Annotated in this window: 60 protein-coding genes (1 of these 60 running past the window's edge); 25 read left to right on the forward strand and 35 right to left on the reverse strand. The window is 42.3% G+C overall.

Annotated elements, in window-relative coordinates; translation table 11 throughout:
- The 4 genes from tuf to rpsL all read right to left on the reverse strand — a co-directional run.
- A partial coding sequence (tuf, locus tag H140_RS0103310; protein WP_019672232.1) for an elongation factor Tu occupies nt 1–1,048 on the reverse strand: 1,048 nt, incomplete at its 3' end.
- Between the two features lie 451 nt (nt 1,049–1,499).
- The gene (gene fusA / locus H140_RS0103315) at nt 1,500–3,629 is read right to left on the reverse strand and encodes an elongation factor G (RefSeq protein ID WP_019672233.1); all 2,130 of its coding nucleotides are present in this window, start codon (nt 3,627–3,629) and stop codon (nt 1,500–1,502) included.
- Nucleotides 3,630–4,222: 593 nt separating this feature from the next.
- A complete protein-coding gene (gene rpsG, locus H140_RS0103320; RefSeq protein ID WP_019672234.1) occupies nt 4,223–4,696 on the reverse strand; it encodes a 30S ribosomal protein S7 in 474 nt (157 codons plus the stop codon).
- Nucleotides 4,697–4,893: 197 nt separating this feature from the next.
- Nucleotides 4,894–5,268 (reverse strand): 30S ribosomal protein S12, encoded by a 375-nt coding sequence (rpsL, locus tag H140_RS0103325; protein ID WP_019672235.1) that lies wholly within the window; start codon nt 5,266–5,268, stop codon nt 4,894–4,896.
- Between the two features lie 664 nt (nt 5,269–5,932).
- On the opposite strand from rpsL, the gene H140_RS0103330 reads away from it, so the two are divergent.
- Both H140_RS0103330 and H140_RS0103335 read left to right on the forward strand, forming a co-directional pair.
- The gene (locus H140_RS0103330) at nt 5,933–6,442 is read left to right on the forward strand and encodes an FKBP-type peptidyl-prolyl cis-trans isomerase (RefSeq protein ID WP_019672236.1); all 510 of its coding nucleotides are present in this window, start codon (nt 5,933–5,935) and stop codon (nt 6,440–6,442) included.
- Between the two features lie 73 nt (nt 6,443–6,515).
- Nucleotides 6,516–7,556, forward strand: a complete 1,041-nt coding sequence (locus tag H140_RS0103335; RefSeq protein WP_019672237.1) for an NADP(H)-dependent aldo-keto reductase — start codon at nt 6,516–6,518, stop codon at nt 7,554–7,556.
- A 120-nt stretch (nt 7,557–7,676) separates the two neighbouring features.
- Here the strand turns inward: H140_RS0103335 and H140_RS0103340 are convergent, their stop codons facing one another.
- Both H140_RS0103340 and H140_RS0103345 read right to left on the reverse strand, forming a co-directional pair.
- On the reverse strand, nt 7,677–8,618 hold the full coding sequence (locus H140_RS0103340; RefSeq protein WP_019672238.1) for a lysophospholipid acyltransferase family protein: 942 nt from the start codon (nt 8,616–8,618) through the stop codon (nt 7,677–7,679).
- A 223-nt stretch (nt 8,619–8,841) separates the two neighbouring features.
- Nucleotides 8,842–9,657 carry a lysophospholipid acyltransferase family protein gene (locus H140_RS0103345; RefSeq protein WP_019672239.1) on the reverse strand — a complete coding sequence of 272 codons (816 nt, stop codon included), beginning with the start codon at nt 9,655–9,657 and terminating at the stop codon, nt 8,842–8,844.
- 359 nt (nt 9,658–10,016) lie between these two features.
- On the opposite strand from H140_RS0103345, the gene hflX reads away from it, so the two are divergent.
- The 4 genes from hflX (at nt 10,017) to H140_RS0103365 (ending at nt 14,473) form a co-directional block, all read left to right on the forward strand.
- On the forward strand, nt 10,017–11,462 hold the full coding sequence (hflX, locus tag H140_RS0103350) for a ribosome rescue GTPase HflX (RefSeq protein ID WP_019672240.1): 1,446 nt from the start codon (nt 10,017–10,019) through the stop codon (nt 11,460–11,462).
- Between the two features lie 334 nt (nt 11,463–11,796).
- Nucleotides 11,797–12,324, forward strand: coding sequence for a CidA/LrgA family protein (locus H140_RS13790; protein WP_019672241.1), 528 nt, complete (start codon nt 11,797–11,799; stop codon nt 12,322–12,324).
- A gap of 12 nt (nt 12,325–12,336) precedes the next feature.
- Nucleotides 12,337–13,041, forward strand: a complete 705-nt coding sequence (locus H140_RS0103360) for an LrgB family protein (protein ID WP_019672242.1) — start codon at nt 12,337–12,339, stop codon at nt 13,039–13,041.
- A 556-nt stretch (nt 13,042–13,597) separates the two neighbouring features.
- Complete coding sequence (locus H140_RS0103365; RefSeq protein ID WP_019672243.1) at nt 13,598–14,473, forward strand: lytic transglycosylase domain-containing protein; 876 nt, start codon at nt 13,598–13,600, stop codon at nt 14,471–14,473.
- A 146-nt stretch (nt 14,474–14,619) separates the two neighbouring features.
- On the opposite strand, the gene H140_RS0103370 is transcribed toward H140_RS0103365, so the two are convergent.
- From H140_RS0103370 to H140_RS0103380, 3 genes are all read right to left on the reverse strand, one after another.
- Entirely contained in the window at nt 14,620–14,862 is a 243-nt protein-coding gene (locus H140_RS0103370) for a DUF2789 domain-containing protein (RefSeq protein ID WP_019672244.1), read from the reverse strand.
- Between the two features lie 186 nt (nt 14,863–15,048).
- Entirely contained in the window at nt 15,049–16,032 is a 984-nt protein-coding gene (locus H140_RS0103375) for a malate dehydrogenase (protein WP_019672245.1), read from the reverse strand.
- A 455-nt stretch (nt 16,033–16,487) separates the two neighbouring features.
- Nucleotides 16,488–18,587 carry a lytic transglycosylase domain-containing protein gene (locus H140_RS0103380; protein ID WP_019672246.1) on the reverse strand — a complete coding sequence of 700 codons (2,100 nt, stop codon included), beginning with the start codon at nt 18,585–18,587 and terminating at the stop codon, nt 16,488–16,490.
- 314 nt (nt 18,588–18,901) lie between these two features.
- Between H140_RS0103380 and miaB the strand changes: the two genes are divergently transcribed.
- Nucleotides 18,902–20,407: a tRNA (N6-isopentenyl adenosine(37)-C2)-methylthiotransferase MiaB gene (gene miaB, locus H140_RS0103385; RefSeq protein WP_019672247.1), complete on the forward strand. Its 1,506-nt coding sequence runs from the start codon at nt 18,902–18,904 to the stop codon at nt 20,405–20,407.
- Between the two features lie 163 nt (nt 20,408–20,570).
- On the opposite strand, the gene argE is transcribed toward miaB, so the two are convergent.
- The 3 genes from argE to H140_RS0103400 form a co-directional block, all read right to left on the reverse strand.
- On the reverse strand, nt 20,571–21,842 hold the full coding sequence (argE, locus tag H140_RS0103390) for an acetylornithine deacetylase (RefSeq protein ID WP_019672248.1): 1,272 nt from the start codon (nt 21,840–21,842) through the stop codon (nt 20,571–20,573).
- Between the two features lie 247 nt (nt 21,843–22,089).
- On the reverse strand, nt 22,090–22,575 hold the full coding sequence (locus H140_RS0103395) for a nucleoside deaminase (RefSeq protein WP_019672249.1): 486 nt from the start codon (nt 22,573–22,575) through the stop codon (nt 22,090–22,092).
- Between the two features lie 126 nt (nt 22,576–22,701).
- Nucleotides 22,702–23,358 carry a UPF0149 family protein gene (locus tag H140_RS0103400; RefSeq protein ID WP_019672250.1) on the reverse strand — a complete coding sequence of 219 codons (657 nt, stop codon included), beginning with the start codon at nt 23,356–23,358 and terminating at the stop codon, nt 22,702–22,704.
- A 187-nt stretch (nt 23,359–23,545) separates the two neighbouring features.
- Here H140_RS0103400 and H140_RS0103405 point away from each other — a divergent pair, with 187 nt between their 5' ends.
- Nucleotides 23,546–23,956: a hypothetical protein gene (locus H140_RS0103405; protein ID WP_019672251.1), complete on the forward strand. Its 411-nt coding sequence runs from the start codon at nt 23,546–23,548 to the stop codon at nt 23,954–23,956.
- 86 nt (nt 23,957–24,042) lie between these two features.
- Nucleotides 24,043–24,651 carry a cell division protein ZapA gene (locus tag H140_RS13795; RefSeq protein WP_019672252.1) on the forward strand — a complete coding sequence of 203 codons (609 nt, stop codon included), beginning with the start codon at nt 24,043–24,045 and terminating at the stop codon, nt 24,649–24,651.
- A 5-nt stretch (nt 24,652–24,656) separates the two neighbouring features.
- Here the strand turns inward: H140_RS13795 and H140_RS15045 are convergent, their stop codons facing one another.
- Nucleotides 24,657–25,232: a hypothetical protein gene (locus H140_RS15045; RefSeq protein ID WP_019672253.1), complete on the reverse strand. Its 576-nt coding sequence runs from the start codon at nt 25,230–25,232 to the stop codon at nt 24,657–24,659.
- Nucleotides 25,233–25,888: 656 nt separating this feature from the next.
- On the opposite strand from H140_RS15045, the gene H140_RS0103420 reads away from it, so the two are divergent.
- Nucleotides 25,889–27,583 (forward strand): NAD+ synthase, encoded by a 1,695-nt coding sequence (locus H140_RS0103420; RefSeq protein WP_019672254.1) that lies wholly within the window; start codon nt 25,889–25,891, stop codon nt 27,581–27,583.
- Between the two features lie 159 nt (nt 27,584–27,742).
- Here H140_RS0103420 and H140_RS0103425 read toward each other — a convergent pair whose 3' ends face one another.
- On the reverse strand, nt 27,743–28,465 hold the full coding sequence (locus H140_RS0103425) for a YggS family pyridoxal phosphate-dependent enzyme (RefSeq protein WP_019672255.1): 723 nt from the start codon (nt 28,463–28,465) through the stop codon (nt 27,743–27,745).
- A gap of 144 nt (nt 28,466–28,609) precedes the next feature.
- Here H140_RS0103425 and H140_RS0103430 point away from each other — a divergent pair, with 144 nt between their 5' ends.
- On the forward strand, nt 28,610–29,743 hold the full coding sequence (locus tag H140_RS0103430; RefSeq protein WP_019672256.1) for a type IV pilus twitching motility protein PilT: 1,134 nt from the start codon (nt 28,610–28,612) through the stop codon (nt 29,741–29,743).
- A gap of 217 nt (nt 29,744–29,960) precedes the next feature.
- Here the strand turns inward: H140_RS0103430 and fur are convergent, their stop codons facing one another.
- The gene (gene fur / locus H140_RS0103435; protein ID WP_019672257.1) at nt 29,961–30,392 is read right to left on the reverse strand and encodes a ferric iron uptake transcriptional regulator; all 432 of its coding nucleotides are present in this window, start codon (nt 30,390–30,392) and stop codon (nt 29,961–29,963) included.
- A gap of 475 nt (nt 30,393–30,867) precedes the next feature.
- Here fur and H140_RS0103445 point away from each other — a divergent pair, with 475 nt between their 5' ends.
- Entirely contained in the window at nt 30,868–31,242 is a 375-nt protein-coding gene (locus tag H140_RS0103445; RefSeq protein WP_019672259.1) for an outer membrane protein assembly factor BamE, read from the forward strand.
- A 312-nt stretch (nt 31,243–31,554) separates the two neighbouring features.
- Here the strand turns inward: H140_RS0103445 and H140_RS13805 are convergent, their stop codons facing one another.
- The 4 genes from H140_RS13805 to H140_RS0103465 form a co-directional block, all read right to left on the reverse strand.
- The gene (locus H140_RS13805; RefSeq protein ID WP_019672260.1) at nt 31,555–31,962 is read right to left on the reverse strand and encodes an RnfH family protein; all 408 of its coding nucleotides are present in this window, start codon (nt 31,960–31,962) and stop codon (nt 31,555–31,557) included.
- The gene (locus H140_RS0103455) at nt 31,959–33,068 is read right to left on the reverse strand and encodes a hypothetical protein (protein WP_019672261.1); all 1,110 of its coding nucleotides are present in this window, start codon (nt 33,066–33,068) and stop codon (nt 31,959–31,961) included. Before H140_RS0103455 ends, H140_RS13805 begins: the two co-directional genes overlap by 4 nt.
- A 393-nt stretch (nt 33,069–33,461) precedes the next feature.
- Nucleotides 33,462–34,127 carry a c-type cytochrome gene (locus H140_RS0103460; RefSeq protein WP_019672262.1) on the reverse strand — a complete coding sequence of 222 codons (666 nt, stop codon included), beginning with the start codon at nt 34,125–34,127 and terminating at the stop codon, nt 33,462–33,464.
- A 450-nt stretch (nt 34,128–34,577) separates the two neighbouring features.
- A complete protein-coding gene (locus H140_RS0103465) occupies nt 34,578–34,883 on the reverse strand; it encodes a c-type cytochrome (RefSeq protein ID WP_019672263.1) in 306 nt (101 codons plus the stop codon).
- A 427-nt stretch (nt 34,884–35,310) separates the two neighbouring features.
- On the opposite strand from H140_RS0103465, the gene yihA reads away from it, so the two are divergent.
- The 3 genes from yihA (at nt 35,311) to lspA (ending at nt 39,842) form a co-directional block, all read left to right on the forward strand.
- On the forward strand, nt 35,311–36,096 hold the full coding sequence (yihA, locus tag H140_RS0103470) for a ribosome biogenesis GTP-binding protein YihA/YsxC (protein WP_019672264.1): 786 nt from the start codon (nt 35,311–35,313) through the stop codon (nt 36,094–36,096).
- A gap of 277 nt (nt 36,097–36,373) precedes the next feature.
- Nucleotides 36,374–39,226 (forward strand): isoleucine--tRNA ligase, encoded by a 2,853-nt coding sequence (gene ileS / locus H140_RS0103475; protein WP_019672265.1) that lies wholly within the window; start codon nt 36,374–36,376, stop codon nt 39,224–39,226.
- Nucleotides 39,219–39,842: a signal peptidase II gene (gene lspA / locus H140_RS0103480; RefSeq protein ID WP_019672266.1), complete on the forward strand. Its 624-nt coding sequence runs from the start codon at nt 39,219–39,221 to the stop codon at nt 39,840–39,842. Before ileS ends, lspA begins: the two co-directional genes overlap by 8 nt.
- A 444-nt stretch (nt 39,843–40,286) precedes the next feature.
- Here lspA and H140_RS0103490 read toward each other — a convergent pair whose 3' ends face one another.
- From H140_RS0103490 to H140_RS0103500, 3 genes are all read right to left on the reverse strand, one after another.
- A complete protein-coding gene (locus H140_RS0103490; protein WP_019672268.1) occupies nt 40,287–40,712 on the reverse strand; it encodes a DUF1294 domain-containing protein in 426 nt (141 codons plus the stop codon).
- Between the two features lie 127 nt (nt 40,713–40,839).
- Complete coding sequence (locus tag H140_RS0103495; protein ID WP_156819069.1) at nt 40,840–41,142, reverse strand: hypothetical protein; 303 nt, start codon at nt 41,140–41,142, stop codon at nt 40,840–40,842.
- Nucleotides 41,143–41,387: 245 nt separating this feature from the next.
- A complete protein-coding gene (locus tag H140_RS0103500) occupies nt 41,388–41,600 on the reverse strand; it encodes a hypothetical protein (RefSeq protein ID WP_019672270.1) in 213 nt (70 codons plus the stop codon).
- 409 nt (nt 41,601–42,009) lie between these two features.
- Here H140_RS0103500 and H140_RS0103505 point away from each other — a divergent pair, with 409 nt between their 5' ends.
- Nucleotides 42,010–43,686 (forward strand): FAD-dependent oxidoreductase, encoded by a 1,677-nt coding sequence (locus H140_RS0103505; protein WP_019672271.1) that lies wholly within the window; start codon nt 42,010–42,012, stop codon nt 43,684–43,686.
- Nucleotides 43,687–43,744: 58 nt separating this feature from the next.
- On the opposite strand, the gene H140_RS0103510 is transcribed toward H140_RS0103505, so the two are convergent.
- Nucleotides 43,745–44,410, reverse strand: coding sequence for an LOG family protein (locus tag H140_RS0103510; protein ID WP_019672272.1), 666 nt, complete (start codon nt 44,408–44,410; stop codon nt 43,745–43,747).
- Nucleotides 44,411–44,816: 406 nt separating this feature from the next.
- On the opposite strand from H140_RS0103510, the gene H140_RS0103515 reads away from it, so the two are divergent.
- Together H140_RS0103515 and H140_RS0103520 are read left to right on the forward strand one after the other, a co-directional pair.
- The gene (locus H140_RS0103515; protein ID WP_019672273.1) at nt 44,817–45,707 is read left to right on the forward strand and encodes an alpha/beta hydrolase family protein; all 891 of its coding nucleotides are present in this window, start codon (nt 44,817–44,819) and stop codon (nt 45,705–45,707) included.
- A gap of 64 nt (nt 45,708–45,771) precedes the next feature.
- Nucleotides 45,772–46,800 carry a DUF1853 family protein gene (locus H140_RS0103520; RefSeq protein WP_019672274.1) on the forward strand — a complete coding sequence of 343 codons (1,029 nt, stop codon included), beginning with the start codon at nt 45,772–45,774 and terminating at the stop codon, nt 46,798–46,800.
- Nucleotides 46,801–46,939: 139 nt separating this feature from the next.
- Here H140_RS0103520 and H140_RS13810 read toward each other — a convergent pair whose 3' ends face one another.
- The 12 genes from H140_RS13810 to H140_RS0103580 all read right to left on the reverse strand — a co-directional run bounded on the left by H140_RS13810 (nt 46,940) and on the right by H140_RS0103580 (nt 54,624).
- On the reverse strand, nt 46,940–47,299 hold the full coding sequence (locus tag H140_RS13810; RefSeq protein ID WP_019672275.1) for a Mor transcription activator family protein: 360 nt from the start codon (nt 47,297–47,299) through the stop codon (nt 46,940–46,942).
- A 110-nt stretch (nt 47,300–47,409) separates the two neighbouring features.
- A complete protein-coding gene (locus H140_RS0103530) occupies nt 47,410–47,835 on the reverse strand; it encodes a gp16 family protein (RefSeq protein ID WP_019672276.1) in 426 nt (141 codons plus the stop codon).
- 88 nt (nt 47,836–47,923) lie between these two features.
- Nucleotides 47,924–48,547 (reverse strand): DUF3164 family protein, encoded by a 624-nt coding sequence (locus H140_RS0103535; RefSeq protein WP_019672277.1) that lies wholly within the window; start codon nt 48,545–48,547, stop codon nt 47,924–47,926.
- A 33-nt stretch (nt 48,548–48,580) separates the two neighbouring features.
- Entirely contained in the window at nt 48,581–49,723 is a 1,143-nt protein-coding gene (locus H140_RS0103540; protein ID WP_019672278.1) for an AAA family ATPase, read from the reverse strand.
- Between the two features lie 89 nt (nt 49,724–49,812).
- Nucleotides 49,813–51,558: a DDE-type integrase/transposase/recombinase gene (locus tag H140_RS0103545; RefSeq protein WP_019672279.1), complete on the reverse strand. Its 1,746-nt coding sequence runs from the start codon at nt 51,556–51,558 to the stop codon at nt 49,813–49,815.
- A 70-nt stretch (nt 51,559–51,628) separates the two neighbouring features.
- Nucleotides 51,629–52,561 (reverse strand): hypothetical protein, encoded by a 933-nt coding sequence (locus H140_RS0103550; protein WP_019672280.1) that lies wholly within the window; start codon nt 52,559–52,561, stop codon nt 51,629–51,631.
- Nucleotides 52,561–52,845: a hypothetical protein gene (locus tag H140_RS0103555; protein ID WP_019672281.1), complete on the reverse strand. Its 285-nt coding sequence runs from the start codon at nt 52,843–52,845 to the stop codon at nt 52,561–52,563. Before H140_RS0103555 ends, H140_RS0103550 begins: the two co-directional genes overlap by 1 nt.
- Before the next feature lie 12 nt (nt 52,846–52,857).
- Nucleotides 52,858–53,175, reverse strand: a complete 318-nt coding sequence (locus H140_RS0103560; RefSeq protein ID WP_019672282.1) for an IclR family transcriptional regulator — start codon at nt 53,173–53,175, stop codon at nt 52,858–52,860.
- Between the two features lie 2 nt (nt 53,176–53,177).
- The gene (locus H140_RS0103565; RefSeq protein WP_019672283.1) at nt 53,178–53,603 is read right to left on the reverse strand and encodes a hypothetical protein; all 426 of its coding nucleotides are present in this window, start codon (nt 53,601–53,603) and stop codon (nt 53,178–53,180) included.
- Between the two features lie 2 nt (nt 53,604–53,605).
- Complete coding sequence (locus H140_RS0103570) at nt 53,606–53,830, reverse strand: hypothetical protein (protein ID WP_019672284.1); 225 nt, start codon at nt 53,828–53,830, stop codon at nt 53,606–53,608.
- 2 nt (nt 53,831–53,832) lie between these two features.
- Nucleotides 53,833–54,348: a DNA-binding protein gene (locus tag H140_RS15400; RefSeq protein ID WP_019672285.1), complete on the reverse strand. Its 516-nt coding sequence runs from the start codon at nt 54,346–54,348 to the stop codon at nt 53,833–53,835.
- Nucleotides 54,349–54,411: 63 nt separating this feature from the next.
- A complete protein-coding gene (locus H140_RS0103580; RefSeq protein WP_019672286.1) occupies nt 54,412–54,624 on the reverse strand; it encodes a DNA-binding protein in 213 nt (70 codons plus the stop codon).
- A 128-nt stretch (nt 54,625–54,752) separates the two neighbouring features.
- On the opposite strand from H140_RS0103580, the gene H140_RS15050 reads away from it, so the two are divergent.
- The 7 genes from H140_RS15050 to H140_RS0103615 all read left to right on the forward strand — a co-directional run.
- Nucleotides 54,753–55,130, forward strand: coding sequence for a helix-turn-helix domain-containing protein (locus tag H140_RS15050; protein WP_019672287.1), 378 nt, complete (start codon nt 54,753–54,755; stop codon nt 55,128–55,130).
- A gap of 3 nt (nt 55,131–55,133) precedes the next feature.
- Entirely contained in the window at nt 55,134–55,325 is a 192-nt protein-coding gene (locus H140_RS0103590) for a hypothetical protein (RefSeq protein ID WP_019672288.1), read from the forward strand.
- Nucleotides 55,326–55,641: 316 nt separating this feature from the next.
- Nucleotides 55,642–56,481 carry a BRO family protein gene (locus H140_RS0103595; RefSeq protein WP_019672289.1) on the forward strand — a complete coding sequence of 280 codons (840 nt, stop codon included), beginning with the start codon at nt 55,642–55,644 and terminating at the stop codon, nt 56,479–56,481.
- Nucleotides 56,482–56,566: 85 nt separating this feature from the next.
- Entirely contained in the window at nt 56,567–57,094 is a 528-nt protein-coding gene (locus H140_RS0103600) for an NlpC/P60 family protein (protein WP_019672290.1), read from the forward strand.
- 9 nt (nt 57,095–57,103) lie between these two features.
- Nucleotides 57,104–57,346, forward strand: coding sequence for a hypothetical protein (locus H140_RS0103605; protein WP_019672291.1), 243 nt, complete (start codon nt 57,104–57,106; stop codon nt 57,344–57,346).
- Nucleotides 57,339–57,548: a TraR/DksA family transcriptional regulator gene (locus H140_RS0103610; RefSeq protein WP_019672292.1), complete on the forward strand. Its 210-nt coding sequence runs from the start codon at nt 57,339–57,341 to the stop codon at nt 57,546–57,548. Before H140_RS0103605 ends, H140_RS0103610 begins: the two co-directional genes overlap by 8 nt.
- Nucleotides 57,545–57,671 carry the 5' end (the start) of a hypothetical protein gene (locus H140_RS0103615; RefSeq protein WP_019672293.1) on the forward strand. Its footprint extends 206 nt past the window's final position, so 127 of the gene's 333 nt are visible here — the first part of the coding sequence; it begins with the start codon at nt 57,545–57,547; the stop codon falls past the right edge of the window. Before H140_RS0103610 ends, H140_RS0103615 begins: the two co-directional genes overlap by 4 nt.

Consider the following 57,671-nt stretch of genomic DNA (forward strand, 5'->3'; position numbering starts at 1 on the left):
TACCTTCTTGTAAGGTGATGGCACCTGTTACGTCAGTAGTACGGAAGTAGAACTGTGGACGGTAACCATTTAAGAATGGCGTGTGACGACCACCTTCTTCTTTTGATAGTACATATACTTCTGCGTCAAAGTTGGTGTGCGGTGTGATTGAACCTGGTGCCGCTAGTACTTGACCACGTTGTACGTCTTCACGCTTGGTACCACGTAGTAGTACACCACAGTTCTCACCTGCACGACCTTCGTCTAGTAGCTTACGGAACATCTCAATACCTGTACAGGTTGTTTTTTGAGTGTCACGGATACCAACGATTTCAATCTCGTCACCAACTTTAATGATACCTGATTCTACACGTCCAGTTACTACGGTACCACGACCTGAGATTGAGAATACGTCTTCGATTGGCATTAGGAATGGCTTGTCAACGTCACGCTCTGGCTCTGGGATGTAGGTGTCTAGAGTCTCTAGTAGTTCTACTACTGCTGGCTCACCGTATTTGCCGTCTGAGCCGTTTAATGCTTCTAGAGCTGAACCCTTGATGATTGGGGTGTCATCACCTGGAAAGTCGTAGTCTGATAGTAATTCACGTACTTCCATTTCTACTAGTTCTAGTAGTTCTTCGTCATCTACCATGTCACATTTGTTCATGAATACGATGATGTAGGGTACACCTACCTGACGTGATAGTAGGATATGCTCACGTGTCTGTGGCATTGGACCATCAGTAGCTGATACTACTAGAATTGCTCCGTCCATCTGGGCTGCACCAGTGATCATGTTTTTTACATAGTCAGCGTGGCCTGGGCAGTCCACGTGTGCGTAGTGACGTGTCGCTGTGTCATACTCGATGTGTGAGGTGTTAATGGTAATACCACGTGCTTTTTCTTCTGGTGCTGAGTCAATGGCTGCGTAGTCTTTGGCTTCGCCACCAGAGGTCTTGGCAGCAACAGTTGCAATAGCAGCAGTTAGTGTGGTTTTACCGTGGTCAACGTGACCGATTGTACCGACGTTTACGTGCGGCTTGCTTCGTTCAAACTTGGCCTTTGCCATGAGTCTTTCCTCTTTTTAATTAAAAAATTATAAGGTTAAGTTAAATTATTGAATTTTAAATTCAGTCATCGTAGAGACAATAGCTTTCGATTAAGTTGTAACAGATACTTTAATTAGTAACTAATAATCCATCTAATTCAACTTATTCTGCTAACTGCTAACTATTGTCATCTGCTAGATAATCATAATCTTGCAAGTGCTACTAACTATTAGCTTAAATCTATTAGTTTAAATGCAAATGATAAGTTAGGTGCAAATGATATAAGAAAACAGGCATAAATGACAAGCCCCTGATACGTAATTGTTTATAAATTCATCATCTAATTACAATCTATTCCTAATAGGAATGTCCAAAGCGCTTATCTATGCTATGTTTTAAGACATGCTTGACTGGCAAACATGTCTTTTCTTTTATCACAACTGCAGTTATGAGTAAGTCAATAACTTGTCGTTACTCGTCATCATCATCTTTGCCTGAGAATTTTTTCATAATCTCTTCAGCTACAGACTTAGGTGTTTCCGCATACTTTTGGAATTCCATTGAGTATGTTGCACGACCTTGCGACTGTGAGCGCAGGTTAGTTGCATAGCCAAACATCTCAGCTAAAGGAACTTCAGCACGGATTTGCTTAGTACCACCAGGCAAGTCATCCATACCTTGAACCATACCACGGCGACGGTTTAAGTCACCCATGATATCACCCATGTACTCTTCAGGTGTTTCAACTTCAACTTTCATAACTGGCTCAAGAAGCACTGGGTTGGCATTCATGAAACCTTTTTTGAAGGCAATTGAACCCGCCATTTTAAACGATAACTCATCCGAGTCAACATCGTGGTAAGAACCATCATATAAGGTAGCTTTAACACCTACAATTGGGTAACCAGCAAGGATACCGTTCTGCATGCGCTCTTGAATACCTTTATCTACTGCGCTGTGATATTCTTTTGGTACCACACCACCTACGATTTCTTCAGCAAATTCGTATTCTGGACCTTCATCAAGATCTAGTGGCTCTAGGCGCAACCAAACGTGACCAAATTTACCACGACCACCCGTTTGACGTACGAACTTACCTTCTTGCTCAACTGTACCACGAATAGTTTCACGATAAGCAACCTGTGGTGCACCGATGTTGGCTTCTACTTTAAATTCACGCTTCATACGATCTACTAGAATTTCTAAGTGAAGCTCACCCATACCACTGATGATTGTCTGACCAGACTCTTCATCTGTGTGTACACGGAACGATGGATCTTCTTTTGCTAGACGGCCAAGGGCAACTGACATTTTTTCTTGGTCAGCTTTGGTCTTAGGCTCAACAGCTAGAGAGATAACTGGATCTGGGAATTCCATGCGCTCAAGGGTAATGATTTCTTTTTCATCACATAGCGTATCACCAGTACCCACATCTTTCATACCCACTAGGGCAGCGATGTCACCAGCACGAATCTCTTCAAGCTCTTGTTGTGATTCAGCGTGCATCTGTACGATACGACCGATACGCTCACGCTTCATCTTAACAGGATTATATACGCTTTCACCTTGCTTGATAACACCAGAATAAACACGTACGAAGGTTAAGTTACCAACGAATTTGTCGTTCATGATTTTGAACGCTAGTGCTGAGAATGGTGCGTCATCAGATGCTTCACGCGTACCTTCAGTCTCATCCTTGTCATTAAGAATACCTTTAATAGCAGGGACGTCTTGTGGTGCAGGCATATATCGAATTACACCATCCAACATGATCTGTACACCTTTGTTTTTAAAGGCTGTACCACAGTACATTGGGATGATTTCGTTCGCAATTGTACGCTGACGAATGGCCGCATGAATCTCGTCTTCAGTTAGCTCTTCGCCTTCTAAGTACTTGTTCATTAGCTCTTCGTTGGCTTCTGCAGCTACTTCGACTAGCTCACTACGATACTCTTCCGCTTTATCTTGTAATTCAGCTGGAATTTCACGCTCTTCAAACTTCATACCTAACGATTCAACATCCCAATAAATAGCTTTCATGCTGATAAGATCTACAACGCCTTCGAAGTCGTCTTCCTTACCAATTGGAATAACCATCGCAACTGGATTACCGCCCAAGCGCTCTTTGACTTGCTCTTTCACACGGTAAAAGTCTGCACCCACACGGTCCATTTTGTTAACAAATGCTAAGCGTGGAACTTTATATTTATTAGCTTGACGCCATACAGTCTCAGACTGAGGCTGTACACCACCAACCGCACAATAAACCATACATGCACCATCTAGTACACGCATAGAACGCTCTACTTCAATGGTGAAGTCAACGTGACCTGGGGTATCAATAATATTGATGCGATGCTCTGGAAATTGATGAGCCATACCAGACCAGAAACAAGTCGTTGCAGCTGAGGTAATTGTAATACCACGCTCTTGCTCTTGTTCCATCCAGTCCATGGTAGCGCCACCATCGTGAGTCTCACCAATTTTATGGTTAACACCGGTGTAGAATAGGATACGTTCGGTCGTGGTTGTTTTACCAGCATCAATGTGTGCTGAAATACCAATATTACGATATCGGTTTAGGGGGGTTGCACGTGCCATAATTTTTTCCTAATGGAATGTCTTTTTAATTTATTTCGTTTTACAAGTTAGTGATAGGCATCAAGCTAAAGTAGCTTGTATGGACGACTTAATATCATGCAATTGATTATCATGCCAACTTTTTTATTTGCTTACAGCTTACTATAATTACTAGTGATAGTGATTTACAATATCTCTGTATATTCGTAACCCGTATGCTCTATAAAACATTAGCATATTGCGTTCATTTGATGAGTCATCGGTTTATTAGTCAAATTTTGACTGCTTATCTGACTTTTATATACCCTAACGTACTTAACATTTAGCGTACTTAATATATAGGAGACTTATTACATATTAATCACTTTATATTAATACATTAAGACAGGCATTCAAAGCTAACAATACTTATCAAAAACTTAACGCTTATTACTTATCTTTTGTCACTTGCTTATCTTGTATAACTTGCTTGTCGTAGGAGACCATTACTAACCGTGGTTGTTAATGGTCCTAGATTAAGACTATATTATTGTACTACTTTTTGCTTATTTATTAAATTAAGCTTGTATTTAAGTTAGCTTATAAGCGCACTAGGTCAGCTTAAAATAATAAACTTAGAAGCGGTAGTGAGAGAATGCTTTGTTAGCATCTGCCATGCGGTGAACTTCGTCACGCTTCTTCACAGCATTACCTTTACCTTCGTGTGCATCAGATAACTCACCAGCCAAGCGGTAAGCCATTGATTTTTCAGAACGCTTAGAAGCAGCGTCAGCAAGCCAACGCATCGCTAAAGCTGTACGACGGGAGGGGCGTACTTCCATAGGAACTTGATAAGTTGCACCACCAACGCGGCGAGCTTTTACCTCAACCATTGGGCGAACGTTTTCAAGCACTTCTTCAAAGAACGCAACTGGATCTTCGATGTTACGCTTTTCTGCAACTTGTTCTAATGCACCGTAAACAATACGTTCAGCGGTAGATTTTTTACCATCAACCATGATGTGGTTGATGAATTTTGCGATAGTTTGGCTACCAAACTTAGGATCCGGTAGGATCTCACGACTAGCGACGACGCGACGTCTTAGCATAATAAATTTCCTTGTCTTCAGGGTTGTCTGGCATTCATAACCATATACTAGATATGTGTTAATAATTTAAGTGGTTACCAGCCAGCCTTACTGCGTGGCGGTATGCTTACCTGTTAACACCCTCTATTAAGTAATCGGGTTTGTTAACCATATCGGTACAGCACCTAGCCCACGCATTAATAATGTTAGTTTGCTAATTAAACCTTAGGTTTCTTAGCACCATATTTAGAACGACCTTGCTTACGGTCTTTAACGCCTGCACAGTCAAGTGCGCCGCGAACAGTGTGATAACGTACACCTGGTAAGTCTTTAACACGACCACCACGGATTAGTACAACACTGTGCTCTTGCAAGTTATGGCCTTCACCACCGATGTAGCTAGACACTTCATAACCTGAGGTTAAGCGAACACGACATACTTTACGCATGGCTGAGTTTGGTTTTTTAGGTGTGGTAGTATATACACGAGTACATACACCGCGGCGTTGTGGGCATGATTGTAAAGCAGGAACGCCAGACTTTTCCTTTAATACTTTACGACCCTTACGAATCAATTGGTTAGTTGTTGCCATAAGGCATCCTTCTCCCGTTTATTAAATACAAAAAAATGGGTCATTAGGTTTACTACTGCTATTTATTGCCTAATTCTCATTGTCTTATGTGCTACAAACTTAAGTTGAAAACACTGGTAAAAACACCTGCATTAATCACCCAAGCTTAGAGCGATAAAACAATCAGCGTATCAGCAATATATCGCCATCTACGTAAGCCTACCCATTTTTCGGACACTATATTATATAGAGTTTTTACATAATACTCAAGCCCCTAAAGGCTTTGATAATATCTTTATAAAAAACTGTATGCTGACTGTTAAAAGCAAGCAGCGCCTTTGTGCTAAACTAAGCGCTTAGCTGATGAACACCTCTGAATTAGCCTTGTTTTAGCGCAACAAGCCAGCCTTATTTTAGTTTGGCGGTATCGCTAAATTTCAAGTGCAAAACTCAGTGTTCAACACGAGATTATTAGAAGATCTCGACACCTATATAACACTTTATTTATTATTTGCAACCCTGTTTACTGTTTTAATCTTATTTTTTTACTTTAATTTTAATTTTCCTATTGTTTATCTTGCTGTTAATGCGTTATCACAGCACGCAAATACTAAACACACGCAAATACTAAACACACGCAAATGCTAAACACACGCAAATGCTAAAAAAGAAAAGAGAGCACTTCATGACAACTTCAAACCAACATTCAGATATCGTTACGCCCAATCAAGACACTCGCATTACGCACGGCAGCCAAGTACAGCTACACTTTGAAGTGTCATTAGAAAATGGCACTGTCATCGACTCCACCTTTCACCGTCCTGAGCCAGTGAGCTTAACTGTTGGTGATGATAGCCTATTGCCTGGATTTGAAAGCGTACTCAATAACTTACGTGCTGGCGATACTCGTACCGCTCATTTAGAGCCAGAACAAGCTTTTGGCGAATGGAATGAAGATAACGTCCAGACCTTCAGTCGCACTCAATTTGCCCTGTCAGAGCCAAATCCTGTGGTCGGTATGATGATGGAATTTGAAGATAAAGGTAAAAACACCCTGCCAGGCGTCATCAGCAAGGTCACCAACGACGAGGTGGAAGTGGACTTTAACCATCCTTTAGCCGGTCAAGCCGTACTATTTAAAGTACAAATCTTTAAAGTAACCCCACCAGGACAAACTGGCATTCAAATCATGTAACATACTGCTAAAAACCTCAAGCAAATAAAGCATAGAGTAAAAGCATAAAAAGCTAAGGACAAAGGTATCAAGTATGAAATACACCACTCTGCTCCAACTTGGTGATAAGATTTCCAAAATCTGTTTAGGCACCATGACTTGGGGTCAACAAAACACAGAAACACAAGCCCATGAACAAATGGACTATGCTCTTTCAGCAGGCGTTAACTTCTGGGATACTGCTGAGATGTATCCATCCCCGCCAGCTCAAGAAAAACAAGGTGATACTGAGCGCTTTATCGGCACTTGGTTTGCCAAAACCAAACAGCGCCAGCAAGTGGTGTTGGCCAGCAAAATTTCACCCATGAGCTTTTTGCGTGACGGCAAAACCCGCTTTAACGCTAAACATATTAGTCAAGCGCTTGATGGCAACTTGCAACGCTTGCAAACAGACTATATTGACTTATATCAACTACATTGGCCTGAGCGTGAGACCAACTACTTTAGCACCCGAGGTTATACGCCCGCCATGACAGGGCAGGATTTAAGTAATCTTACCCCATTTTTGGAGACCATAGAGGCACTGAATAATGAAGTGAAAAAAGGTCGTATTAGAGCGTGGGGATTATCGAATGAAACCGCTTGGGGCGTGATGCGTTATTTATGGGAAGCTGAGAAAAATGGCTTGCAAGGTCCTATCACGGTTCAAAACCCATACAGTCTGTTAAACCGCCTGTATGAAGTGGGATTGGCTGAAGTGTCGCATCGCGAAAACGTAGGTCTACTTGCTTACTCACCATTAGGGTTTGGCGTACTGTCGGGCAAATACTTAAATGGCAAACAGCCAGCAGGTGCTCGTCTAACCCTTTATGATCGCTTCCAGCGTTATATTAATCCAGAAGCAAAGTCGGCAACCCAGCAGTACGCTCACATTGCTGAACAAGCTGGCTTGGATATGGCTCAAATGGCACTGGCCTTTGTCAACTCTCGTCCGTTTATCACCAGTAATATTATTGGTGCCACCACAATGGATCAGCTCAAATCCAATATCGACAGTATCAATCTTGAACTAAGCAATGATGTGTTAGAAGCCATTGAGCAGGTACATACCAAGCAACCAAACCCCTCGCCTTAACCAGCTACTCAATGAATGTAGTCATTGATTATTGATTAAAACACTTTGCGTAAAAAAGCCCTCGTCATGAGCTTTTGTATAGGACTCTAAACTTGTTTAAATATACATCTTATAAACGTTTTACGCTGATATTTTAGCAGTCAATTTTGTTAACACACGTGCTTTCAGTGAATCCAGTCCTTGCTGCATATGCTGTTGTAGCTCTTGGGTAAGCTCATCACGTGTCTTACCCGTACTAGATAAAGGCTCTAAAGGCAGGATATAAGCAGTGACTGGATTGCTATCCATTACCGTTAAAAAGCTTTGTACAAACGTCGTATCTCCGACAAAAGGAATCTTATCATCCATCTCACCCTTGTCGTTAACATAACAAATCACAACTGGCTGTACCGGCTTATCCGCATCTATTGCCGCTTGTAACAGCTTGCCATATAGCGATTTAATGGCAGTACCATCAGTGGTAGTGCCCTCAGGATAGAAAAGAACCGAGTAGCCTTTTTTGAGAAACTCAGTAATTTGAGCAGACACTTTGCCTGAATCACCAGAGCCACGTTTGATAAATAACGAACCACAAGCACGAGCCAGACGACCAAAAGCTGGCATTACCTCTACTTCTGCTTTTGACAAAAAGAACGCTGGCACCACACTGCCCATTACAGGAATATCCATCCAAGACACATGGTTGGCCGCCCACAGACCTTGCGTGGTAGGCATCGGCTCAACTTCTACCACTTTGATATTAAACGCCGCTGCCATTTTTCCACAAAATATTTTATTGTAGCGCAACACTTTATCGCGCTTAGGCACAGCGCCCCATCCATCAATCTTAGTAATCGCTCGATAGCCATTCACCATAGTGGTGGTCATGCCTTTTAATACTTGAGCACGGTTAAGCTGGGTAGTCACTGGTTTAGCCAATCGAGTGACAGGCTTGGCAATACGCTGCGTTAACGATTGTCTGAAAGTACCAGAGCTTGATTGCTCTTTAGCACTATGATTATTGCCACTTTGATTAGTTTGTTTGGTTTGGTTGCTGCCTGTTAATGGCGCTTTGTCGATCATAAAAATCCTTGGTTAAATCATTGCTTTCACGCATGATATCTTAATTCATAACATAAGCTAATAACATAAGCATAGCTTATATCTGTGTTTACAGTATGCCAATTTTTATGATTTTTGCTAATAACTTGTGTGACTAATCTTGCTAGTGTCTGTCTTTAACTCTTCTTTTATTGCTGGTTTTGTAGTTGTTTTAATTGCTGTTTTTTTTTGATAACCAACGAAACTAACCTTTGTTTAACACTCGGTTATGCAGCTCTTCCAAGCCTGTCTGCATACGCTGTTGCAGCTCTTCAGTCAACTCAGACCGAGTCTTGCCGGTCGGTGATAAAGGCTCTAAAGGCAGCACATAAGCTTTGACTGGCAAATCGCTATCTATCACTCGAAATAGACTTTCTTTTAGCGTAATGTTGCCATAAAAAGGAACCGTTTCATCTAACTCGCCTTTTTCATTGACATAGCACACCACGATCGGCTGCACTGGCTTATCGGCATCAATGGCTGCTTGCAACAATTTACCATGTAGCTTCTTAATTTGTTTGCCATCGGTAGTGGTTGCTTCTGGATAAAACATTACCGAATAGCCTTGCTGTAAAAATCGTGAAATCTGATCGGCAACGGTATCGGCATCCCCTGAACCACGGTTAATAAATAGCGTGCCAGCCGCTTTGGCCAATACTCCAAATATTGGCATCTTCTCCACTTCCGCTTTGGATAAAAAAAACGCTGGTGACACAGACCCCATGACAGGTATATCCATCCAAGAGACATGATTTGATGCCCATAATGCATGTGTTTTTGGTACTGGTTCAACCTGCACGACTTCGACACCAAAGGCGCCTGCTGCGCTTTTACAAAAAGCTTGGATGTATTTTGGCAGGATATCTCTAGGCGGTTCTTGCCAAGCACCTATTTTGGTTGCGGCACGATAGCCGCCTACCATAGTTTGCACTAGGCCAGAGGCGACTTTGGTTCTTTTTATAGTATGCTTGATACTCAAGTTATGTTTGATACGGTGCGCAATGCTCGCTTTATTGCTCATAGGATTGCCTTTGTTTTTGTCTGGACTTGTGTATTAAAAGTTTAAATTTATCAATATCTACCGCTATGGATCAAACCTCAGCGTAAAAGTATAACAAAAACACATCCAGTAATCAGATGTTCACTAAAATATTTTCACAACCCTTATTTTTTTCACAACCTTTATTTAAAGTCAAGCTTAGCTAGTTTAAATCATTGACCGCACAAGATTTGTATCCATTTATATACCAGCCCTTTTAATTTGTCTCAATAAACGCCATTATTATCAATAAGAGACAGCTTAAACTGCTTATTAAACAACTTAAACTGCTTGTTAAACAACTTATAATAAACTGATAACGATAAAACAGGTGACTTTTTTTGGAATACTTTGAACGACATAAAGGTGGCGAACGTGCCATCTTAGTACATTTAGACATTAGACAAATCTCAGACCCAGACGACTTAGAAGAATTCAAACTGCTGGTAGACTCTGCTGGTGCCCAGCAGCTTTCCGTCATTACTGGCTCACGCTTAAAGCCTGATGCCAAATACTTTGTGGGCAGCGGTAAAGCGCAAGAGATTGCCGAGCAGGTACAAGCGCTGGATGCAGACATTGTCATTTTTGACCACAGTTTATCACCCTCACAGCAACGTAACCTTGAAACTATCTGCCAATGCCGCGTGCTAGATCGCACTGGTTTGATTCTAGATATTTTTGCGCAACGCGCACGCACCTATGAAGGTAAACTGCAAGTTGAGCTGGCGCAGCTAAACCACCTTGCCACCCGCCTCGTCCGAGGTTGGACTCACTTAGAGCGTCAAAAGGGTGGAATTGGCTTGCGTGGACCTGGTGAGACTCAGCTTGAAACGGACAGACGTTTGCTACAAATTCGAGTCAACCAATTAAAGGCACGACTCGACAAGGTTAAGCAGACCCGTGCGCAAGGTCGAGCCAAACGCCAAAAATCAGACGTATTAACCATCTCTTTGGTCGGCTATACTAACGCCGGTAAGTCCTCATTGTTTAACCGTTTGGTTGATGAGAACATCTACGCCGCTGATCAATTATTTGCCACCTTAGACCCGACATTAAGACGGCTAAACTGGCAAGGCGTGGGACGTGTGGTCTTGGTCGATACGGTTGGTTTCGTGCGTCACTTGCCACACGAGTTGGTTGAGTCATTTCATGCGACCTTAGAAGAGACCTTGGAGGCCGACTTACTGCTACACGTGATTGACTCATCCAGCCCAGACATGCATGAGCAAATCAATGCGGTAAAACAAGTGTTGGCACAAATTAATAACGATGTCCCTGTGCTTAATGTGTATAACAAAATCGACTTAACTGGTGAGCCAGCCCGTATCAAATATAGCGAACCTGGTGTGCCCAGCCGTGTTTATGTCTCTGCCAAAGAAGATCTGGGTATGAGCATGTTAACAACCGCGGTACAACAACGGCTAACCGGTAAGTTAACTACCTTTGAGCTGACCTTGCCGTTTAATGCTGGTTATCTAAAAAATGAACTATATCGCTTGGATGTGGTCGAGCAAGAAAGCTATGATGAGACTGGGCATGAGGTGCTCATACTGCGTCTGCCAGCCGACAAACTGCAACAGCTGCTGGGACAGGCTAATATAGACCCACTAGACGTCTTACCAGCAGAGCAAGCCAAACTGGTGATCACCCCACTTGAGCCGTTTGAAAAAGAGATGAAGGCAGAGGCTGATGCGCTGGATAGTGGCAATGGAAATGGCAGCGATAGTGCGGATGAGAGTGAGTTGGAAGATTTATATTTAGATGACTCAAACTTAACCGATGAGTAAACCGATTCGAATTAAATAAACGCTAACCAACAAAACCCACAGCCATTAACATCACATCAGTAGCAGCTAATTAATAAAAAAGTTAAGAAAAAAGCAGCGTCTAAACAGGCTCTGCTTTTTTTTATTTAATAGCTATGAATTAATGCCTAGCTGTTCCAGAGTATCCCTAGCAAGTTTTTTTGCATTATAAATCCTGTAAATACCCAGTATTAGTTTGCCTTTATCTATTGCCAACCCAAGTTTGCCCAACTATCATAAGAGCTTAGACAGCCATAAGAGCTTAGACAGCATATTAAAACCTGACGTTATACCGTTGCTAGATCAAGGATGAGTTATGCCCTCTTTAACCGACCACACCATTGCCCCGTCCAAAAAATCGATGCCGTTGCCAATGGCTATTTTATTAACCTTGGCGATTGTCATCTGTATTCGTGAAGGGGCAGTCTTTGTTTGTCAAGCGATCGGCTATGCCAGTGCCGCCAATATTGTCGGCATGATTTCCTTTTTTGTCCTACTGATGCTGTGGCGCTTTACCATCGGCCTACCCGAATGGCTGACCCATGCCAGTAATACCCTCTTAGTCGATAGTGGCTTTGCCTTTCTGCCTGTCTCAGCAGGCGCAGGTCTGTTAATCTTTGCCTTAGGCGATGAGCTATGGGGCATCGTCATCACCCTAGTCGTCAGCACCCTACTGCCTTTATGGGCATTGGCCAAACTGGCAAATGCTTGGCTGGGTGGCTCACCTGATAATAATGTTGCTGACTCTGATTCTAGCTCTATATCTGACGCTGAATCAGATCTCAAGGATGCCAAGCTCAATAAGGCAAACAGCCAAACCACATCTACGGATCAATCACAATAAAGGCAGCAGGTCATGACTTTACTACAACACATGCCAGATGGCACCACCTACCTCACCATCCTCGCTGCCTTTATGCTGACCTTAGTCGCTCACGTTATCGCTCGAATATTGGCTAAGCGCATTCAAGGCTTGCCTATGGTCATTACTGCTTTGATTTTGGTACTGGCTTTCTTATATTTTTTTAGTTGGGATTATGAGCACTACTATGCAGTCGCCAAGCCCATCTTTGACCACCTGCTTGGCTATGTCACTGTGCTGCTGGCCATTCCGTTAGCTACTATGAACTTTAAAGGCTTGCCGCTAAAGAAGCTGACCATTATTGTCATCATTGCCAGCTTAGTAGGCGCCTTATTACCGATGAGTATGGCCTATGGCTTTGCGCTAAGTCACGACAGCATCTTGGCATTTGCTACCCGCTCAGTGACCACCCCAATTGGGCTAAGTGTGGCAGAAATCATCCAAGCGCCACTCGCTTTAGCCAACTTAATCATTATTGTCTCTGGTTTGCTTGGTGGCGCTGTCGCCCGACCACTGTTCCGTAATGTAAATGATGATAGAGCCAAAGGGTTGGCATTAGGATTGGCAGCGCATGCGTTTGGGACGGTAGAGGCTTGGCAGATTAGTCATACTGCTGGACGTTATGCTGCATTTGGACTGGCAGTAAATGGCTTGGTAACTGCGGTTTGGGTGCCTATATTTTTGGCCGCCATACTATAAGTTATAAGCTATTTTGTTTGGAGCCATTTTGTTAATGCAACTCATGAGCTTTGTTAATCATAGCTGCTGTTATCTAATGCGTTTGATTATCGCTGGCATTTACCAAAGTGCTTAAATAATTTGGCAGACGCCCTAGCTTCACGCTCATTGTGTTGCTGTGTTCTTCACTCATACACCATTTGTATCTGCTATTTTATAACCAACGAACTAATAAACGCGGTGTCTCGCTAAGCCTATATATACAGTGCTTGCGCTTGGTTGTCTTGTTACCTTTTTAGACTTCTTTGACTATCGCTCTTACCTCATCTTTTTTAATGTTTCTTAATCTTTCTACACTGCTGTTAATACGCTACCAAAGCAATGAAACATTAGATATCAGCGGCTAATAGTGCTATATTATTCTCACACTAACGCCAGCATATTGGCTGCAAGCTCATGGCTACCTGTATTTTAGTGATGAAGCATCTATCAATTACGCCTTAATAAGCTATTAAATAACACGGCAGATATACAGCGTGAGTATCAAAACACCTAGTTTTAAAAAAAGCGAAAAAATATGTCTAATTTGTTAACCAAAATTTTGTGCCACTCAACCAGCTTAGCTATCGGCACAGCTTTTGCCTCTGTCAGTATGCTAACGGCACATGCTGCGGGCAATATGTACATATACAAAGATGACTCAGGACAAGTCTTACTGACCAATGTTAAGCCTTCTGGGAACTTTGACAGATTTAGTAAAAAAGTTAAAGTCACCTACTATCCTAATACAGATGCTGAGCAAGAAGCAGACAATAGCACTACCCTGCCAGCGCTCAACCCTCCAAGTTATTATAGTAGCCCTACGGCAAACACATCTTATGCAGCCCAAATGGCCAATCAAGTTATAGGTAGCAGCAATCATACTTATGACTCATACATTCTTGCTTCTGCCAGCCGTCACGACGTGGATCCAGCTTTGCTAAAAGCCATGATGCATACTGAATCAGGCTTTAATCCCAACGCTAGATCACCAGTTGGCGCACAGGGGTTAATGCAACTGATGCCTGCTACTGCCCGCCGTTTTTCAGTGCGCAATGCTTGGAATCCTGCTGATAACATCGAAGGCGCTGCTAAATATGTCGCTTGGCTGTCAAAACGCTTTAATGGGAAAGTAGAGCATATTCTAGCTGGCTATAACGCTGGAGAAGGTAATGTCGATAAGTATGGCGGCATTCCACCATTTAGAGAGACTCGTAACTATGTGAGACGAGTATTAGATCGCTATAATAGATTATACAAAACAGATCCTGCACTCTTTGCTGGCAATCAAACGGCTACGGCAAATCTACAAATTGTCAGCTATAACAGCGCTGATATTCCAAGCTTTGCGACCACCAGTAATGCCTATTCGCAAGAAGCCTTTGATATCTTGCGTCAAAGAAGCGCAAACTAACCCCACTTCATTCAGCGCCAGATTTTATTTAACAATTTCAATAAGTTTAACGAAAAGCCCTCTACTATAATTAAAATAGTAGAGGGCTTTTTGTTGTTTGTAGATTACTTGTAGAGCTTAATCTAACTTAGCTTAGAAGCTTTGGCTTAGTTTGCTGACGCATGCAAGCGTACATTCAGCTCATCAATCACTTCCACCCAGACCGCATCACGCTTCCACTCTTCTTGTAAAAAGGCGCGCTGTGAGTCTGTCCAAAATTCAGCATCTTTTAAATTGTCATCACGACCTAGCTGATGCTCACTGATGAATTTATCAATCGCGGCATCTGAGCTGTCTAGGCCTAACTGGGCAAATAATTCATTCATTGTATATTCTGGTTCACCTAACATACCTGTCTCCTTATTTATTTTATTTTGCACTTATATTTTAACTACATAGTGTAGCAAAAATGACTAATCATACTGTGCAATTACTATTGAGAATTTTTTACATTATGTTAACAGGCAGCATAAAAAAAGCCTGCACATGGGCAGACTTTTTTTACAATGAAGACAGCGTTTAAAAAATCATTAAACTTATGGAAGTAGATGCTCTACTGCATCACGCTCCTCGGTAAGCTCTTGCTCAGTGGCTGACATTTTTTCTTTTGAGAAGTCAGATGACACATCTAAGCCTTCAACGATTTTCCAATCGCCATTGCTGCAAGTACATGGGAATGAGTAGATTAGGCCTTTAGCGATACCGTACTCACCTTGTGAGTAAACGCCCATAGATACCCAATCATTCTCGTCAGAGCCAAGTGCCCAAGTGCGCATGTGTGCGATGGCAGCGTTGGCAGCAGAAGCCGCTGATGAAGCACCACGGGCTTCAATGATAGCCGCACCACGTTTTTGTACGCTTGGGATGTAGCTATTTTCGTACCAGTCACGATCTACTTGATCTAAAGCTGGCTTACCATTAACTGTACACTCAGTTAGATCTGGATACTGAGTTGATGAGTGGTTACCCCAGATGATCATTTTTTTGATGTCATTAACAGTGCTGTTGGTTTCTTCAGCAAGCTGAGCCATACCACGGTTGTGGTCTAGACGTGTCATCGCAGTGAAGTTACGTGGGTCTAAATCTGGTGCGTTACGCTGAGCGATTAGCGCATTCGTGTTTGCTGGGTTACCAACAACCAATACTTTCACATCACGGCTGGCCACTTCGTTTAATGCTTTACCTTGCGCTGAGAAGATAGTGGCGTTCGCTTCAAGTAGGTCTTTACGCTCCATACCTGGACCACGAGGACGAGCACCTACTAATAAGGCATAATCTGCATCTTTAAATGCAACGTTGGCATCGTCAGTCTGAACGATACCTGCTAATAGTGGGAATGCACAATCTTCAAGCTCCATAACCACCCCTTTTAGGGCGTCAAGTGCAGGTGTAATTTCTAATAGCTGTAAAATAACAGGCTGATCTTTACCTAGCATTTCGCCTGAAGCAATACGAAACAGCATGGCATAACTAATATTACCAGCAGCACCAGTAACGGCAACGCGAACAGGTTGTTTCATGTAATTCTCCTAGTGTATTTTTTTGGGTTTTACCTTGTGGTTATGACAGGCTTGCCATCATAAAGTCGGGGTTATTAAAATCTTCTTAATCTTGTTATAGCAAGCGTTTTGATTATAAAGTATCTTTGACACTGTCTTTTATTTTAGCCAGTTTTCTTAATTTATCTTAGAAAACCTTGTCCTTTTATAAACGTATTTATACAGTAAACGTATTAAAAATTTTAGAAAGATGCTAAAAAATACTGATTTTAAACGCAATAAAAGTTTAGCACCTTTCAATTTATTGCTCAAACCTAATTGTGTCTATTTTTTTAAACAATTATTATCGCTTAAACAGACCAACGCACACTTTAATCACTCAACCGCTTTAATCCGTTCATCTGTTTAAGCTCAGTTGTCTGTTCAAGCTGTACCTTACTGTACACTAACCCACTATAACTTGTCTAAGTCAGCACTTAATAGCTTGCTGGTACATAGCCCATACGCTGTGACAACGGCATTGGTGAGCCTAACAAACTACTATAAATTGTGGCGTTTTCCATCACACGTTTTACATAATCACGAGTTTCAGGATAATTAATGGTCTCTACGTATTGATCTGCTGCTAATGTACCATAACTGGGCTGCCAAAGTTTGGCCTTATTTGGTCCAGCGTTATAGCCAGCTGTCGCCAATACTGGATGATTATGTAGCTTACGCATAATATCGCTCATATACCAAGTGCCATAACGAATATTGGTATCGCCACTGTTGGCACGACTGGCGCTATAACTCTCACCCAAGTTGCGAGCAATATAACGTGCAGTATCTGGCATAATTTGCATTAAGCCACTAGCACCTACCCCTGAGCGTGCTGAGGTTACAAAGCGGCTCTCTTGACGCATAATGCCATACGCCCATGCAGGATCTATACCTACTTGGCGACTATAACGCACCACTTCATTTTGATGAGGCATGGGGTGTGATAAGCTAAATATTTCTAGATTATCCGCGACATTAATTGCATAAATCGAACGATCTAGCCAGCCTATATCATGGGCATATTTGGCCGCTGCAATTACCATATTGGTATCATTATTATTAAGTGCCTGTCTAACTGCCCAGTTCCATTCTCGATTGGCATAAGCACGGCTGGCATTAGATTGATATAGTGCCAATGCACGTGCAAAGTTTTGGTCATTGAGCATACGGGCGGTATCACTACTTGATACTTGTGGCAGGTTGTTGCTGCCAGCGTTAAAGCGCTGACCTAACTTATCTTGTGCTAAAAATCCGTAGTAATCATTGTTTTTGGCCAATTGTTGATATATCTGACGTGCCTGTCCTTTTTGGCTACTATTACCTTTTTGTTCATAGGCTCGTGCCAACCAATATTGCCAGATATGTTCTTTTTGGGTGGCATCATGCATACTGCCAATGGCAGTTATCACATCATTCCACTGATCAAAACGAATCGCCACTTTGGCATACTCTTCTGCTTCTTCATCACTGTAACTTGCGCCTGCACTGTTGCGAAACCATGTCAACGCATCTTGGCTATAACCGTCATCCGTATTAAAGAAAACACGGCGCATGGCAAGGGTGCGATAGGCTTGACGGCGGGTATCATCACTGATGAGCTTCTGCCCATAAGAGTCGGTTAAATTCAGATCATAGCCAAGCTGAATAGCACCTTCACTGTAAGACTTGTTAACAATACGACCTAGCGCATATAGATACAAGTATTGATTTTTGGCACTATAAGGCTCACGGCTAAAGCGAGTGATATAAGCGGCAGGACTGGCCTGTATGCTACTTAACTCACTATACGCAATTGGTGTCCCTAATGATTGTGCTAAAGTCATAATATCACCCGTCTTACCCTCACGCAGCATGCGCATCAAGCGCTCTTTGCGATCGCTATCACTGATCATCGGGTTGCCATTCATCTCCATCGCCAATTGATCACACAAGGCTGGCTGCTTTTTGGTGTTGAGCCATACCATAGGCTTTAATGCAATGGCTCGCATCGCATCACCACCGTTATTAAAGCCTAAAGCTATGGCACATTTTTCACTGTCGTCAGCGTTGGTGATATAGCTAGCTACTTGTCTAACGGCACTATAATCACCAGATTGCGCTTTGGTTTCGGCATAATCTGCAATGAGCTTTTCGGCCATAACACTGCCTTGATACTGCTTAGCAAAGTTAATCACCACGTTTGGGTGCAATGTGGATATGTCATTATTTAAACGCCAGTAGGCAGGATACATAGCAAATAGCCCGCCATTCATCATCTGCTCATATTGATACAAAGCGCCTGCATCACGGCGCTCACTGGCAGCATAAGCTTCATTAAAATAGTTAACGCTGGTATCGTACGCATATTGTGATTTATTTTCTTGAAAGGACAGTTGCGCACAGGCAATTTGGCTCATGCCTAATAGAGCAAGCAAAGAGGTTGCTAATGCAACTTTTTTGTTTAGCTTAATTTTGTTAAGCTTAGCGCTTAAACTATTGTCGCTACCTGTGTCACGCTGTTGGTTAACGGTGCGAATAAAGGTATTAATTCTCATAAATAAAAGTCTTTTAAATACAGCGTAGGCTCTACCCTAACGCTAAGTTAGTTTTAGAAGTTATAAGTTAGTTTTAGAAATTATAAGTTGGTTTTAGAAATTATAAGTTGGTTTTAGAAATTATAGGTAATAACTCATAGATTATAGGCAACAACTTGCACTAACCCAAAATGCTTTATGTAAGTCTATGTTGCAGCCAAGCTTACAATACTGATTATAAACCTGCTATAACACAGCTTATGGTATAATAGTCGTCAATCAAACCCCTCTGTTTATCAACATATTTATCCACATCTAACCTTGGACTGCTAACTATGAGTGCGACTTTATTTGATCCCAAAACCATCCAAACCCCAGACAAGCAAACTTCAGGCTTAACCAATGACTTAGGCCAACATGGTGATCTGGGTGCGGATAGTATCAGTCAAGCCAGCCAACCCACAGGGCAACCCAAAAAGAAAGTGTTTATTGCCACCCAAGGTTGCCAGATGAACGTTTATGACTCAGAAAAAATGGGCAATGTGCTCAGTGAGTCTCACGATATGATCGTGACGGACAATATTGAAGAAGCAGATGTCTTGATCATGAACACCTGCTCAATCCGTGAAAAAGCACAAGAAAAAGTCTTCTCTGAACTCGGGCGCTGGCGCAAGCTAAAAGAAGACAATCCAGATCTAGTTATCGGTGTCGGTGGCTGCGTGGCCTCACAAGAAGGCGACAATATCCAAAAACGCGCCCCTTATGTGGATATGGTATTTGGCCCGCAAACCCTGCACCGTTTGCCTGAGTTGTATGACAAATCAACGGCTCAAAAACAGGTTAAGCCAAAAGACCGTATCGGTACAGTGGATGTCTCCTTTCCAAGTATTGAGAAATTTGACTTCCTACCTGAGCCTAAAGTTGACGGCTATCGCGCCTTTGTCTCTATCATGGAAGGCTGCTCAAAATACTGCTCATTTTGTGTCGTTCCCTACACCCGCGGTGAAGAATTATCTCGCCCACTCGATGACGTATTGGCAGAAGTAGACAGTCTTGCCGAGCAAGGGGTACGTGAAATCACACTTTTGGGTCAGAACGTTAACGGCTATCGTGGCGAAAAAGACGACGGCAGCATTTGCCGCTTTGCGGAGCTGTTGCACTATGTGGCGCATGTCGATGGTATTGAGCGCATTCGTTATACCACCAGTCATCCGCTAGAATTTACCGATGATATTATTGATGCCTATGCCAAACTACCACAGCTGGTATCCCACCTGCATCTACCAGTTCAAAGTGGCTCGAACAAAATCTTAGCCGCTATGAAGCGCAACCACACCATTGATGTGTATATCAATCAGATCAAAAAGCTAATGGCAGTGCGCCCCGATATGCACTTATCAAGTGACTTTATCATTGGCTTCCCTGGTGAAACCGAAGAAGACTTTTTGGATACCCTAAACCTAGCGAAAGATCTCGACTTTGATCACTCGTACAGCTTTATTTATTCAAAACGTCCTGGCACGCCAGCAGCTGAGTTGCCTGATGATGTCAGTCTGGCTACCAAAAAAGAACGCTTGGCTATTTTCCAGCAAGTTATTCGTGAGTCAACGCTAAAGAAAACCGAGCAAATGATTGGTAAAACCTTACGTGTGATGGTAGAAGAAGTGGCTGATCGCTATCCAGATCAACTATTAGGTACAGCAGACAATACCCGTTCCGTATTATTTAAAGCCACTGACGAACAAAAGTCAGAATTGATGGGTAAGTTTGTCACCGTTAAGATTACTGATTATGTCAGCCCACATATGGTACGTGGGGAATTGGTTGAGGTATTGGGTTAATAATTTATTCTTAACAACTTCTTTATTAAGCCCAAACTTTTATTACACAAGGTACGTTGCCCTCTCGGCACGTACCTTTTTTAATCCAGTTTTATTAATCTAGTTTCAGTTACGTTGTCTCTTTATCCTTATCTTTGCACCCCTAAAAGCTCTCTATTTCACTCTATTTTACTGATTCTAATGACTGAAGAATTTTTTGCAAAAAATAATCACACTGGGATAATTGATCCAACGCCACAAACTCATTGGCTTTGTGTGCCTGCTCAATACTGCCTGGCCCACAAATGACAGTGGGTATGCCAGCATTGGTAAACTGACCACCTTCAGTCGCATAGGCCACCTTATGTCGTGCAGAAGCACCGACTAAGCCTGCAATCAAGTCTTGAAGGGCTTGAGAGTCAGCATCCGTCATCGCGGGTACACTCTCAAGCTGCTGGAGCTCAATACCTGTATCAGCATCTGTCTGTTGCATTTGCTGTGTCAGTCGCTCAGCTTCTTGCTTAATCGCAGGTAAAATATCTTCAACTCCCATCATCGGCAGGTTGCGATAATCAAAGGTAAACTGACACAAGTTAGGGACAATATTGGTCGCTGTCCCACCGTCAATGGTGCCTACGGACAAGGTCGAATATGGCACATCAAACTCACTATCTTGCGAAGCGGAGGTTGCCAGTTTATTGGCCAACTCATCAATAAACCCAATCAAGCGAGCGGCATAACTAATGGCATTCACCCCTTGAGTGGTCAGCGAAGAATGTGCTGACTTGCCATGTACCGTACAGCGAAATACCGAAATGCCTTTATGCGCAATCACCATCTTCATAGAGGACGGCTCACCGACAATACAATAGTCAGGCTGAATGCCACGCTGCTGTAAATCGGCCAACATCAAGGGCGCACCCAAGCAGCCCACCTCTTCATCAAAGGACAGTGCCAAGTGCAGCGGCTTAGCCAGTTTGCCTTGCTTAGCCTGTTTGCCTTGCTTAGAGAGTGCCACAGCTTGCGGTAATATGTGTAGCGCACAAGCAATAAAGCCTTTCATATCACAGGCACCACGCCCATACAGCTTATCGTCACGAATCTCAGCGGTAAACGGATCTGACGCCCAATCTTGCCCATCTACTGGAACCACATCGCTATGACCTGATAGCACAATACCCCCTGTAACTTGCCCACCAACGGCTGGCACAGTGACAAACAAGTTGGCCTTGCTTTGTGACTCATCAAAGGTGAGTATTGGCTCAAGACCTAGGCTGTAACAGTAGGCTTGTACGTCTTTAATCAAAGCTAAGTTTGAGTGGCGACTGACCGTATCATAACTGATCAAACGCTTGAGCCAATCCACACTCGTGTCTGGCCAGTCCATACTCGTGTCAGACATACTCGTGTCAAAATAGTCAGTTGGGTGCTCAGTTTGTGGGCTAGATGTGCTCATGATTGTCCTTATCTTATGCAACGCAGCCTATCTTTAATGCTTTTCTGTACGCTTTCTTACAGACATGCTTGCAGGCTTTCTTTTTGACTTTAGACTGCTTAGTGTTGGCTTAATGCGCTTTGCTGTGTTGTCTTTTTTGTTGGGCCAATTCTGTATTTAGGCTATCGAATTATTTGTTAATTTTTCATTTGCTAGCTTGTTAATTTGCTCGTTCGTTAATTTGCTCGTTCGTTAATTTATTAGCTGCTTAGTCTGCTTTCTGCCAAACTTGCTGATGCAATGCTTTGATTTGTTGATCCAGACCAGCAACCGGTCCTTGCACCTCAAGATGCGGGGCAACCTCATGAATGCTTAAAGTATTGACCGGTGCAGGTTCCGTGACGCCAACCTCTTGCATCCACTGGCGCAGCTGCTGTGATGAGCTGGCATAGACAATGCGACCTAACCCAGCCCACGCATGAGCAGCTGAGCACATAGGACAGTGCTCACCTGAGGTATAGACCACGGCTTGCGCTCTCTCTGCTGCGCTCATATTTTGAGCCGCCCAGCGTGCTAGGGCAATTTCAGGATGGTAGGTCGGTTCAACACTATGAATGCGATTGCGATCTTCTTTTAGCACCACGCCGTCAGCACTGACCAAGACACTGCCAAAAGGTCTGTCCCCAGCAGCAACCGCCTCTGCGGCCAGCTCAACACAGCGCTTCAGATGAATCATATCGTTATCGGTTAACATAGATGACCTCTCCTTTTACCACTCTGTTCTTTTTTTTCCTCTGCTTCTACTACGACTTTTTTGCGCCTTCTTTTTTATGGCTTGCTTGCTGCTAAGTCGCTTTTATGATGGAATACTAAGTTGCTTTTATGATGGATTGTTTTTATTCATCACATCAATCACAGGCGGCATAGTCTTTGGCTTTAGCCCTTCTTCCTCCAGCTCTTTGGCTGTTTTTGCATTAATCGCCAGTCCAGCAATTAATGGTAGGCTCATCAATGGTTTACGAGGACGGATAGCCAAGCTTACTGGCACCATGCGCACAAATTCATACAAATACAAATATGACTCTTCGCCACCTTCAAACTCATCATCAGGCTCAATACGAATGGCGCCAATCTTTGCCAAATCTGCAAACATGCTGTTTTCTTCCGCAGTAAGCACGCTGTCAGTCACACCAAAGCCGGTCATAAAGCCATTTGCCCATTGCTTTAGCGCAATCACACGCTCATACAGATCATGTTCATCATCAGGCACAAGCGGTGAATACTGGTAAGCATCATCTTTGTCTTTTAGCTGAAATGAGGTGTCTTCAGCCTCTTCTGCCAGCAAGGTTAACGCAGCCTCATCTGGGATAGAAAAACTTAATTCACTTAATAAGCGTTCCCAGTCTTCAATATTGTTTGGTGCGTGGCACACCGTCATTAGACCAGTCATTAGACCATGTAGCTCACTGATACTGACATCTGTCCAATCTGCAAATGCTTTGTTCCAATCATTCCAGCCTGAAATATCGTCATTCATACTTGTTACCCTTGTCTTATCTGTAATTAGTCTTTAATTTAGCGTTTGTTTATTGAACCTGTGATTGAAAAACACAATCATTAACATCTTATGCTAGATATAATGTGGGCATCTATGGCATTATTAAAGGATAATACACATCATCTTGCATTTAAATTTAAGCTAACTTTAGTAGAAGTGACCTCTTATGACCCAACCTTTAATTGAAAAACTGCAACACTTAGATACCGTGCTACATGACATACGCCAGCGCTATAATGCCACCTACAATGAGCTGCAAGCCCTCAAAAACAATCCACAGACGAACAGCAATGAGCTTAGCTTATTACAACAGCAGCTTAATGACAGCCAGCATGCGTATGAACAAAGTGTCGAACAGCAGCAACAGTTGCAACAAAAGTTTGACAGCCTTGATGCTGAGTATCAAGCGCTGGCCGAGGCGCATCATAACCTAAATGATGACTACCAAGCACTACAAAAAAAATATCAAGAGCTAGAAAAATCCAGCTTAGCGCAATTAGAAAAAAACCGCTTGGCAAAAGAAAAAACCAAGTTGGTCATGCAGCGGTTAACCTTAATTGACCAAGCTTCTGAATAAGCCACTGAACAGGCCACTGCAAAGCTCATACTAGCAACCCAATTACAATAAAAGCTCGGATTATTTTACTTTTTAAGAGATTATTTATGTCAACCAATTACGCCAACTCAAATCAATCCCAGAACGCAGAAACCGATACGGACACACAGATAGCAGCCACTCATAGCGCTGACACTCACTCTGTTGAGGCCAGTCTTGCTGATGACTATCTAACTGGCGACAGCCCTAACGAAGCCGGCGACACTGGTTTAAACCAAACCAAAGCACTATCTGAACTGCCTGAAGAATTGCCTGAACTGCCTGAAGCAGACGCACAGACTCAGCAGTCTGAGCTTGAGTCGCAAACAGAGACTGCCGAAGACAAGGACGCAGAAGACAATCCAGAGTCTGCATATACCACGGTCAGTATTGATATCTTAGGCCGCTCATACAATATCAACTGCCCAGTGGGTGAAGAAGATGAGCTAGTGTTGGCGACCAAAGATATCAACACCTTTTTAAACGATTTGCGTGAAAAGATGCCTCATATTGGCTATGAGAACTTGCTGGTATTGTGCTGTCTCAACTTATTTAATCGCCTGCAACAAAAAGATAAAGACGCCAACGCCCATGCCAGCGCCAACCATGCCACAGCGGAGCAAGCACAGCAGCTGATTGATAAAATGATTGCTGACATGCAGTTTTTTAAAGACTAACTGCTTTATGACTCATTAGTCGTGTTCTGGGAGTTTAGGCTTGAACCAGAAGACTGCTGCGCATGAAACTCGGCTTGGTGCTCATAGTTACAAAAAAACCAAGTCGTCAGCTGTTTTAATGCTTGTTGCTTGTCAAACAATTGCTGCTTTTGCTGCTCATAAGCCTGTTTCAGCTGCTTTTTTTGTTTACGGCTCATGGTTTTTAGATCTGCTTGTGCAGCATTAGCATTAACACAGGCATTAACTTTACCATTATGGCTTGCATTAGCTTTATCATTGGCATTGGGATATAACACCTTTTCACTCTCAGCAACCGCCTGCTGCAACTGCGCAATCTCTGCATTTAACTGTGCAATCTCTGCCTGTTGTGATTCATCTAATGCCGATTCTGGCTTTGCCTCAAGCACACCTCGATACTCTGCCAAAGGATAGCCACACAAACTACACTCTCTTGGGGTAATGACATCTCCTGCCTTTGGCATAAAGGCTTTGGGTGGCTTAGGATACATAAACCGAAAAAAGCCCCACATCAGCACCGACATAATAAGTAATACAAAAAAGACTGAAAAAAAAGCAGCCATGGCATTTCCCTAAAAAAGAACAAAAATATATTTTTTACAATTTCTACTACTAAGGTTAAAAGTTATTATAAATAATTATAAGCGCTTAATTATAAGCGCTTAAAGAAAAGCACCAAACTAAAAGTACTTATACATCTTAGCTCAGTAAACAGATCAGGCGCATAAGCTCAGTAAACGGAGCAGGCACACAACAAAAACTAAATTGTTTTACAAACGCTTAACACGACCTTAGCGTAGTTGACAACGACAATTGATAAAATATTGATGTTATACTAAAGATAGCCTTACTAAAAGTGTGGCTTATCACGGCTACAAAGTACTTAAAGACAATCACATCAATAACCGTGATACTGAAAAAGACCTAATCATTAATGACGATAGCAATTAATGACGATAGCAATTAATGACGGTCATGATAAAGAAATAATGGTCATAATAACAGATGACCAAACGAGCCAAGCTTAAACAATCAAGCTTAAAATAACCAAGGCAATCGCACCAAACTTAGAACATAGACTCAATAATAACAAATTTAATAATTTGACCCTCTATGTTTTCACTGTAACAGCGCCGTGACATATATTTTAATGGCGCAATAGCGTAGTGCCGATGCCTTCATATTCAAAAACCATATTCTATATAAATAGGACCTCATAATGCCTACTCATAATAAATCGCTAGCCCAAAGAAGCTCATTGAAGTTTGCGCTAGCCCAAGCCCACTTTATGGTGGGAGACATCCAAGCCAATATACATAAAATACGCCAGTTGGCGATCGAGGCCCGTGATAACGGAGCGGACATCATTGTCTTTCCAGAACTGGCATTACTTGGTTATCCACCAGAAGATTTATTGCTGCGTCCAAGCCTAGCTGAGCGTATCAAAACCGCATTAAATTCGTTAAGTGATATTAATGATATCGTGATGATTATCGGCTATCCACACGTCGACTATCATGGTACCTTTAACTCAGCAGCTATTATTCAAAATGGTCAGCAAAAAGGCTTTTATCACAAACAGTATTTGCCAAACTATGGCGTATTTGATGAGCGTCGTTACTTTGATAAAGGTCGCAATCAAGTGCTATTCGATTATCAAGGTGTCACCATCGGTCTGCTAATTTGCGAAGATTTATGGGAAGATGAGCCAATCAAAGCCTTAAAAGACCAAGGCGCAGACTTAGTGGTCACCATCAATGCCTCCCCCTTTGAAGCTGGCAAACAACATGCCCGCCAAGCCTTATTGACCAAACGTGCCAATGACTATCATCTGCCCATTGTGTATTGTAACTGTGTTGGCGGTCAAGATGACTTGGTATTTGATGGTGGCTCTATGGTGGTTCAGCCCAATGGCGAGCTTGCCCATGAAGCCCCTAGATTCTTAGAGCATATGCTATATGCCACGTATCAGACCTCAGTCGCTGCTGAATCCGATGACGATACAGAGCGTACAGAAGTCGCTCATTTTGACACTCAAGCGAAAGCACCTTTGCAACTCAGTGCTGAATCTGAAACCTACCAAGCCTTGGTCGTTGGCTTACGTGACTATGTCAATCATTCAGGCTTTGAAGGGGTTATTGTCGGTTTATCTGGCGGTATCGACTCTGCATTAACGCTGTGTATTGCTGTAGATGCTTTAGGATCTGACAAGGTTTATGCGGTGATGATGCCTTATGAATACACCTCACAGATCAGCTTAGAGGACGCACAAGCTCAGGCACGTCGCTTAAATGTCTCTTATACTGTCTGCCCAATTCATGATGCCGTAAATGGTATGCGCCATACGCTAGCACCTTTGTTTAGCAAAGCCAAAGCCGATACCACAGAAGAAAACATCCAAGCTCGTGCACGTGGCATGATCTTGATGGCGCTGTCGAATAAATTCGGTCATCTGGTCATTACCACTGGCAATAAGTCTGAAATGGCTGTCGGTTACTCAACCCTTTATGGCGATATGGCGGGTGGCTTTGATGTGCTAAAAGATGTGTATAAAACTCAGGTCTATGCACTGGCCAACTATCGTAACCGCTTAGAAGATACTGACGTCATTCCTGAGCGAGTCATTACGCGTCCGCCATCAGCAGAGCTACGCCCAGATCAAAAAGATCAAGACAGCTTGCCTGACTATGAAATCTTGGACGCCATTTTAAAAGACTATATTGATAACGACTTAGGCTTTGATGAGATCACCGCCAAAGGCTTTGATCCGCATATTGTGCGCCAGACTATCTTATTGGTTGATAGAAGCGAATATAAGCGTCGCCAAGCTCCGATTGGCACTAAGGTAAGCCATAAAGCATTTGGACGTGAGCGTCGCTATCCCTTAGTTAATGGTTGGACAGTTGAAAAATAATTGCCGTCCAAAATAAGTGCAGTTTAATGAAAGAAAAACTGCAAGCCAAACAATAGCTCAATGAATAACCGCCTTGCTGGCAAACGTCAGTAAGGCGGTTTTTTATTTAATATGGTTTTTTTTGATGCTTAGATGCCAATCGATAAAGAGTATCCATCTTTATTCTCTGGCACCAAAAATAGCACTACCGACCCGCACCATAGTCGAGCCATGCGCAATTGCCTCAGTCATATCCGCACTCATTCCCATACTCAGTGTATCCCACTGGGTTAGCTCTGGATGCGCCTGTTGCATCTGATCAAACAGCTGCTTGGTACGCTCAAAAGCATCACTGCCCTCTTTTGACGGAATAATCATCAGCCCACGCAAGCAGAGATTGTCATAACCTTTAACACTGGCAACCAAACTGTCTAACTCTTGCGGTAAGCAGCCAGACTTGCTCTCTTCTTGATCAATATTGACCTGTATCAAGACGTTGAGCTTCGGCAAGCCTTCAGGACGTTGATCATTCAAGCGTTTGGCAATAATGTCGCGCTCAATCGTATGCACCCAATCAAAGACTTGAGCAATATCCCGGGTCTTATTACGCTGAATGTGACCAATATAGTGCCAGACTACGTTCTGTCTCGCACCTTCTGTTGTCTGGGCTAACAGCTGCTTTACTTGCGCTATCTTATCTACCGCTTCTTGCAAGTAATTTTCACCAAAATGCTGCTGACCCGCTGTCGCAAGCGTTGCAACCATTTGTGCAGGCTTAGTTTTGGACACCGCCAATAAGGTGACTGGATCTCGATTGACAGCAGCGCTAGCGGTAGCTACTGCTTGTTTCACGTCCTGCCAATACTGTAATAATTGCTCAGATGAAAAGTTGTTTTCTGTCATCGCCCTTCTCCTTCTTTGCGTCATTTATCATAATCCGTTTAATTCTACTACAAGCCAATAAATATCCAATATTACCAGCTACTGACACCCACTCCATTGTGCTGTATAGTCAAAGAACACTGCAACAGATAAGGATATCTACTTATGTTAGCTCCTAGCCTAGATCTAGCAATCAACTTCGGTTCAAGCTCACAATCAGAGTCAGAATCTGATACAGTCACCACCGCAAATGTCAACAAACCAACTCCTTTGTATCAGTTATTACAGCATATGGTTGCACATAACGCCTCTGATTTGCACCTATCTTCAGGTATGCCAGCTATGATGAGAGTCCATGGTGATATGCTCAAAATCGACATGCCAGCACTGAGCACTGAACAGGTTGCACACTTTATCGACACCACAATGAATGATGCACAGCGCCAAGACTTTGCTGCCTTACAAGAAGTAGATTATGCCATTAGTTTACCTGATGGTGAGCGCTTTCGAGTTAATGCTTTTGTTCAACAAAGAGGCAAAGCCGCTGTATTTCGACATCTTGCGACCACCTTGCTCAATCTCACACAGATCAGTACAGAACACAGTAACATCTTGATAAAAATAACAGAGCTCCATCAGGGTTTAGTACTGCTCACAGGCGCTACTGGGTCTGGTAAATCCACCACACTTGCCGCTTTAATCGAACATATTAACCAGACCCGCCCCACCCATATTTTAACCTTAGAAGATCCCATTGAGTTTATACATCAACCAAAACTTAGCCTAATTAATCAACGTCAAATCAGCCAACACACTTCAAGCTTTGACAGTGCACTGCGTGCTGCTTTGCGGGAAGATCCAGATGTGATATTGATCGGTGAACTGCGTGATTTGACCAGTATTCGGTTAGCACTTACCGCTGCTGAAACAGGGCATCTGGTCTTTGCCACCTTACATACCCGTTCGGCAGTGAAAACCATCGACCGTATCATAGATGTGTTTCCTGCTGAAGAAAAACCTATGATTCGAGCCATGCTTTCTGAGTCATTACAAGCTGTTGTATCGCAAAGCTTAATTAAACATAGTGTGAGTGGTCGCGTGGCCGCTTTTGAAATCTTACTATCTACACCTGCCACCCGTAACCTTATCCGCCAAAACAAACTGACACAGTTGTATTCTGCTATTCAAACAGGGACTAATCTAGGTATGAGCACTTTAGATGACAGTCTCAAAAAGCTATATCAACAAAAGCTAATCACCCAAAACACAATGCAGCAGCATATTAAGAATTTATGCTAAAAGTTTATGCTAAAAATCTATACTAAAAACCTAAACGCATAAGCTGAAGTTAGGGTATGCATATGTCTTGGACCTTTTATCTATTACATTTGTACATTTAACAAAAAGCCTGCAACCAAGGCAGGCTTTGTGGGAAAAACAAACTAGCGATGTTCTCGTAGCCAGGGCATGCTTCCATTTTGAAAATATTGAAGACACGTCCTAGTAGTAGGACACCTTATTTTGCTGCATTGTGACAATCTTCATTATCACATAAACCATACAATACCAGTGAGTGCCCAGACAGCTTGAAGCCATGCTCTTTAGCCACTTTTTCTTGTTGTTCCTCAATAATAGAATTACGAAACTCAATAATCTTACCGCAAATATCACATACCATGTGATCGTGATGCTCTTCTTGAGTAATTTCAAACACAGACAAGTTATTTTCAAAGTTATGGCGCTCAACAATACCAGCTTGTTCAAACTGAGTTAGCACACGATACACAGTCGCCAAACCCACATCTTCACCTTGATCAATCAAGGCTTTATATACCTCTTCTGCACTCATGTGGTGATCTTCAGCATTTTCTAATAGCTCAAGAATTTTTACTCTTGGTAGAGTGACCTTTAACCCAGCTTTACGTAAATCTTGATTGATTATTTTCATTGTAATCCCTATAACGTTATAATTGATGTTTTAGTTGTCATGCCAAGTTAATAGCTTTCATGCTCATTTAACTCTTTGTGCCATTTTTAAGTTTTGTGCCATTTTTAAGTTAAGTACAAAACGTTTGGTTTGGCTATAGTTTACACTGTGGCTATGGTTCAAACTAAATTGCATATAGTCTAAGCTTTATGTAGTCTAAGCTTTATGCAAAATTTAGTTAAATAATCACGTAAATGGTAGGCAATTGCAAGTAATTGACGTATCATTTATCAAAACAATTAAACTTATCTCAAAATATTGACAACTTAACTGTTAAAACTTAACGATAGTACATTTAATATTTTTAGTACATTTATTTTTTCTTATCAACTGTTTCTATTTTTCTTAGTAAACTCTTGATAAGCCCAATCATTATCTATTATCGCTATTATTTGTCTTTATTAGCGCTAATCATAGATTATCAAAACGTGAAATTATGAAACTATTAAAATCCCTACTGTATCCTGTTGCTATCACAGCCACACTATCACTTTCTGCCTGCTCAATCTTTGGAGTATATACCATCGACTTACCACAAGGCACACCGATTACTCAGCAACAAGCTCAACAAATCATGCCTGGTATGCATAAAAACCAAGTTCTTTATTTAATTGGTAGCCCAGCTTTACGTGATACACTTGCACCAAATCGCTGGGACTATATCTATGATTATACACCAGGTACTTACGGCAAACGTGAAGGCAAACAAATCATTCATAATGCCAGCCAACACCTGATTATCTACTTTGATGACTCAGATGTTGTGACAAGAGTTGAAGGGGTAGAGACCCTTCCTGTCAAGAATCAATAAACATAAACATAAACATAATTGTAGCAACCGTCTTTTTGCTGCTATATGCAAATGTCATATGTCATATATTGATACCGCAAACACTGGAAACACCAGAAACCTGGAAACATTGATACCCTAATTGGTCTGGTGCCATAATTGCCCCTGCCAAACGTATTTTACCCATTCAAAGCCAGTCTAGACGTACTGATTTATCAATACGCCTAGACTAAGGTCTGTATGACAAGATTTAGCTATGTTTAGCCCATTTAAATACTATTGCACGAGTTGAAGACACGCCCTAATATATCAACTCTATACAGCCCCTTGTATCTACTGTCTATTTGCACGTCTTTTGCGTTTGCGCATCGGATCTATGCTCAGCGGACGATACACTTCAACTCTGTCATGCGCTTGCAGCTCATAGCTGAGCAATTTCTTTTGTGAATAGACACCGACCAGCCACTGCTTATTATCCACTTGAGTGGCATGACGCTGCGACTCACACCACTGCTTTAGCTCAGGATACTTCTCAAGCCAGCCTGATAGCTGTAATGCCTGATACAGATGTGTACCCTCTGCTACCTCAAGCTCTAAATAAACATGCTCACTTGCCGTTGGTGCATACGCCAAACTAATCGGTATTTGTGCCTGTGATGCGGTCTGACTGCTATTGGCTTTAGCATTGGCATTTAAATCAGTATTAGCGTTAACATCTAGGTTAGCAGCGACTGTATTCATGATAAAAACCAGCCCACAATTGCGATGATAATTAATAAAGGTGCTAAAATACGTATCGCTACACGCCAGACATTATAAATAGCCTCTGACTTGAAGTTTAACGACTTACGCATATGACTAATCTTCATTTGCCAACCAGAAAAGATAGCCAGCACCAGCGCACTAACAATACTAATAACCACTAGCAATATCGACAAAATACTCGGTGTCGCCAACAAAACCAACAGCACCCCCAAAATAATACCAATCAAGGTAGCTATCCAAATACCAAAACGCTGAAAACGAGTCGCAATTTGCGTACTGGCATAATGCATAAAAAAGGCAGCTGCCAACAACACACCAAGCGCATAAATAATCGTGGGGATTGGTGCCAAAGCACCTGTGCTAAAGATTAACGCCACGCTACCAATCAACAACTGAGTAACCCAAATCGGGAAAACTGTCTTGGTAGCTATCTCACGTGTATTACGACCAGCTTCTACACTGTGATTGGGGTCTGAGCTAACTAAAGGGTTATTAAACCAATACAGCCCTGTACCCACCCCGACACTTACCAAGGCCAAGGTGACCGCTCTTGCCCACTCACCCAAGCTTGGCTCAGTCATTACCAATGCCAACGATGACGCCTGACTTATAGCACCCATGACGAAGGCAATGCCTATTAAGACCAAAGCGATAATCAAAGTGCTTCCGCCGAGCAGACTCAATATACCGGCAATGACCATCATCACGGCTGCCAATGCAAAAGCAGGCACATCAAGAGTAACACCCAGTCTGCCAGCGGCATCTAATAAGTTTTCACTGACAGCATCAATACTTAATCCAGCGATAACCAGTGACAAGATAACCGTTAGCCACACAAAGCTGCGCCAAATGGTGCTGGTATCTGCTTGCCGTGTCAGCTCTTGAATCCCTTGCGCCGGTGTTTTTTGACTGCGATGCGCCAAACCGATTTCTGCATAAAGCAGCGGCAAGCCAACAACAAGCATCGCCGCCAACCACATCAGCCAAAAATCTATCTGACCACTTGGGCTGGGTAAAAACCAGCGAAATAATAATAAAGGCAATAGTGCAGCAATAAACAAAGAGGCAGAACGGTTTTGCATGCGAATATCCATGGGCTAGTTAATGTATGTTAAGGTGACAATCTAACCGATTTTAACAGACTAAATCAATCTGACTAAAATAAATAGGTGTTAGCGTATAAAGCGTATAAGTATAAAGCGTATAAGTATAAATAGCTGCTACCGTTAAATATGGTTTTAGTCAAAAATAGTCATAAAGTCAAATATTAAATACATTCAAAGCGCTTAACAACAAAAACCCCGAAGAACGGGGTTTTCATAAAAAAAGTGCTATTGTAGAGTCATCTTGTGCTGGCCTTACAAGGGTATAAAGACACCAAAACTTAGCCATATTATCTCTATCTGCATATATTAGCTAGTAATACTCGCTATTAAGCTAAGTAGTATGGGTGACTGACAACAGCTAAATATAAATTAGTGAAGTGCACTCACATACTGAGATAAGATCTTGATGTCTCTATCTGACAATCGAGATGCCACAGTCTGCATCATACCTTTATCGCCTTCTTTCTGAGCATCGTTGACACGCATCTGATCCTTGCCAACATCATCTTCACGACCAGCGGCACGGAACATTTTTAACTGTAAGCCAATATATTCAGCATGTTGGCCACTGATACGTGGGAAGGCGGCATAGGCGTTACCTGCACCTTTTGGATCATGGCAACCAGCACAAGAGATGACGCCACGTGTTTTATCACCACCCAAGAATAACTTGGTTGCGGCCTCTGTTGTCGCTGGATTACCAGCAAAAGCACCCCAAGGCTTTTGTTCGGAGTAATATCCTGCAACGTTGGCAAGGTCTTGCTCTGATAACATCGCAATTTGACCTTGCATGATACCGTTAACACGGTAACCGGTTTTAAAATCTCTTAACTGCTTGAATAAGTAACGTACGTTCTGACCGGCTAAGTTAGGCTGTGTTGGGATGACACTAACCCCAGTAGCACCGTGACAGGCAGCACAGTTTTCTTCAACTATCTTAAAACCTGCCTCAACATCATACTTAGGAACCGTAATAACTGCATGGGCGCTGAGACTGGCTATACATAGGCTGGTGGCAACGAGCAATTTTTTCATTGTAGTTTAATCCTACTAAGTCTTTCAGGCGGTAGCTAAGTACTTATAACTTCAATAAGCGCTAATTATGCCTTAATTATTGATGTAAATGATCAGTATCAGCCATCAATCAATCAGCCAAACCCATCATCATCTGTCATTAAAAAGCAATGACCATTATTAAGAATAATATAACACTAAGCGGTAAGCTATAACTACTCACTGAGAATATTTAATGCCATTATTATATCAATAGTTTTGTAAAAATAGCTAGCCAAGAGTGACATATTAGTCAATGCCTGTGTAAACATATTGCTATCAGTTACTTGTACAGCAAAAAAGCCTTGATTTTATCAAGGCTTTTTCTGACTTAATGACTTAAGGGTTTATAGTTTTTTTTCAGTTTTGTGTGATTTAAACCAGCTGCTTTATTGCATTTGATTTTATTTAATTTGGCTCAATTTTGTCAGTCTAATTAGACATATACTCAATCAAGGCTTGATAGTCAGCATCGCTACAAGTACTGCACAGTCCACCAGCTGGCATTTGTGACATGCCATCTTTGACAGCGTTTACGAGTGCCGGCATACCTTTTTGTGCGGTCAGCTTTTTCCAAGTGGCACTATCACCTGTTTTTGGCGCATTCAGTGCACCTGTGGCATGACAAGCGGCACAGCTGTCTTCATACTGCTGTGCGACATTGGCGCTCGCTAACATTGGCGTGGTACTAACCAGTAGTCCTAAAAATAGCGGTGCGATTGCTTGTTTAAGGCTCATTTTATTCTCCTTACCTAAGATAAAAATGGATATGCGATGTGCTGCAAACCTTTTATCGAGGTTGGGCTATTATCTTTAATTGAATGGGCTTAGCTAAACTAAGTTGGATAAATCTCAATCTATTTTAATATACTATTTCAAAACCAAAATTATGTTGGTTTATTCAGTTAACACCTATTCACTAATCTATATTATGAAGGCATTGCTCAAAATTGCAATACATTAAAAGCCAACTATTATCATAACAGTTCAAGAGTCATTGAAAAGTTGATAGTTTCAATAAATATAATTAATTTTAATAAACTAGTTACACCATATATTTAATAAAACTTAAATATTATAGGCAATATCTGACTTTATTATCAATAATAGCTAAGAGTGGTTATAATGGAGTTCTTAATATTAAGTTTTTATCCTGAGATAACCTATGAGTACCGCACCAAAATCGAAGAAAAAAACCAAAGCGCCAGAGTATGTGGCGCCTGAGTCGGCATCAGATTTATCGCATCTGTCAGCCAGAAAACGCTTAGAGCAAACTGAATTTTTGATGTCTGCCCCAACCTTTAAGTTATGCCCAGCAGATACAGGCTATGAAGTGGCCTTTGCTGGACGCTCTAATGCGGGCAAATCATCCGCCATTAATGTGTTGACCAATCAGCGCCAATTGGCACGCTCGTCAAAGACGCCTGGGCGCACGCAAATGATTAACTTTTTTACCATAGGTAATAAAGAGACACGCTTGGTGGATTTGCCCGGTTACGGCTATGCCGCTGTACCAGAGAAGATGAAACAGCTGTGGCAAATTGAACTTGAAGAATACTTGGTATCTCGTGAAAGCTTATCTGGCTTAGTGCTATTAATGGACTGCCGTCATCCGCTCAAGTTCTTCGATGAGCAAATGCTACTATGGGCAAAAGATGGTGAACTGCCAGTACATGTACTGCTGACCAAAGCCGATAAATTCAAATATGGACCTGCAAAAAACATCTTATTAAAAACCAAACGTGAGCTTGAAAAGTTGGATTTACCCTTTAGTATCCAATTATTTTCAGCATTGAAAAAAGAAGGGGTGGATGAGCTGGCTGAAGTGATGGGACGTTGGCTGCATCTTGAAGCGCCAACTGTCAGTAGCAAAGCATCAACTGACCGTATTGCAGTACCTGATGACCGTATTGCAGTACCTGATGATAGTAGTGAAACACCTAATAGCTAACCATCTAGCACCTAAGCTTTAACAATACAGATTTCACAGGGTGAATTTAACAATACAGATTTCACAATAGTGAATTTAATAACAGGTGGAGTAATTACCCTTCCTTTAGGTTTTATCTTATAATTGGTTGCTCTTTTATTTTATAATAGCCTTTATTTTAGCTTTATATTTTAGCTTTAATTGTTATAACTGATTTTTTTGACTATTTTGTAAGCAGCTTTTTGCAAACAAGCAAACCAATAAACCCAACTGACTAACTTTTGAAAAGACGGCTTCTATGACTGATTCTACTAAGACAACTCCAGATTATCCTGACTACAAAGACACCCTCAACCTTGCAGACACTGCATTTCCAATGCGCGGCAACCTAGCTAAGCGTGAGCCAGAATGGTTAAAGGCGTGGGAAGCGGATGATGTGTATGGCAAGATTCGTAAAGCCAAAGCTGGACGTGAAAAGTATATTCTGCACGATGGCCCTCCATATGCAAACGGTCAAATTCACTTAGGCCACGCAGTAAACAAGGTGCTAAAAGACATTATTGTTAAATCAAAAACCTTATCTGGTTATGATGCCCCTTACGTGCCAGGCTGGGATTGTCATGGTCTGCCTATTGAACAAAAGGTAGAAGCCAAAGTCGGTAAAGTGGGTCAAAAGGTAACTGCTACTGAGTTTCGTGGTCTTTGCCGTGAATATGCACGCAGTCAGATCGACATGCAAATGGCTGACTTTAAGCGTTTGGGCGTGTTTGGTGATTGGGACAATCCTTATTTGACTATGAACTTCCATCAAGAAGCCAACATTGTGCGTGCCTTGGCAAAAATCTATGCCAATGGCTATGTTACTCGTGGCATGAAACCAGTTAACTGGTGCTTGGATTGTGGCTCATCACTGGCGGAAGCGGAAGTCGAATATGAGGACAAAACCTCAGATGCTATCTATGTGGCATTTGACTTAGTAGATCCTGCGCAAGTCTTACCTGAAAGCGGTGCGGTTGACAGCAAGGTCTCAGCCGTTATCTGGACCACGACACCTTGGACATTGCCAGCCAACCAAGCCATTGCGGTTAGCGCCGACTTTGAATATAGCATTATCAAAACCAACAAAGGAAACTTCATCTTTGCCAGCGACTTAGTAGAAGATGCGTTAACTGCCTTAGGTCTAGAAAACCAAGGCATGATTACCACCTTAACGGGCGATAAACTTGAGCATATCAAAGCACAGCATCCATTGATTGCAGAGCGTCAAGTTCCGATTATCCTTGGCGATCATGTCACCACTGAAAGCGGTACTGGTCTGGTGCATACTGCCCCTGCTCATGGTGCTGATGACTATGTGGTAAGCCTACGTTATAACTTGCCTGTGACCAATCCAGTTGCTGGTAATGGCGTATATTTGGACACCGCAGAAGTGTTTGTCGGTGAGCATATCTATAAAGCACAGCCTAAGATTATTGCCACCTTAAATGACAGCGGTCACTTATTAAAGCATTACAAAATGGAGCACAGCTATCCGCATTGCTGGCGCCACAAAACTCCGATTATTTTCCGCGCCACACCGCAGTGGTTTATCCGTATGGACCACAAAGTAGAGGGACGTCATAACACCTTGCGAGAGCAAACCATGACCGACATTCCGAATGTCACTTGGACACCTGCTTGGGGACAAAACCGTATTGAAGCCATGGTCGCTGGTCGTCCTGATTGGTGTATCTCACGTCAACGTACTTGGGGCGTGCCGATTCCCTTCTTTACTCATAAAGATACCGATGAGCTGCATCCAAACACCATGCAGATCATGGAAGATATCGCCCAGTTAATCGAAAAAGGCGGCGTTGAAGCCTGGTTTGAAGCCGATGCCGAGCAGTTTATTGGCGATGATGCTAATGAGTATGTTAAATCAACCGATACGTTGGACGTTTGGTTTGATTCAGGAACAACGCATTTTGCAGTGCTTGAGCAAGATGAGAGCTTAACTAATCCAGCCGATATGTATTTAGAAGGCTCAGATCAACACCGTGGTTGGTTCCAAACCTCGCTACTGACCTCAGAGGCAATGTATGGTCGAGCACCGTATAAGCAAGTGTTAACTCACGGCTTTGTGGTCGATGAAAATGGCCGTAAAATGAGTAAATCTTTGGGTAATATCATTAACCCACAAGATGAAATCAACAAAACTGGTGCCGATATGCTGCGTATGTGGATTGCTGCCAGTGACTATCGTTATGAGATGAACGCCGGTAAGCAGGCCTTCAAAGGCGCTACCGATATGTACCGCCGTATCCGTAATACCATTCGTTTTTTACTAGCCAATACGGATGATTTCAACCCTGACAGCGATGCGTTGCCAATGGATGGACTGCTGAGCTTAGATAAATATATCATGCACAGAGCGCACACAGTACAACAGGCCATTATTAAAGCCTATGATGCGATGGACTTCCACCAAGTTACCCAACAAGTCACTGCATTTTGCTCGCAAGACTTGGGCGGCTTTTATCTAGATATTATTAAAGATCGCCAATACACCACCAAAGCTGACGGCAAGCCACGTCGTTCAGCGCAAACTGCTTTGTACCATATTGCCCATGCACTGCTGCGCTGGATTGCGCCTATCTTAAGCTTTACTGCTCAAGAAGCGTGGGAAGCCTTATTAAAAGAGAATGCCATAGATGATAATGCCTATGTGTTTACTCAAGAGTGGTATGTGTTACCTAAATTTGTCATGAACAAAGTCAGTGACGCTGACTGGGCGCTGATTTTAGAAGCCCGTGATGCGATAAATAAGGTCATTGAGCATGCACGTGAGCAAAAAACCATCAATGCTAACTTATCAGCAGCGGTGACCATTTATGCCGCAGGCGATATTTATAGCAGCTTGGCAAAACTTGAAGATGAACTACGCTTTGTATTGATCACCAGTACTGCCGACTTACAGGCGCTTGATGGTGAGCAAGGAGAAGCCACAGACCTAGACAGCTTACGTGTTAGCGTCAGTCCAGCTGAAGGTGAAAAGTGTGTACGCTGCTGGCATGTGCGTGAAGATGTCAACTCAGATCCAGAGCATCCAGGCATCTGTCTCCGCTGTGTGAGCAATATTGCTGGATCAGGTGAGGTTCGCCACTATGCCTAACTCATCCAATTCGCCTAACTCAGCAAAGCCTAGCACCTCTAGCGCTACGCCAACGCCAGCTTATGTGACGCCTGAGCCAAGCCCAAACAAACGGCCAGAGCTGATACCCAATGGCAGTCAAGCCTTACTTTGGTATCTGCTTTCGGCATTGGTAATAGGTTTAGATCAGTGGACCAAGCTGCTGGCTGACAGCAGCTTGCAGTTTCATCAGTCTATTCCGGTGATTGAGCCGTATTTAAACTGGACACTGGCATATAACTATGGCGCAGCTTTTAGCTTTTTGGCCGATCAAGGCGGCTGGCAAAAATGGTTTTTTGCTGGCTTGTCGCTGGTGATGTCGTTATTCTTACTGATTTATCTAACACGTGCGCCACGTCAAGCGAGACTACTAAATGTGGGCTTGGCACTGATTTTAGGCGGTGCAATTGGCAATTTAATTGACCGTGTGCGTATTGGTAAAGTCATTGACTTTATCCATGTGCATTATGCCGATGTCTGGCACTATCCTATTTTTAATGTGGCAGATATTGCCATTTGTACTGGTGTTGCCATTGTGGTGGTTGATATGCTGTTTTTTGAAAATAAGCGCAACGCCAGGTATCAAAAAGCCAATTAGAAACTGCATAGAATTGATTTATTAGGACTATAAATCAATTCTGTACAGCCCCTTGTGAGTAAAAAGACATTTTGATTAGACAATGCCATTAGAGTGCATCTATATGGTTACTAACTTTATTATTATTTTTTTTCTCATTCTATTTACCGCTTTGAGCAATTATGCGAAAAGCACTTGGTTAGATTATTCAATAAGAATAATAGGGCTTGTGAGCCTTAATCTGTTCTTATCGAAATTCGTGGTAGATCTTCCTCTAGAGCTTTTTATTATCCATATGTTATTTATGTTTTTTTCAGCTCTATTTATCTTATATTTAATGAAAAAATTTAGCTTGAAGTCATAACTTAGCTAAAAACTCAATCTTTGACCATCTATATCCAATTAGGGACACGCCCTCGTAATCCTAGCAGATTACAAAAGCTACATTAGGCTTGTTGGTATCCATTAAAGCTGAGAAAAATCGCCACCTGAAATCAGATAAAACAACCCCGCCAAGTTAATAATAACAGTCAGATAATAGGTCATACGAAACTCTGGTTTTTGGGTTTTGTGACGCAACCTACTTTGTGCCAGCATCGCACCTGCCCAGCCACCGAGGACACTAAGTAGATGTAAAGTCATCTCAGGTGTACGCCAACGCCCTTGCTCTGCTGCTTTCTTATCCTTAGCATAGATTGCATAAGTTAGGATACCAAGCGCCAGATACCATCCGGCAACTAACGGGCTAATACTACCTGAAAACATCAATATGACCAGTACCAAATACAACCCAATGGCGATTAAACCTTGCTGTTTTTGCTGGTGCTGCAAGCTTTTTTGACGTCTTATTTTTTTTGAAGGATGTTGTCTTGATTTATTGCGTTTGGTCATTATTTTTCATAAGTAATTTGGATATTGTAATAAGTGTACTACACTCCCAACTAATGACAACCTTCTTGTAGTGGTGGCTAAAACTATATAAAAATTAGATAAGCCAGCTTTGATAGAAATAATAACTTTATTTATTAGCTGTTTGAACCAACTTAGCTACCACTCTTTCACATGTATTTTTATCTTTGGCCAAAAGCGCTGTTATATCTTGCATCGTAACTAAGCTTACTCCCTCAATAGATGATGATTTATTAACATCATCCGCATTCATTAAAAAACCTTCATAGGGCAATTCACTATCAATACATTGAGGCATTTCAGCATCATTAATATTAATTATATGCGCATCTTGAGTACCAGCCAATACTGGTTGCATCAATACTGGTTGCATCAATCCTGATAACATGCATAAAACAAATAATTTTTTCACTCTCATATCCTTATTTTTAATATTCAAAATATTTATACTCACAATAAATAGCCACTGTATAGATATTTTTTATATACCTATCTACTTATCTCACTCACTAATAAAAAGCAAAAAATAGCTTATTGATACATTTGGCTTAAATGCCTATTGACCAATAAGCTATTAATTACTAAACGCTTTATTAAACATTGCTTATGAGTAAAGTTTACTATTACAATAACAATGTAGTGTTAAACAAATGCACTCTATTTACACTTCACAAAGTCAAAAGATATATTTAAATCATTTTGAAATTTATCTTTTGCTTTGCTCTCAGCTTCACTTTTATTATTAGCTGACACTTTAGTCATTTTGTCAGGACTGCCGTTCTTATAAGTCCAACATTCATAACTCATTGAAGCTTGCGCAGAAATACTAAACAACAATGACAGTGGCAGCATAGCTAATACTTTTTTCATATATAACCCCTCCTTATGCCTGAAAATAATTATAATTAAGTAAGCTCATCGTATTCTTAATTTATATTATGCATCTTATAAAAATGTACTATAACAACATAAGTTACTTAAAGAAAATTATTCCAAATTCATATAAATACTCTAATAAAATGTTTTATTTACCTCAATTTTTTATCAAAGCAACTTAATTAAGAACACTTGTTAATTTATATCATGAATAACACCATAAAGCTGTCCGATATGTCGGACATATCACTACCAACATGTCCTGAAGTATCAGAAAGGTATGAAAAAATAGAGCAAACAGTAGCTATACTTTAGGCTTGCAACTTCACCAAGTCATCACCATAAACTAACTAGCCATTAATAAACCGTCAAAAACCATAAGTATTTAAATACAAAGACCCAGATGACCAATACTTCTCCATTTATAGACACTGACACTAAGTTAAGACAGACCAGCGCAACCAACAACTCTAACCCACCACTTAAAGTGGGTATTATTGGCGGTGGTGTTGCTGGATCAACGATTGCCATTCGTCTAGCAGCGCTAGGAATAGAGACTTATTTGTTCGAGAGCAAAGCCAGCTTAATCGATGGGCCACCCATGTGTCACTTACACGCTGGTGGCAACCTGTATCGTGAAATTCCAGATAGTGACTGTGTTGAGTTATTAAAGCAGTCTATTGATATGTTGCGCATGTATCCTTATAGCATAGATGTGCGCCCTACTGTATTTGCGGTGCCGCTGCGTGATGACGGCAATCCGCAAGATCTGCTGCCTCGATTGCAGCTGCTTACTCAAGAATATCAACAGATGATCCTTGATGACCCAGCCAATAAAGTCTTGGGTGAGCCAGAAGATTACTACCGTTTATATCAGCGTGATGAGCTTGAAGCATTGATGACGAGCAATGCTAATCTGGATACACTGGATAAATGGGTCACCGCTGCCGCCGAGCAACTGGATTTAGATAAATTAAAATTCCCGCTTATCTTGGTACAAGAATATGGTTGGAATATCTTCCGCTTAGCTGCTTCAGCGCAGCTGGCGCTTAAGTCCTATCCCAATGCCTATTTACTGCTCAACACCCAAGTGGTTGATGTCACTCAAGCAGACAGCAGTAATAATAGTAATAATGATAAAAAATGGCAGCTACACTATCGGACTCATCAAAATCAAAGCGTCAGCCAAACTGAAGCAAACAACCAAACTAAGACAACTGAAAAATTAAATCACAACGCTCAACCCGCTATTTTAGAAGTGGACTATCTGATTAATGCCTGCGGCTTTCGTACCGGTGTGATTGACAATATGGTGGGCGTTTCTGCGCAGCGTATGGTTGAGTTTAAGGCCTCCTACGTCACCCATTGGAATAATGACCGCTCAGATACAGCCACTCAAAACCACCACACCGGCTGTCGCACCAACAGTCACACCAACAGTCACACCAACAGTCACAAGTTGCCTGAGATTATTATTCACGGCAAGCGTGGCACTCCACAGGGGATGGTACAACTGACACCTTATCCCGATGGTTATTACCAAATTCATAGTATGAATAAAAAAGTAACTTTATTTGATGACGGTCTGGTTGCTGCTAAAGAAGACGATGCGCAACCTGAGTTAAAAGATAAGTATTTAAGCTTTATTGATCAAGGCTGGAATCCAAAGACCTTACAGCAGCGCAGCCAACGTGCCATTGAACAGGTCAGTGAATTTGTGCCGCGTTTTGCCTCAGCTAAGCCAACTCAAAATGCCTTATATGGCGGTCAGCAAATCCCAGGAGACAATGACACGCTTCGGGTTGCTGATATCCGCATTTATCCTGAGCAACACTACGCCCGTGCTGAGAATGTAAAAGCCTCATCTGCGTTAGAAGCGTCTGATGATTTGGTAAGCCAACTGCAACAGCAGCAGCTGATTGGCGCACTTAAGTCACAGAATCAAGCGCGACATCAGCACCAATGGGATTATCTTCAGCAAGTTAACAAAGCCAGCATAGACGTACTGGCTGAGCAGTTGGCACAGCAAAGAGCCTTCCCGTTACCGATGGCAGGCGTGGTCACACCTCTTCAGTCTTAGCTTAGTCTGTTAAGTCTAGCCTCTTAAGTAAGGTAAGCATATTAGATCTTATGCCGCTTCAGATTTTATGAGTCGCAATCGGATCATGGATGTGTACGTATTTATTTAACAGTGCCACAGCTGAGTTAATATCATTGCACACCACCAAGCGGTCTAAATCCTCTTGCTTCATAAAGCCCTCTTCTGTGGTGTGCTTTAAGTGCTCAATTAACGGATCATAAAAGCCATTGATGTTGAGAATCACCATTGGCTTTTCATGCTGATACAGCTGACGCCAAGTGGCAATTTCCATAATCTCTTCAAGCGTGCCCAATCCGCCAGGTAAAGTGATAAATGCATCGGCATACTCGGCCATCAGTGCCTTGCGGGTGTGCATGGTATCGGTTAAATGCAGGCTGGTTAAGCCATCGTGCGCTATTTCGTGATCGAGCATAAAGGTCGGGATTACGCCAACCGCTTGCGCACCGCCGCGAATAACGGCATCTGCGACCGCACCCATTAGGCCAATACTGGCACCACCATACACCAATCCCATGTCATTTTTTGCCAAGGCAGCCCCCAGATCTTTGGCCGCTTGCTCATAAATAGGGTTTTTGCCGATACGTGAGCCACAATATACCGCGACTAATGGCTGAGTGATGTCTGACTTATCGACTGCATCACTAACGTTAACCACGTCTTTGCTGGTGATGGTTTTATAGCTTGGTTTTGACGCTTGTGTCATAAATTTGTGCCCCCTTAAAGGGTAAAATGGATTTATTTTAAATAAGTGTCAACTGAGTATAATAACATACCGCAAAAAATCGAGCTTTATCACTGTGTTTTTTTTAACTGACACGCAACTGATTGCGCATTGCTTTTTTTATATTGGTTTTTTATTACGCTTATCTATTATCAAATCAAAGCATCTTTCATTAGTTAACCCATTATTCACTGCATTATTAAAAAACTCTTGTTGCCATATATAATGAACAGTGCGTGTTAAGTTGCTACTATAAATACAGAGGTAAATCTCTTATGATATCAAGCGCCTGCAAGTTCAAGCGTCTACAAAGTAAGGCAGCCACTTTTTCATTCGCCCAAACCTTTGTCGGTTGGGATATGTCATAAACATTTACAAGGTAGTTCCTATGACTCACAGCACCCACACGTTGACCATAATGACCGAGCGCAATCAGCCGCTCACCGCCACCTTATATAGCCCTGCTGAACAAACCAATGAACAGGTCAAAAATGCCATCATGCTTGCTCCAGCAACTGGCATTAAGCGTTTATTTTATAACAGTTTTGCCAGCTATTTGGCCAGCCAAGGCTTTGGAGTCATCACCTATGATAACGAAGGCATCGGTGACTCTTTAACCTCTCCGCTAGCCAAATGTGATGCCTCATTGATCAGTTGGGGTCGCCATGATGCCACTGCGGTATTAGATGCGCTACAAGATGAATTTCCTAATGCCAACTATCATCTAATCGGTCACAGCGCCGGCGGACAACTCATCGGCTTAATGCCCAATTATCAAGCCTTAAGCTCAGTGGTCAATGTCGCCTGCTCATCTGGTCGTATTAAGAATATGGAGATGCCATTTAAAGCGCAAGCCATCTTGTTTATGGATGGCGCCATTACTTTAGGCAACCTACTTTTGGGCTATACTCCTTCAGATAAGTTTAATATGGGTGAGCCCCTGCCACGTGGGGTTGCCAAACAGTGGCGTGACTGGTGCAATGGTAAGGGCTATATCAAAACTGCCTTTGGTAAAACTGTCTTCACCCATTATTATGATAAGCTTACCATGCCCTCATTATGGTTAAACTTCAGTGATGATGACATTGCCAATGCCAAAAACGTCGATGATATGCTCACCGTCTTTACCGCCATGCCAGCAGAAAAACGCATGATGACGCCCGAGCAGTTTGGCTTAAAGCATATCGGCCATATGCGCTACTTTAGCAGTAAGACCCATGCCAAAGCACCAGAGCTTTGGCAGATGGCAACCGATTGGATTTTACAACATGGCGCATAGGGTTTTGCCGCTTTTTTAAACTGTTTTTCTATTAAACTGCTTTTTATCTTAGATTACCAAAAACATGCCCAATATCTTAAACTCAAACACAGACTCAAGTGTAAAGGTAAGCTCAGACGCATCGCCTTGGTACAGTGCTTCGCCTTGGCAGCAGTACCACCGCCCTTTTGTGCGGGATTTAGCATTTGCGTTAGCCTGTCCTGATGCACTAAAACAATGGCAATCACCTGAGCCAAATTTGGTGTCACCACCCATCTTTGTGCATCCATCTAGCTTTTGGCAACAGCAGTTTCAGCGGTATGCTCCCCGCTTGCAACAGTTGGATACTGGCAACAGTTATCAAGACTTAACTCGTTACTTAATGTCCCGCCCTAGCCCTTATCGACTAGGCTTTCACTTTGAGGGATTGATCCACTTTTGGCTAGAAGATGGGTATCAACTTGGGCTACATCCCTACGAGGTACTGGCACACAATGTGCAGCTGTACAATGGCATGCAGACCACAGGCGAGCTAGATTTTATTTTGTGTAATCATGACACTGGTGAGGTGGAGCATTGGGAGCTGGCGATTAAGTTTTATTTGGGCTCAGCGCCTTATGACTTTGGCAATTGGGTAGGTATTAACTCACGTGATACTCTAGAGCGTAAACTGACACATATGCAAAGCAAGCCATTTCGTAGCGTTTGGATAGACTTAGATGGCTACCATAAGCTGAAGATTGATAGACGTTATGTGGTGCTCAAAGGTCGCTTTTTTCAACCCAGTCATCAACAATTTACCCGTCCTGACTGGCTCAGTGATGATTTCCCACTGCACACTTGGTATAAGTTACATCACCAATATGACTGGCACAGCTTACTTGAGCGCAATACGCTAGATGATAAGGCGCTACGTCCAGCACACTATATTGAATGGCTAACTTATCGCCCATTTTATGATGCCAGTTATTTGACAACTCGGCCGTTGCCATTAGATCCTTGGCTGGACAAAGAGGAGCTACGCCAGCGCCGTCATCGTTTGGCACATTGGCCTTATGTTCCTTTGACTTTTGCAGAGTTGACTACCAATTTGTATATACAGCAAGCTCAGTGACCACACCCTAGATAAATACCCCAGAAAGGCGTTATAAATGTGGGAAGAAGTGGGATAGCTAGGGATTATGTGGGATGAATATGTAATGAGGTTACACTAGGCGTTATCAGAAAATCAATAAAAATAAGAAGGCCTGCTCTTAATCGAACAGGTCTTCTTGCGTTTTGGGTAGGGATTTGCGGACTTTGGCGAGGATCTGGTAGATGGTTACCATTGAAAGCTGATACTTTTGTGCAAGCTGGTGGTGGTTGGTGCCGTTGAAGTCCTGCCAGATAGCTAGATCACGCTTGTGTAGCTCGGCTGGGGTGTTTTTGGGAACATAGAGCATACTGCCGCCCCAGTGTGCTGTCATACGATCGGCTAAATGAAAAGCAATCTGTTCACATGACTCTGGAGGTATGTCTGTAAATTTGGCCAGTATGTCTGCTCCTTGCCCCACCATGTCTTGTAGGAATGCAGTGCCTAATTGAGTGTGTTTGCCAGTCTTTTTATCCGTCATATCCAGCCCCCTGTATGTGCCATGCTATCTACTATAAGTTACTATTTTATAGTGTTTGTGACTGTTTAGGTGTGTGTAGCATGGCAGGTCTGGTCAATTATTATGCAAAATTACAGTCTATTTAGCCATTTTTTGAGTGATTCGATGACTTGGCTGGCATCTTTTGTGCTTAAAAACTGTAATGCTGATTTGCCAGTTTGGCGCTCGACATAACTAGCTAGTGCTCGCTCGCTTGGGTTACGTACTGCACCAGCGTCATGAAGCTCTAACCACAAACTACGTATTAACTTTGATTGTGGGTCGCAAGCTTGTTTTAGCTTGCCAGCTCGCTTGGGCTTGGCTGGGGTGAAGCCTTTATCACGTAAATTATCTAGCACCTTTAATAACTCTGGTTTGGTCATTTTCTTTGTGCTGTCTTTGCCTGTAAGCTCGGTGAGCATATGGCGGTATGTGCCATCGTCCAATCCAAGTTTACTTTTACCAATATGAATAAGCTGGATTAATTTGGGCTTCGTTGGGGTGTATTTGGTTGTCATTGTGATAGCCTTGTTTTTTGGTGTTTTAAAAAGGGTGAGTGGCTTGCGCTACTCACCCTGTTATTGATTTTTAAATAACTAAAATGGGTTATACATTAGAAAAATCTAATGCAATCTGTTGATATTTGCCTGAGTCGTCACGCTCATAAAAACGGATGTATTCTTTGGTGTCAGTGACTTTAATTGCATCACCAATGGCCTGCATTGCTTTAAGCCACTTACTGTCTGAGATATCAAGACTGCGCAAGCTAAGTACACGATGTGTGCTAATCTTGCCCTCTTTGTCGACCTGAAATGCATTGTTAATCAGTGCTTTGATGTTGTCATTGCTATCAGCTGTCCAGTCATGTAAGCATTCATCAATGAGCTGTTTGGCAATCTGTAAGCGTTCGTCAAAGACGATATTTTCGCTGACGGCAAGTTGCACTTTGTACTTACCGTCATAGCTGATTAGGCTGGTATTGCCTTTTTTGCCGCCAAGATGTACGTCATATTCACTGGCTGATAAGGCTACAAAATCATTGAAGTCTGCAAATAGTGTTGCTTTATCTTGACGCATTGTTGTTTGTAGTTGTCTGGCGGTATCAACCATTTTTTTGACGACTTCGTTTCTAATTATGTCGATAGGTTTTACCTTATCGATGGGAATTAGATGTCCTTTATCATTTTGCATATAGCCTTCTGGGGCTTGATTTATGGTTGTGTCTGTCATCGTAATATTCCTTCTGTTATTAATTGAGTTGGGTTATACATTCATGATTAAATCGGCATTGATAACGGGTATGCCTAGTTCTGTGGCATGGTTCATCGCACCTGTTAGTAGGTTGCCTATCGCAAGTGGATACATAAGGCTTTGAGTTACTTTGCCTTTGCTGTCTGTGCGTACTAGGCGGCTAACGATGGCGTTGATGCCTGAGTCATCAATGATGCTGTTAATATCCTGATTTTTGCCCAGGCGTTTGGCTAAATAGCCACCTAATTCGGCAGGTGCTATGGGTTGCAAGGTGACTATTTCACAACGCTGGACTACTTCACGTATGGTTGGGTTTTGCTCAGATAGCTTTAGCCCAAGCTCGTTTTGACCGATTAAGATAATGCCAAGCAGTTTGTCGTAACCGTCTTCAAGCTCAAAGAAACGCTTTAAGTGCTTGAGGGTCGGTATTGGCAAGCTATGTGCTTCTTCTATAATAAGCACATGGCTGTTGCCTGCTTTGTGGCTTTCTTTTAGTACGTTATGTACTTGGCGAAAGCGAGCCTCTGGACTGCGTTTGATGTGTTCAAGCGGTGCTAGGGCGTTTAGTATCGCTTCGGCTATGTGTGCTGCTTTTAGGGTTTTGCCTTTGATGTCATTGTCTTCTGCTGCTAAGACATACGGCTCAATGGCAATAATGGATTGGTTCTCACGTTTGAGACGATCAATAAGGTCACGCTTTAACGTAGTTTTACCAGCACCTGACTCGCCAACGACGGCGATGAAGCCGCCATGCTTGGCGGTATGGTGCATGGCTGCACGCACGTAAGCGGTATCGCTTGACTGATATAGCTCATCAGCACTGCGAATATCATTGGTAAATGGGTTGCTAAACAGTTTGAAGTGTTTGCGTGCTGACTCGGTTAAGGTTTGTTTGCGGAGTAGCATGAGTTCATCCTCTTGTTGGGTTGTTGTCTTGGTTGATGGGTGTTGCTGTTTTGGTTGAGTGTCAAACTTGATACCGTGATCGGTTAAAAAGCGGTTTATGCCATTGATGACAATGCTTTTGTTTGGCGACTTTGGGTACTGGTTGTGATTTAGCATTAGGCTAACGCTTGCAGGGCTAATCCCAAGATGACTTGCTAGGTTGCGCTGGCTAATGTTGTTTTCTTTTAATAACTGCTTGAGTGCTTTCATGGTCGTTCCTTGTTTTTATCAAATCCCCCTAAATCCCCCTTTGAAAAAGGGGGATTTAAAAGCCTTGCCCTTTTACAAAGTAGAATTAGTTAATGGTTAACCACTTTTAGGTGCTGTACGGGTTTGCCCATGACGATGCGGTCGGCAATATCGGTGATGGCGGTTTGGGGTACGCCATTTGGATACTGCTGTTGTAAGTCTTGATAATGCTCTGGTGTCCACTGATTACCCAATAAGCCTCGTAGCTCCATCGCTGCTTGGACGTGAGTGAGTGGCTTGAGTTCACGATTGCCTTTTATTAGATGCTCATGGGTGCTGGTATCAATGGTTTGACCAGCTTTGGTAATCACATTGGGTACGTTGCCATCTATGTGGCTGTTGTCAACATCTGCCATGGCGTCGACTTTGCCTTGATAGGCGGCTTGTTTTTTCTTACGTGCTTTATCGACATCGCTTTCGGTATCTACGCCATAAGCGTCTTTAAGCATGGCTTTGCGGTTTGCATCTGCTTGACTGTCTGGTTTGGTGATCATCGTCTCACCAATGACAGGACTGTGAATGGCAAAGCCCGCCTCATCTGTCTGTATTGGGCTGATGGTATAAACGGTGTCCAACCAAGTGACATCAATATCAGGCGCACGATAAGGGTTGACGACTATCTCAACTTCGGCTTTTGGATAGATGTCTGGCAGATGGGTGACATCGTATGTCTGGTTTGGATAGCCTTTGATGGTGTGAGTTACGGTTAAGTCGCCACGTACTTTCATAACTTTTGGCTTGGTAGTCACTAGCTCTCGGCATATTTCCATACTTGGGGCTAGGCGTAGTTGCTCAGGGGTAATGGTTAGCCATACCGCATTGCGAGTCTTACGGGTGCGACTGTGGGTGGCGGTGGCATTAAAATGGGTACGCCATTTGGTGCAGTAGGCGTTTAACTCATCTAATGTTTTGATATTTAAAAATGTGAGGCGGCTTTCAAACTTGCATTCGACGATGTCGTTGTGCTTTTCGACTTGTCCTTTGGCACGGCTGTTGCCAGCTGCGTGTTCTATGTGCTCGACTTGCAGACGATCAAGTAAGTTTAAAAATAGACCTGATAAGTTTGCCGAGCCTTTGTCCATTACTAATATATTAGGCACACCGTGCATGGGGTCATTCGCTGCACGCTTTTGTATGGCATTTAAGAAGACTTGGGTTAAATTTTCGCTAGACTCTGCGCCCATGACGTATTCCACATAGGTAGCAGCGCTATAATGGTCGGTGACTACGTAACGGATGACCCTTTGTTTTTCAATCTTTCGAATATTGGCAGGTTTGTTTTTATAAAACTCTTTTTGCTCCATTACCGCTAAGCCGCCTTTTGGTAGATAGAACAGCACACAAACTGAGGCATCAATCTGCCAGACGTGGTTTGGGTGCAGACTACGTTGGTTAACGTGGGCTGTGGGCGTGGATAACTGGCTGGGGTGGCAGTGATGCGCTTTTAAGGCACGCAGTATGGTGCTAACGGCTACGTCAGGTAGTTTGCCTTGGGCTTTTAACATTTCGGCTGCATCAGAAACTGACAAGATTTGTTTGCCATTGGCACGGGTGGCAACTAAAATCATGCCACCTATCAGCTCGGCTTGTGCTTTGGTTATCATGCTGTCTCCTTTGTCGGTACGTGTCTTGCGAGGCTTGGTAAGGCCTGCGTCTTTGAGTAGTTGATAGACTTGTTTGGTTGAGCAACACAGGTATTCCGCTGCTTGCTCAACGATTGGCGTTTTTTGCCCATGCTTGGCGGATTGCAGGCGCTGGGCAAGCTGTTTTAGGTAGTTATATGTGGCGGTATCCATAGGTTGCTCTTGTTGTGGTTAAAAAATCTCCCTAAATCCCTCTTTATAAAAGAGGGACTTAAAAGCAGGGTTAGTCTTGCGCTAGCTCTTCAGGTGTCTGCCCTTGTAGCTGAAAGTTGTCAGGGTCTAGGGCATCATGCATCCAGTCCGGAGTTATCATCTCGGCCAGATTGATCTCGATGCCGTCGGCAGCTGCTAGCTCGGCGATACGGTTATAGGTGTAGCTGACATCACTGTCTATCTTTAATGTCAAGTGAGGTACGTCCTCTACTGCCTGCTCTTTCAATGTAATGATTGAGTTATTAAATTGGCTAATGGCGGTGAGCATACTGGTCACTGCTTGTGCCAACTCGCTACTGATGTGTGCTTCTAGTTCTTTTTGCACCGCCAGCTTTTGGTCTGGGTCTTTGCGCAGGCTAAGCTTGGCATCTAGCTCGTCTATCTTTTTGTTCTTTGTCGATAGCACGCTGTCTTTGGCTTTGGCATCTGCTTGGAGCTCATTGATTTGCTGTTGCAGGGCGTCACGTGTTTTGACGTGTTTGGCACTCATTTCTTCAATGAGATCTATCAAGGTTTCTTTGTCTTCAGCTTGTACCGCTTCACCGTTGATGATGACTTCACGTTCGGCATCGGGGAGCTTGCGGAGTTTACGTAGGTCGCGTGTAGATAGCCCGATTTTTTTACTTGATTCAAAAAAATCTTCACCAAAAACTTCTAAGTTTTGAATTTCTTCATCAACCGTTCTTCTTGATTTGCCTTGACATTGGCAAAAATCTTCCCAAGTGGCGATATGCCGCCAATTTCCATCAGGATCAACTAACCTTAAGCCCTTGTATTCTTTAGAGTTTTTTATTTCAGCCCATAACTTAATTCGGGCAACTTTCGCCAGTTTTTCATTGAATTCTGCAAATTGAGCTTGACCTAAACTTAAAGCAACATTTAGATGCCCATCTGAAACTACTTCTTGCAACTGTGCCAATTGACTTTGATTGATATTACTCATTATTTAACTTCCTCATTAATACGTTGTAACCAGCCATGTTTACGCATATAAACTAAAGCTTGTGATAGTGATCTTCCTGAACGAATGAGTCGTTCTAACTCAAAACTAACCTCTACTGCCGTACTGATTTCATTGTCATCAAAGCCTCTGCCTAGTAGATCTTGTGGTGATGTATTTGGCATACCTAAGACTTCTCTAGCTAAAGATCCATACATAGTGGTAGCTAAAATATTTAATTGCATTTGTGTTTTTAAATAACCAATAAGTTCGTGAGTATTTGACATATTTAATCCTTATTAAGTTAAGTATTGGTTGGCATGGGCAGTGACTCGTTGGCTGACCGCATCTAACTGCTGTTGTGCTTGTCCTACCTCTAGGCTGTGTGCTCTTGCGATGGCGAGACAGGCTGTTGATAGTGCATACTTTTTGTTGTGTTCGAACTGGACGGCCATGCCCTCATCGACCATAGTTTGTAGCGTGCGTAGGGTGTTGACGCTGTTTTCACCGATGGCGTCTGCGATATCTTTTAATGCCATGCCTGTTAATGACTTACCTGCTAATACCTTTTGGATCTTGAGTGCTCGTCTGGTGGCACTGTCTTTGATTTTTGTCATGATTATTCTCCTTGTGTTGCTTGTGGAATCCCCCTAAATCCCCCTTTGGAAAAGTGGGACTTGAGCAGCTGCACTGGTTGACTCTGTGCTCTTGCCAGCTCGGTGCGCAAGAGGTCGTTTTCGGTGTACGCGCAGTACCAAGCGGTGATAAAAAAACCTAGAAAAACTGCCAATAGTACTTTTAGCGAGTCACGCTTGGGTGCAATGCGGTATAAGGCTGATTGACGCTTTAGCTTGCGCATGGGGTCATCTATTGCGCTAATCCCGTCTTTGCGTAGCTTGTAGTTAATGATGGCTATCTCAGAGGCAGATAGCTGGTCGCAAATGGTAGTGATAATTTGGTCGGCATAGCGTAGCTCTTGACGTAACTCACGAGTATCTAACTGTAGGGTGGTTGCCCCTTTACGTTGTTTTGGCTGCTTGGTCATGGTTATGCCTCCTGTGTTTGGGTGTCGGCTTTGGCTTTGGTATTGGTGCGTGAGACGCACCCTACTAGAGTGGACAATGTCTTATTTGCTGTGTGGCTTTGGCAGTCGATAAGGCGCTTGCAATACACACGGCTGGTATCCTTGCTTATAGGGTTGTAGCCGTTAAGCTGACTTAAAGGTTTGACTTGATGACAGCGAGTGCAAGTAGCAAATACTGGGTGGCTCATGGTTATGCCTCCTCATTTTCGGGTTGTGTCTTAGTGGGAGTAATCTTGAGCCCCATGGCGACTTTGATGTCGTGGCTTTTGCCTCGTGTGCCTTCAACCATGCCAGTTAAGATACGAGAGCAGTATTCTGGGTTGTAGCCACGAGCTTCTGCCCACTCTTTTAGGGTGATGCCTTGATCAATAAGCTGTTTGCGGAATTCATTGGGGGTTTTAGCTCTAACCTGGTTTGATCTTATTAATCGCTTTTTAATAGGTGTGTTTTGGTTACGATAGTTACTTGGACTTATTAAACTGAGCGATTGAAAACTACTGTTGATTTTTTCAAGTTTGATTTCTGCTAATGCTATTAAGTCATTTGTTAATGTTTTAAGAGGTGGGTTTTCTACTTTGTCTTCTGTCAAATTATCGATTAGTAGTGTTAATAATGAATCAAGTTGATTGATATTGTTTTTTGCAACTTGCAAGTTTGACAATAAATCTTCTTTATGGAGTGTTTTAGTTCGGTTGATATAACTCATAGTTAGTAACCATATTTAGATATTAAAAGGTGAATAAAAAGGTTGGTAATGGTATAATTAAGCCTATATATTATTTGGGTCTAGTGGGATTTTTAGTCCTAGTTTCACAGCGATTTCATGTCCTCGTCCATATAAGCCTTTTCGTTCGCCTGACATGATTTTGTATACTTCAGGTACAGGGTAGCCGTTGATTTGTGCCCATTGTTTTAGAGTGATGCCACGCTCGTATAATTCGGCACGTACTTGGTCTGGAGTTTTTGGTTGAGTGGTTGCCATTTTTATTTCCTTAGATGGTTAGGTTTTAGTATCACAAGGTTTTTTACTTGCTTAGGGGTATATTAAGGTACGCAAATGCGTACTGTCAAGTATTAAATGAACGTTTTTGAGTACCTTTGGGGTTTTTTATGTTTGGTCAACGATTAAAAGAAGAGCGTAATCGCCTAAAACTGAACCAAGAAGAGTTCGGTGAAGCCTGTGGAGTTAGAAAACAGGCTCAAATTAAATATGAAAAAGGTGAGCGAAAACCTGACAGTGATTATTTACAAAAAGCATATGAGTTAGGCGTTGATGTTAGCTATTTATTTACTGGCGTGAGGGCGGAAACGTTACAAGATAGTTCAAATATCCGCAGTTATCGTATTAATGGTGAAGAACAAGATATTGTTTTAGCTCGTATTAATTTAATGATAAATAACCCTGATATTCGTGAGGGATTGATGAGTATGAGTGAGGAACAAACTGACATTATGATGCGGTTAATTAAATCGTTTGCTGGAGATTAATATATGAAACAGAAAGAACAAATAAAGCCTTTGACAGAGGTGCAAGCAACTAAAGTTGCTTGGTGTTTATTAGTTGAGGAGCTAATAGCACAAGGTGTATTAAACCCCAAAGGCTTATTAGAACGTATTGACGAAGTGAGCTGGCTTGATGATTCAGATGAATTAGACTTTTTCAGACGTACTGTTCAGGAATAAAAAAAGCCCCATCACAGTGATGTGACGGGGCTTTTGGTACTCTGTGTCTGTATAGACGGGTACTCTAAAACGCTTGGCGTTGTCATTGGTGCGTGGGACGCACCCTACAAGGCTTGGCGTTGGGGTGTTATGGTTGCCTTCTGCACAGGTTGAAGGCTAAACATAACGGTCTGCTAGAGACTCTGTTGGGGATTATAGCATATGTAATTGTGTAATGAATGATAGCATCAAATAATACTTATATTTCATATATAGATTCTATCAATTAAGGTAGAATAGCATTACAAGTTAATTTCACAACTTAAAGGAAATTATAATGTCAAATTATGACTTAGCACTTGAAGATATTGATGTTTTTCATTATGAAGAAGGCTCAATAAACTTTAATGACCTTTGTGCTGAAAATGGATTTACCTACTGGTATGCAAGAGATTATATGAAGATGCTCGGCTACCAAAAATATAACAGTTTTAAAAAGCCTGTTAACAAAGCTATTACTACGTGTATGACTTTAGATATTGATGTGACGGATAATTTCGTACAGGTTAATAGAGTCATTAATGGTGAAGAGGTTAAAGACTATAAACTTTCAAGATTTGCGTGCTATCTTATTGCAATGAATGCAGATGGTAAAAAGCTAGAAGTCGCAAGGGCACAAGCATTTTTTGCAGCAGCGGCTGAAACCATTCGTAGATATGTCAGTGATGCAAGCCAAGTTGAACGTGTGTTGATACGAGATGAAATTAGCATCCATGAGAAATCACTTAGTGGTGTAGCAAAAGAAGCTGGAGTAGAAAAATATGCACTATTCCAGAATGCAGGCTATCGTGGTATGTATAATATGAATTTGAGTAAGTTAAAAGACTATAAAAATAGTCCTGATGTACGTCGCACATTATTAGATTATATGGGAAAAGATGAGCTTGCAGCGAACCTATTTAGAATTACACAAACAGAACTAAAAATGCGTAATGAAAACATTAAAGGTCAACGTAATTCTGAAAATGCAGCTGAACAAGTTGGACGTAAGGTTAGAAAAACAATGATTGAGATTGGCGGAATTGCTCCTGAAGACATGGAACTTGAAGAAGATATTAAGAAAATTAAAACATCTCTTAAGCAAACTCATAAAGGTCTGAAAAAAATTGATGATTAAAGTCATAACCCTTAAACCGCCATAAAATAAAAAAACCACCTAAATAAATAACCTGTTAACTACATTTAGTTAACAGGTTTTTTTTATGTCAAATCCAAACATCAAAAACGAACTGCCTTGGGTAGATGAAGGTCGTCACTATATCGGACTAACAGAAATCCGAGGCACCCGTCATAACAAAACCATCCAGCGCTGGCTAAGTGAACTTAATGCTTGGTGGCGGGATGACGAAACCCCTTGGTGCGGTGTATTCACTGCCCACTGTCTAAGTGCCAGCAAACGTGGTATCCCCAAACACTGGTATCGAGCCAAAGCCTATGCCAGCTACGGCACACTTCTATCTCAACCTGCCTATGGCTGTCTTGGTGTGATGAGCCGTAAAGGCGGTGGTCATGTCTGCTTTATCATTGGTAAAACCTCAGGTAATCGCCTTGTGGTACTTGGTGGCAATCAAAATAATCAAGTCAGTATTGCCTCCTATCCCCGTAGTCGCTTTGACGCCTTTGTCTGGCCACCAAGAGGTAATGGCGTACCTAGCCTGCCATACCACTACCGCTATGATTTGCCAAATTATCAATATGGTCACTATCGTCAACCGACCTCTGAAGCGTAAGGAGCTGTTATGCAATCTTATGATAACCAGCTAAGTAATACTAAGCACTGGTATCAGTCCAAAACTATCTGGTTTAACGCTATCTTGGGCTTTTTGGCATTAATCGTTAGCATACTAGACCCACTTATACCACAGCTTGAAGCCTTTATGACTGCTGAAAACTTTGGCTTACTGCTCGCTTCTGTCAACTTAATCAACGCTGTATTGCGTAAGTTTACCCACAAAGCGATTAAAGGCGGTAAGCGTGAGTGACATTATCGACACCGCCAATAAGAGCTTTGAATATTGGCTAAATGGGCAAATTCAACAAGCAACAAAACAAGCCGAGCCAAACGATATTGATGCGTGTGAGGACTGTGGCAAGCCTATTGGCACGGCTCGTAAATGTGCTGTGCCATCTGCTACTCGCTGTATTAACTGCCAAACTAAATACGAAATAAGGAACAAACGATGATACTAGAGCTTGAAACCTATCAAGCAATTGGGTTGGCAGTGACTATCGGCGGTAGTATCTGGGGTGCTGGCAAGGCGTTTTTTACTCGTTTTGAAACGGCGCTACGTGAGCGTGATGACGGTC

Source organism: Psychrobacter lutiphocae DSM 21542 (assembly GCF_000382145.1).
Taxonomy (GTDB): Bacteria; Pseudomonadota; Gammaproteobacteria; order Pseudomonadales; family Moraxellaceae; genus Psychrobacter; species Psychrobacter lutiphocae.

Excerpts from the sequence above, each read along its gene's own strand:
- fusA (WP_019672233.1), bottom strand. The coding sequence starts at position 3,629 with ATGGCACGTGCAACCCCCCTAAACCGATATCGTAATATTGGTATTTCA.
- rpsG (WP_019672234.1), bottom strand. The coding sequence starts at position 4,696 with ATGCTAAGACGTCGCGTCGTCGCTAGTCGTGAGATCCTACCGGATCCT.
- rpsL (WP_019672235.1), bottom strand. The coding sequence starts at position 5,268 with ATGGCAACAACTAACCAATTGATTCGTAAGGGTCGTAAAGTATTAAAG.
- H140_RS0103330 (WP_019672236.1), top strand. The coding sequence starts at position 5,933 with ATGACAACTTCAAACCAACATTCAGATATCGTTACGCCCAATCAAGAC.
- H140_RS0103335 (WP_019672237.1), top strand. The coding sequence starts at position 6,516 with ATGAAATACACCACTCTGCTCCAACTTGGTGATAAGATTTCCAAAATC.
- H140_RS0103340 (WP_019672238.1), bottom strand. The coding sequence starts at position 8,618 with ATGATCGACAAAGCGCCATTAACAGGCAGCAACCAAACCAAACAAACT.
- H140_RS0103345 (WP_019672239.1), bottom strand. The coding sequence starts at position 9,657 with ATGAGCAATAAAGCGAGCATTGCGCACCGTATCAAACATAACTTGAGT.
- H140_RS13790 (WP_019672241.1), top strand. The coding sequence starts at position 11,797 with ATGCCCTCTTTAACCGACCACACCATTGCCCCGTCCAAAAAATCGATG.
- H140_RS0103360 (WP_019672242.1), top strand. The coding sequence starts at position 12,337 with ATGACTTTACTACAACACATGCCAGATGGCACCACCTACCTCACCATC.
- H140_RS0103365 (WP_019672243.1), top strand. The coding sequence starts at position 13,598 with ATGTCTAATTTGTTAACCAAAATTTTGTGCCACTCAACCAGCTTAGCT.
- H140_RS0103370 (WP_019672244.1), bottom strand. The coding sequence starts at position 14,862 with ATGTTAGGTGAACCAGAATATACAATGAATGAATTATTTGCCCAGTTA.
- H140_RS0103375 (WP_019672245.1), bottom strand. The coding sequence starts at position 16,032 with ATGAAACAACCTGTTCGCGTTGCCGTTACTGGTGCTGCTGGTAATATT.
- H140_RS0103380 (WP_019672246.1), bottom strand. The coding sequence starts at position 18,587 with ATGAGAATTAATACCTTTATTCGCACCGTTAACCAACAGCGTGACACA.
- miaB (WP_019672247.1), top strand. The coding sequence starts at position 18,902 with ATGAGTGCGACTTTATTTGATCCCAAAACCATCCAAACCCCAGACAAG.
- argE (WP_019672248.1), bottom strand. The coding sequence starts at position 21,842 with ATGAGCACATCTAGCCCACAAACTGAGCACCCAACTGACTATTTTGAC.
- H140_RS0103395 (WP_019672249.1), bottom strand. The coding sequence starts at position 22,575 with ATGTTAACCGATAACGATATGATTCATCTGAAGCGCTGTGTTGAGCTG.
- H140_RS0103400 (WP_019672250.1), bottom strand. The coding sequence starts at position 23,358 with ATGAATGACGATATTTCAGGCTGGAATGATTGGAACAAAGCATTTGCA.
- H140_RS0103405 (WP_019672251.1), top strand. The coding sequence starts at position 23,546 with ATGACCCAACCTTTAATTGAAAAACTGCAACACTTAGATACCGTGCTA.
- H140_RS13795 (WP_019672252.1), top strand. The coding sequence starts at position 24,043 with ATGTCAACCAATTACGCCAACTCAAATCAATCCCAGAACGCAGAAACC.
- H140_RS15045 (WP_019672253.1), bottom strand. The coding sequence starts at position 25,232 with ATGGCTGCTTTTTTTTCAGTCTTTTTTGTATTACTTATTATGTCGGTG.
- H140_RS0103420 (WP_019672254.1), top strand. The coding sequence starts at position 25,889 with ATGCCTACTCATAATAAATCGCTAGCCCAAAGAAGCTCATTGAAGTTT.
- H140_RS0103425 (WP_019672255.1), bottom strand. The coding sequence starts at position 28,465 with ATGACAGAAAACAACTTTTCATCTGAGCAATTATTACAGTATTGGCAG.
- H140_RS0103430 (WP_019672256.1), top strand. The coding sequence starts at position 28,610 with ATGTTAGCTCCTAGCCTAGATCTAGCAATCAACTTCGGTTCAAGCTCA.
- fur (WP_019672257.1), bottom strand. The coding sequence starts at position 30,392 with ATGAAAATAATCAATCAAGATTTACGTAAAGCTGGGTTAAAGGTCACT.
- H140_RS0103445 (WP_019672259.1), top strand. The coding sequence starts at position 30,868 with ATGAAACTATTAAAATCCCTACTGTATCCTGTTGCTATCACAGCCACA.
- H140_RS13805 (WP_019672260.1), bottom strand. The coding sequence starts at position 31,962 with ATGAATACAGTCGCTGCTAACCTAGATGTTAACGCTAATACTGATTTA.
- H140_RS0103455 (WP_019672261.1), bottom strand. The coding sequence starts at position 33,068 with ATGCAAAACCGTTCTGCCTCTTTGTTTATTGCTGCACTATTGCCTTTA.
- H140_RS0103460 (WP_019672262.1), bottom strand. The coding sequence starts at position 34,127 with ATGAAAAAATTGCTCGTTGCCACCAGCCTATGTATAGCCAGTCTCAGC.
- H140_RS0103465 (WP_019672263.1), bottom strand. The coding sequence starts at position 34,883 with ATGAGCCTTAAACAAGCAATCGCACCGCTATTTTTAGGACTACTGGTT.
- yihA (WP_019672264.1), top strand. The coding sequence starts at position 35,311 with ATGAGTACCGCACCAAAATCGAAGAAAAAAACCAAAGCGCCAGAGTAT.
- ileS (WP_019672265.1), top strand. The coding sequence starts at position 36,374 with ATGACTGATTCTACTAAGACAACTCCAGATTATCCTGACTACAAAGAC.
- lspA (WP_019672266.1), top strand. The coding sequence starts at position 39,219 with ATGCCTAACTCATCCAATTCGCCTAACTCAGCAAAGCCTAGCACCTCT.
- H140_RS0103490 (WP_019672268.1), bottom strand. The coding sequence starts at position 40,712 with ATGACCAAACGCAATAAATCAAGACAACATCCTTCAAAAAAAATAAGA.
- H140_RS0103500 (WP_019672270.1), bottom strand. The coding sequence starts at position 41,600 with ATGAAAAAAGTATTAGCTATGCTGCCACTGTCATTGTTGTTTAGTATT.
- H140_RS0103505 (WP_019672271.1), top strand. The coding sequence starts at position 42,010 with ATGACCAATACTTCTCCATTTATAGACACTGACACTAAGTTAAGACAG.
- H140_RS0103510 (WP_019672272.1), bottom strand. The coding sequence starts at position 44,410 with ATGACACAAGCGTCAAAACCAAGCTATAAAACCATCACCAGCAAAGAC.
- H140_RS0103515 (WP_019672273.1), top strand. The coding sequence starts at position 44,817 with ATGACTCACAGCACCCACACGTTGACCATAATGACCGAGCGCAATCAG.
- H140_RS0103520 (WP_019672274.1), top strand. The coding sequence starts at position 45,772 with ATGCCCAATATCTTAAACTCAAACACAGACTCAAGTGTAAAGGTAAGC.
- H140_RS13810 (WP_019672275.1), bottom strand. The coding sequence starts at position 47,299 with ATGACGGATAAAAAGACTGGCAAACACACTCAATTAGGCACTGCATTC.
- H140_RS0103530 (WP_019672276.1), bottom strand. The coding sequence starts at position 47,835 with ATGACAACCAAATACACCCCAACGAAGCCCAAATTAATCCAGCTTATT.
- H140_RS0103535 (WP_019672277.1), bottom strand. The coding sequence starts at position 48,547 with ATGACAGACACAACCATAAATCAAGCCCCAGAAGGCTATATGCAAAAT.
- H140_RS0103540 (WP_019672278.1), bottom strand. The coding sequence starts at position 49,723 with ATGAAAGCACTCAAGCAGTTATTAAAAGAAAACAACATTAGCCAGCGC.
- H140_RS0103545 (WP_019672279.1), bottom strand. The coding sequence starts at position 51,558 with ATGGATACCGCCACATATAACTACCTAAAACAGCTTGCCCAGCGCCTG.
- H140_RS0103550 (WP_019672280.1), bottom strand. The coding sequence starts at position 52,561 with ATGAGTAATATCAATCAAAGTCAATTGGCACAGTTGCAAGAAGTAGTT.
- H140_RS0103555 (WP_019672281.1), bottom strand. The coding sequence starts at position 52,845 with ATGTCAAATACTCACGAACTTATTGGTTATTTAAAAACACAAATGCAA.
- H140_RS0103560 (WP_019672282.1), bottom strand. The coding sequence starts at position 53,175 with ATGACAAAAATCAAAGACAGTGCCACCAGACGAGCACTCAAGATCCAA.
- H140_RS0103565 (WP_019672283.1), bottom strand. The coding sequence starts at position 53,603 with ATGACCAAGCAGCCAAAACAACGTAAAGGGGCAACCACCCTACAGTTA.
- H140_RS0103570 (WP_019672284.1), bottom strand. The coding sequence starts at position 53,830 with ATGAGCCACCCAGTATTTGCTACTTGCACTCGCTGTCATCAAGTCAAA.
- H140_RS15400 (WP_019672285.1), bottom strand. The coding sequence starts at position 54,348 with ATGAGTTATATCAACCGAACTAAAACACTCCATAAAGAAGATTTATTG.
- H140_RS0103580 (WP_019672286.1), bottom strand. The coding sequence starts at position 54,624 with ATGGCAACCACTCAACCAAAAACTCCAGACCAAGTACGTGCCGAATTA.
- H140_RS15050 (WP_019672287.1), top strand. The coding sequence starts at position 54,753 with ATGTTTGGTCAACGATTAAAAGAAGAGCGTAATCGCCTAAAACTGAAC.
- H140_RS0103590 (WP_019672288.1), top strand. The coding sequence starts at position 55,134 with ATGAAACAGAAAGAACAAATAAAGCCTTTGACAGAGGTGCAAGCAACT.
- H140_RS0103595 (WP_019672289.1), top strand. The coding sequence starts at position 55,642 with ATGTCAAATTATGACTTAGCACTTGAAGATATTGATGTTTTTCATTAT.
- H140_RS0103600 (WP_019672290.1), top strand. The coding sequence starts at position 56,567 with ATGTCAAATCCAAACATCAAAAACGAACTGCCTTGGGTAGATGAAGGT.
- H140_RS0103605 (WP_019672291.1), top strand. The coding sequence starts at position 57,104 with ATGCAATCTTATGATAACCAGCTAAGTAATACTAAGCACTGGTATCAG.